Source organism: Nonomuraea sp. NPDC049419 (genome assembly GCF_040676995.1).
GTDB lineage: Bacteria > Actinomycetota > Actinomycetes > Streptosporangiales > Streptosporangiaceae > Nonomuraea > Nonomuraea salmonea.
This window is the reverse complement of the sequence record NZ_JBFAQB010000021.1, coordinates 95,870-149,970: the sequence shown is the minus strand read 5'-3', so window position 1 is coordinate 149,970 and position 54,101 is coordinate 95,870. Positions and strand designations below refer to the sequence as shown.

General features: G+C 72.1%; 57 protein-coding genes and 1 pseudogene (2 of these 58 running past the window's edge). 26 read left to right on the top strand and 32 right to left on the bottom strand.

The annotated features are described in order from the left end of the window. The 3 genes from AB0K12_RS40230 to AB0K12_RS40220 form a co-directional block, all read right to left on the bottom strand. Positions 1–61, bottom strand: partial view of a cytochrome P450 gene (locus tag AB0K12_RS40230; protein ID WP_364573037.1) — the beginning only. 1,160 nt of this gene lie to the left of the window's left edge; only the first 61 of its 1,221 coding nucleotides appear in the window; it begins with the start codon at positions 59–61; its stop codon lies beyond the left edge, outside the window. A 46-nt stretch (positions 62–107) separates the two neighbouring features. Continuing rightward, positions 108–698 (bottom strand): TetR family transcriptional regulator, encoded by a 591-nt coding sequence (locus AB0K12_RS40225; RefSeq protein ID WP_364573036.1) that lies wholly within the window; start codon positions 696–698, stop codon positions 108–110. Positions 699–765: 67 nt separating this feature from the next. After that, positions 766–1,611 (bottom strand): helix-turn-helix transcriptional regulator, encoded by an 846-nt coding sequence (locus AB0K12_RS40220; protein ID WP_364573034.1) that lies wholly within the window; start codon positions 1,609–1,611, stop codon positions 766–768. 87 nt (positions 1,612–1,698) lie between these two features. Between AB0K12_RS40220 and AB0K12_RS40215 the strand changes: the two genes are divergently transcribed. Next, positions 1,699–2,481 (top strand): SDR family oxidoreductase, encoded by a 783-nt coding sequence (locus AB0K12_RS40215; RefSeq protein WP_364573032.1) that lies wholly within the window; start codon positions 1,699–1,701, stop codon positions 2,479–2,481. Positions 2,482–2,618: 137 nt separating this feature from the next. Here AB0K12_RS40215 and AB0K12_RS40210 read toward each other — a convergent pair whose 3' ends face one another. The 7 genes from AB0K12_RS40210 to AB0K12_RS40180 form a co-directional block, all read right to left on the bottom strand. Beyond that, the gene (locus AB0K12_RS40210; RefSeq protein ID WP_364573030.1) at positions 2,619–3,218 is read right to left on the bottom strand and encodes a TetR/AcrR family transcriptional regulator; all 600 of its coding nucleotides are present in this window, start codon (positions 3,216–3,218) and stop codon (positions 2,619–2,621) included. Between the two features lie 40 nt (positions 3,219–3,258). Next, positions 3,259–3,831, bottom strand: coding sequence for a dienelactone hydrolase family protein (locus AB0K12_RS40205; RefSeq protein ID WP_364573028.1), 573 nt, complete (start codon positions 3,829–3,831; stop codon positions 3,259–3,261). Positions 3,832–3,861: 30 nt separating this feature from the next. Continuing rightward, complete coding sequence (locus AB0K12_RS40200) at positions 3,862–4,725, bottom strand: serine hydrolase (protein WP_364573025.1); 864 nt, start codon at positions 4,723–4,725, stop codon at positions 3,862–3,864. Positions 4,726–4,815: 90 nt separating this feature from the next. Next, positions 4,816–5,778: a hypothetical protein gene (locus tag AB0K12_RS40195; protein ID WP_364573023.1), complete on the bottom strand. Its 963-nt coding sequence runs from the start codon at positions 5,776–5,778 to the stop codon at positions 4,816–4,818. Further along, positions 5,775–6,620, bottom strand: a complete 846-nt coding sequence (locus AB0K12_RS40190; protein ID WP_364573021.1) for an ABC transporter ATP-binding protein — start codon at positions 6,618–6,620, stop codon at positions 5,775–5,777. Before AB0K12_RS40190 ends, AB0K12_RS40195 begins: the two co-directional genes overlap by 4 nt. Continuing rightward, positions 6,617–7,009, bottom strand: coding sequence for a GntR family transcriptional regulator (locus AB0K12_RS40185; RefSeq protein WP_345406917.1), 393 nt, complete (start codon positions 7,007–7,009; stop codon positions 6,617–6,619). Before AB0K12_RS40185 ends, AB0K12_RS40190 begins: the two co-directional genes overlap by 4 nt. 74 nt (positions 7,010–7,083) lie before the next feature. Next, positions 7,084–7,803 (bottom strand): MgtC/SapB family protein, encoded by a 720-nt coding sequence (locus tag AB0K12_RS40180; RefSeq protein WP_364573018.1) that lies wholly within the window; start codon positions 7,801–7,803, stop codon positions 7,084–7,086. A 127-nt stretch (positions 7,804–7,930) separates the two neighbouring features. Here AB0K12_RS40180 and AB0K12_RS40175 point away from each other — a divergent pair, with 127 nt between their 5' ends. Continuing rightward, positions 7,931–8,395, top strand: coding sequence for a hypothetical protein (locus AB0K12_RS40175; RefSeq protein ID WP_364573016.1), 465 nt, complete (start codon positions 7,931–7,933; stop codon positions 8,393–8,395). Positions 8,396–8,400: 5 nt separating this feature from the next. Here the strand turns inward: AB0K12_RS40175 and AB0K12_RS40170 are convergent, their stop codons facing one another. The 4 genes from AB0K12_RS40170 to AB0K12_RS40155 all read right to left on the bottom strand — a co-directional run bounded on the left by AB0K12_RS40170 (position 8,401) and on the right by AB0K12_RS40155 (position 11,880). Continuing rightward, positions 8,401–9,177 (bottom strand): maleylpyruvate isomerase family mycothiol-dependent enzyme, encoded by a 777-nt coding sequence (locus AB0K12_RS40170; protein WP_364573014.1) that lies wholly within the window; start codon positions 9,175–9,177, stop codon positions 8,401–8,403. A 31-nt stretch (positions 9,178–9,208) separates the two neighbouring features. Then, positions 9,209–10,456: a DUF6596 domain-containing protein gene (locus AB0K12_RS40165; protein WP_364573012.1), complete on the bottom strand. Its 1,248-nt coding sequence runs from the start codon at positions 10,454–10,456 to the stop codon at positions 9,209–9,211. Further along, entirely contained in the window at positions 10,453–10,827 is a 375-nt protein-coding gene (locus tag AB0K12_RS40160; RefSeq protein ID WP_364573010.1) for a YciI family protein, read from the bottom strand. The genes AB0K12_RS40165 and AB0K12_RS40160 overlap by 4 nt, the downstream gene beginning before the upstream one ends. A 177-nt stretch (positions 10,828–11,004) precedes the next feature. Beyond that, complete coding sequence (locus tag AB0K12_RS40155) at positions 11,005–11,880, bottom strand: LysR family transcriptional regulator (protein WP_364573008.1); 876 nt, start codon at positions 11,878–11,880, stop codon at positions 11,005–11,007. Between the two features lie 112 nt (positions 11,881–11,992). Between AB0K12_RS40155 and AB0K12_RS40150 the strand changes: the two genes are divergently transcribed. From AB0K12_RS40150 to AB0K12_RS40135, 4 genes are all read left to right on the top strand, one after another. Then, the gene (locus AB0K12_RS40150) at positions 11,993–13,324 is read left to right on the top strand and encodes an MFS transporter (protein WP_364573006.1); all 1,332 of its coding nucleotides are present in this window, start codon (positions 11,993–11,995) and stop codon (positions 13,322–13,324) included. An 89-nt stretch (positions 13,325–13,413) separates the two neighbouring features. After that, positions 13,414–14,262, top strand: coding sequence for an oxidoreductase (locus tag AB0K12_RS40145; protein ID WP_364573004.1), 849 nt, complete (start codon positions 13,414–13,416; stop codon positions 14,260–14,262). Further along, positions 14,262–14,882, top strand: coding sequence for a TetR/AcrR family transcriptional regulator (locus tag AB0K12_RS40140; RefSeq protein ID WP_364573002.1), 621 nt, complete (start codon positions 14,262–14,264; stop codon positions 14,880–14,882). Before AB0K12_RS40145 ends, AB0K12_RS40140 begins: the two co-directional genes overlap by 1 nt. A gap of 154 nt (positions 14,883–15,036) precedes the next feature. Then, on the top strand, positions 15,037–17,424 hold the full coding sequence (locus AB0K12_RS40135) for an excinuclease ABC subunit UvrA (protein WP_364573000.1): 2,388 nt from the start codon (positions 15,037–15,039) through the stop codon (positions 17,422–17,424). Here the strand turns inward: AB0K12_RS40135 and AB0K12_RS40130 are convergent. Then, entirely contained in the window at positions 17,369–18,700 is a 1,332-nt protein-coding gene (locus tag AB0K12_RS40130) for an MFS transporter (protein WP_364572998.1), read from the bottom strand. The two genes, AB0K12_RS40135 and AB0K12_RS40130, sit on opposite strands and share 56 nt — an antisense overlap. A gap of 31 nt (positions 18,701–18,731) precedes the next feature. Here AB0K12_RS40130 and AB0K12_RS40125 point away from each other — a divergent pair, with 31 nt between their 5' ends. Both AB0K12_RS40125 and AB0K12_RS40120 read left to right on the top strand, forming a co-directional pair. Continuing rightward, complete coding sequence (locus AB0K12_RS40125) at positions 18,732–19,748, top strand: LacI family DNA-binding transcriptional regulator (RefSeq protein WP_364572996.1); 1,017 nt, start codon at positions 18,732–18,734, stop codon at positions 19,746–19,748. A gap of 43 nt (positions 19,749–19,791) precedes the next feature. Then, entirely contained in the window at positions 19,792–20,448 is a 657-nt protein-coding gene (locus tag AB0K12_RS40120) for a maleylpyruvate isomerase N-terminal domain-containing protein (protein ID WP_364572994.1), read from the top strand. Positions 20,449–20,571: 123 nt separating this feature from the next. On the opposite strand, the gene AB0K12_RS40115 is transcribed toward AB0K12_RS40120, so the two are convergent. Further along, positions 20,572–21,249: a helix-turn-helix domain-containing protein gene (locus AB0K12_RS40115; protein ID WP_364572992.1), complete on the bottom strand. Its 678-nt coding sequence runs from the start codon at positions 21,247–21,249 to the stop codon at positions 20,572–20,574. 546 nt (positions 21,250–21,795) lie between these two features. Between AB0K12_RS40115 and AB0K12_RS40110 the strand changes: the two are divergent. From AB0K12_RS40110 to AB0K12_RS40095, 4 genes and pseudogenes are all read left to right on the top strand, one after another. Then, positions 21,796–21,942: pseudogene (locus tag AB0K12_RS40110) on the top strand (ATP-binding cassette domain-containing protein); the annotation flags it as partial. Positions 21,943–22,076: 134 nt separating this feature from the next. Further along, positions 22,077–22,364 carry a hypothetical protein gene (locus AB0K12_RS40105; protein WP_364572990.1) on the top strand — a complete coding sequence of 96 codons (288 nt, stop codon included), beginning with the start codon at positions 22,077–22,079 and terminating at the stop codon, positions 22,362–22,364. Next, positions 22,355–22,585 carry a hypothetical protein gene (locus AB0K12_RS40100; RefSeq protein WP_364572988.1) on the top strand — a complete coding sequence of 77 codons (231 nt, stop codon included), beginning with the start codon at positions 22,355–22,357 and terminating at the stop codon, positions 22,583–22,585. Before AB0K12_RS40105 ends, AB0K12_RS40100 begins: the two co-directional genes overlap by 10 nt. 8 nt (positions 22,586–22,593) lie before the next feature. Continuing rightward, positions 22,594–23,577, top strand: coding sequence for a hypothetical protein (locus AB0K12_RS40095; RefSeq protein ID WP_364572986.1), 984 nt, complete (start codon positions 22,594–22,596; stop codon positions 23,575–23,577). Positions 23,578–23,780: 203 nt separating this feature from the next. Here the strand turns inward: AB0K12_RS40095 and AB0K12_RS40090 are convergent, their stop codons facing one another. The 8 genes from AB0K12_RS40090 to AB0K12_RS40055 form a co-directional block, all read right to left on the bottom strand. Continuing rightward, entirely contained in the window at positions 23,781–24,434 is a 654-nt protein-coding gene (locus tag AB0K12_RS40090) for a response regulator transcription factor (protein ID WP_364572984.1), read from the bottom strand. After that, on the bottom strand, positions 24,431–25,537 hold the full coding sequence (locus tag AB0K12_RS40085) for a histidine kinase (protein ID WP_364572981.1): 1,107 nt from the start codon (positions 25,535–25,537) through the stop codon (positions 24,431–24,433). The genes AB0K12_RS40090 and AB0K12_RS40085 overlap by 4 nt, the downstream gene beginning before the upstream one ends. Before the next feature lie 152 nt (positions 25,538–25,689). Beyond that, positions 25,690–26,562 (bottom strand): RNA polymerase sigma-70 factor, encoded by an 873-nt coding sequence (locus tag AB0K12_RS40080; RefSeq protein ID WP_364573088.1) that lies wholly within the window; start codon positions 26,560–26,562, stop codon positions 25,690–25,692. 17 nt (positions 26,563–26,579) lie between these two features. Next, a complete protein-coding gene (locus AB0K12_RS40075) occupies positions 26,580–27,908 on the bottom strand; it encodes an FAD-binding oxidoreductase (RefSeq protein ID WP_364572979.1) in 1,329 nt (442 codons plus the stop codon). Positions 27,909–27,993: 85 nt separating this feature from the next. Beyond that, the gene (locus AB0K12_RS40070) at positions 27,994–28,833 is read right to left on the bottom strand and encodes an alpha/beta hydrolase (protein ID WP_364572977.1); all 840 of its coding nucleotides are present in this window, start codon (positions 28,831–28,833) and stop codon (positions 27,994–27,996) included. Between the two features lie 10 nt (positions 28,834–28,843). Beyond that, complete coding sequence (locus tag AB0K12_RS40065) at positions 28,844–30,271, bottom strand: amidase (protein ID WP_364572975.1); 1,428 nt, start codon at positions 30,269–30,271, stop codon at positions 28,844–28,846. 509 nt (positions 30,272–30,780) lie between these two features. After that, positions 30,781–31,485 (bottom strand): response regulator transcription factor, encoded by a 705-nt coding sequence (locus AB0K12_RS40060; RefSeq protein WP_364573086.1) that lies wholly within the window; start codon positions 31,483–31,485, stop codon positions 30,781–30,783. Between the two features lie 26 nt (positions 31,486–31,511). Continuing rightward, positions 31,512–32,726, bottom strand: coding sequence for a sensor histidine kinase (locus AB0K12_RS40055; protein WP_364572973.1), 1,215 nt, complete (start codon positions 32,724–32,726; stop codon positions 31,512–31,514). A gap of 445 nt (positions 32,727–33,171) precedes the next feature. On the opposite strand from AB0K12_RS40055, the gene AB0K12_RS40050 reads away from it, so the two are divergent. Beyond that, the gene (locus AB0K12_RS40050) at positions 33,172–33,825 is read left to right on the top strand and encodes a hypothetical protein (RefSeq protein ID WP_364572971.1); all 654 of its coding nucleotides are present in this window, start codon (positions 33,172–33,174) and stop codon (positions 33,823–33,825) included. Here AB0K12_RS40050 and AB0K12_RS40045 read toward each other — a convergent pair. Beyond that, positions 33,807–34,538 carry an alpha/beta hydrolase gene (locus tag AB0K12_RS40045; RefSeq protein WP_364572969.1) on the bottom strand — a complete coding sequence of 244 codons (732 nt, stop codon included), beginning with the start codon at positions 34,536–34,538 and terminating at the stop codon, positions 33,807–33,809. The two genes, AB0K12_RS40050 and AB0K12_RS40045, sit on opposite strands and share 19 nt — an antisense overlap. Positions 34,539–34,581: 43 nt before the next feature. Between AB0K12_RS40045 and AB0K12_RS40040 the strand changes: the two genes are divergently transcribed. Together AB0K12_RS40040 and AB0K12_RS40035 are read left to right on the top strand one after the other, a co-directional pair. Then, positions 34,582–35,349: a helix-turn-helix domain-containing protein gene (locus AB0K12_RS40040; protein WP_364572967.1), complete on the top strand. Its 768-nt coding sequence runs from the start codon at positions 34,582–34,584 to the stop codon at positions 35,347–35,349. A gap of 98 nt (positions 35,350–35,447) precedes the next feature. Beyond that, positions 35,448–35,831 carry a VOC family protein gene (locus tag AB0K12_RS40035; RefSeq protein WP_364572965.1) on the top strand — a complete coding sequence of 128 codons (384 nt, stop codon included), beginning with the start codon at positions 35,448–35,450 and terminating at the stop codon, positions 35,829–35,831. Here the strand turns inward: AB0K12_RS40035 and AB0K12_RS40030 are convergent. Together AB0K12_RS40030 and AB0K12_RS40025 are read right to left on the bottom strand one after the other, a co-directional pair. Beyond that, complete coding sequence (locus tag AB0K12_RS40030) at positions 35,823–36,872, bottom strand: glycoside hydrolase family 76 protein (RefSeq protein WP_364572963.1); 1,050 nt, start codon at positions 36,870–36,872, stop codon at positions 35,823–35,825. The genes AB0K12_RS40035 and AB0K12_RS40030 overlap by 9 nt on opposite strands. 14 nt (positions 36,873–36,886) lie before the next feature. Continuing rightward, the gene (locus tag AB0K12_RS40025) at positions 36,887–38,008 is read right to left on the bottom strand and encodes a substrate-binding domain-containing protein (RefSeq protein ID WP_364572961.1); all 1,122 of its coding nucleotides are present in this window, start codon (positions 38,006–38,008) and stop codon (positions 36,887–36,889) included. Between the two features lie 143 nt (positions 38,009–38,151). Between AB0K12_RS40025 and AB0K12_RS40020 the strand changes: the two genes are divergently transcribed. From AB0K12_RS40020 to AB0K12_RS39995, 6 genes are all read left to right on the top strand, one after another. Then, entirely contained in the window at positions 38,152–39,426 is a 1,275-nt protein-coding gene (locus tag AB0K12_RS40020; protein ID WP_364572959.1) for a glycoside hydrolase family 125 protein, read from the top strand. Further along, on the top strand, positions 39,423–40,364 hold the full coding sequence (locus tag AB0K12_RS40015; RefSeq protein WP_364572957.1) for a sugar ABC transporter permease: 942 nt from the start codon (positions 39,423–39,425) through the stop codon (positions 40,362–40,364). Before AB0K12_RS40020 ends, AB0K12_RS40015 begins: the two co-directional genes overlap by 4 nt. After that, positions 40,361–41,233, top strand: coding sequence for a carbohydrate ABC transporter permease (locus AB0K12_RS40010; RefSeq protein WP_364572955.1), 873 nt, complete (start codon positions 40,361–40,363; stop codon positions 41,231–41,233). Before AB0K12_RS40015 ends, AB0K12_RS40010 begins: the two co-directional genes overlap by 4 nt. 30 nt (positions 41,234–41,263) lie before the next feature. Beyond that, entirely contained in the window at positions 41,264–42,541 is a 1,278-nt protein-coding gene (locus tag AB0K12_RS40005) for an ABC transporter substrate-binding protein (RefSeq protein WP_364572953.1), read from the top strand. Positions 42,542–42,551: 10 nt separating this feature from the next. Then, entirely contained in the window at positions 42,552–44,072 is a 1,521-nt protein-coding gene (locus AB0K12_RS40000; protein ID WP_364572951.1) for a glycoside hydrolase family 76 protein, read from the top strand. 110 nt (positions 44,073–44,182) lie between these two features. Next, positions 44,183–44,617: a hypothetical protein gene (locus tag AB0K12_RS39995; RefSeq protein ID WP_364572949.1), complete on the top strand. Its 435-nt coding sequence runs from the start codon at positions 44,183–44,185 to the stop codon at positions 44,615–44,617. Positions 44,618–44,677: 60 nt separating this feature from the next. On the opposite strand, the gene AB0K12_RS39990 is transcribed toward AB0K12_RS39995, so the two are convergent. The 4 genes from AB0K12_RS39990 to AB0K12_RS39975 form a co-directional block, all read right to left on the bottom strand. Further along, a complete protein-coding gene (locus tag AB0K12_RS39990) occupies positions 44,678–45,343 on the bottom strand; it encodes a response regulator transcription factor (protein ID WP_345406800.1) in 666 nt (221 codons plus the stop codon). Continuing rightward, positions 45,340–46,488, bottom strand: a complete 1,149-nt coding sequence (locus tag AB0K12_RS39985) for a histidine kinase (protein WP_364572946.1) — start codon at positions 46,486–46,488, stop codon at positions 45,340–45,342. The genes AB0K12_RS39990 and AB0K12_RS39985 overlap by 4 nt, the downstream gene beginning before the upstream one ends. Before the next feature lie 76 nt (positions 46,489–46,564). Beyond that, positions 46,565–46,963: a hypothetical protein gene (locus tag AB0K12_RS39980; protein WP_364572944.1), complete on the bottom strand. Its 399-nt coding sequence runs from the start codon at positions 46,961–46,963 to the stop codon at positions 46,565–46,567. An 84-nt stretch (positions 46,964–47,047) separates the two neighbouring features. After that, a complete protein-coding gene (locus AB0K12_RS39975; RefSeq protein ID WP_364572942.1) occupies positions 47,048–48,268 on the bottom strand; it encodes an MFS transporter in 1,221 nt (406 codons plus the stop codon). Between the two features lie 100 nt (positions 48,269–48,368). Here AB0K12_RS39975 and AB0K12_RS39970 point away from each other — a divergent pair, with 100 nt between their 5' ends. After that, positions 48,369–49,445: a DUF5937 family protein gene (locus AB0K12_RS39970; protein WP_364572940.1), complete on the top strand. Its 1,077-nt coding sequence runs from the start codon at positions 48,369–48,371 to the stop codon at positions 49,443–49,445. Here the strand turns inward: AB0K12_RS39970 and AB0K12_RS39965 are convergent. After that, positions 49,426–50,415: a hypothetical protein gene (locus AB0K12_RS39965; protein ID WP_364572938.1), complete on the bottom strand. Its 990-nt coding sequence runs from the start codon at positions 50,413–50,415 to the stop codon at positions 49,426–49,428. The genes AB0K12_RS39970 and AB0K12_RS39965 overlap by 20 nt on opposite strands. Before the next feature lie 174 nt (positions 50,416–50,589). Here AB0K12_RS39965 and AB0K12_RS39960 point away from each other — a divergent pair, with 174 nt between their 5' ends. The 4 genes from AB0K12_RS39960 to AB0K12_RS39945 form a co-directional block, all read left to right on the top strand. Continuing rightward, positions 50,590–51,714 (top strand): histidine kinase, encoded by a 1,125-nt coding sequence (locus tag AB0K12_RS39960; protein ID WP_364572936.1) that lies wholly within the window; start codon positions 50,590–50,592, stop codon positions 51,712–51,714. A 1-nt stretch (position 51,715) separates the two neighbouring features. After that, positions 51,716–52,396: a response regulator transcription factor gene (locus AB0K12_RS39955; RefSeq protein ID WP_364572934.1), complete on the top strand. Its 681-nt coding sequence runs from the start codon at positions 51,716–51,718 to the stop codon at positions 52,394–52,396. 91 nt (positions 52,397–52,487) lie between these two features. Beyond that, on the top strand, positions 52,488–53,399 hold the full coding sequence (locus tag AB0K12_RS39950; protein WP_364572932.1) for a hypothetical protein: 912 nt from the start codon (positions 52,488–52,490) through the stop codon (positions 53,397–53,399). Between the two features lie 71 nt (positions 53,400–53,470). Continuing rightward, positions 53,471–54,101, top strand: partial view of a hypothetical protein gene (locus AB0K12_RS39945; protein ID WP_364572930.1) — the 5' portion only. 65 nt of this gene lie beyond the right edge of the window; the window shows 631 of its 696 coding nt (coding positions 1–631); its start codon is at positions 53,471–53,473; its stop codon lies beyond the right edge, outside the window.

The following is a 54,101-nucleotide window of genomic DNA, read 5'->3' as shown; positions in this document are numbered from 1 at the left end:
CGAACGGGCACCCACGCGCGGTCTGCAGCGTCTCAGCGGACTCAGCGGAGTCAATGGTCAAGGCTCTCCCCCTTCATCACGGCCCATCGATGTGACGGAAGCGGCGCTCACGGCCTGGGCAGCAGCGCGTCCACGGCCTCGCGCAGCGGCCCGGCCAGGTCCTCGTCCGAGGCCGTGGCCAGGGGCCGCAACCCGGTGGAGGCGCGCAGCGTGGCCACCCCGACCGACAGGGCCAGCACCAGCTGGGCGCGCAGCATCAGCCGCTCACCCTCCGGCGCGTCGGGCCGCCATCCTGCCGCGGCGGCCAGGTCCTCGCTGGTGGACCTGAGCAGCCCGACGCGCATCCGCTCGGTGCGCTCGTCACCGGACGTGCGCAGCAGGAGCAGCAGCACGTCGGTCAGCCGCCCCTCGCCGGTCGCCGTGATGACGTGCCTGATGGCGTCGGGGATGGGGGCGTGGTCGGCGATGCGGCGCAGCTCCTCGGACGCGGCCTCCAGGCACGCCTCGAACAACCCTTCCTTCGTCTGGAAGTAGCGGTTGACGAGGGCGACGTTGACACCGACGTCGTCGGTGATGTCGCGGACGGTCGTCGCGGCGTAGCCGTCGTGCGCGAAGCGTTTGAGCGCCGCGTCGAGCAGCCGCTGCCGGGTCCTGGCCGCATCGCGGCGCCGGACGACCTCGGTGCCGCCTCCGGTCATCGATGTCCCTTTCCGTTTACTCCGGCAGGATAGCGGTGACCGGCCACGGATGTAAATCGCTGTTGACTTATCGGTACGCGTAGTCGGGGCCCAGGACGTTCAGCAGCGCCAGGGCCTCGGCGTCGGCCGATCCCGGAGGCGCGCTGTAGAGGATGAGGTGCTGGTCGCAGTCGGTGAGCGCGAGCGAGTCGCAGTCCACGGTGACGGAATCGACGACCGGGTGGTGGAAGGTCTTGGAGAGCGTGGGCGCGGGCTGCACGTCGTGCCGCTCCCAGAGGCGGGCGAACTCGGGGCTGCCGGTACGCAGCTCCTCGATCAGCTCGGCGACCTCGGGATCGGACGGGTAGCGAGCCTGGGTGCGGCGCAGCTCCATGACGACGTGCCGGCGGAAGACGCCGGCATCGGAGATCCCGTACGGCCGGGGACCCTCCAGCGTCCAGGGCAGGAAGGCCCGGCGCGCGACGTTGCGATCCTTCGGGGCGAGCTTGCCGAAGTCCTCCATGAGCGCGGTGGCCAGGTGGTTCCATGCGAGCACCTCGAACGCGGCAGAGGTGACGAAGGCGGCCGTCTGCGGCAGCCGCTCCAGCAGCGCGAGGATGCTCGGGCGCACGTCGCGCGGGTGTAGCCCGGTACGGCTCTCCGCGGTGCCCGCCAGCACGTGGAGGTGGCGGGACTCGGCGTCGGTGAGCCGCAGCGCGGCGGCGATCCCGGCCAGGACCTCCCCCGACGGGCGCGGCGCCCGGCCCTGCTCCAGCCGGACGTAGTACTCGGTGGAGATGTGCGCGAGCACCGCCACCTCCTCACGGCGCAGGCCGGGTGTCCGGCGGCGCGGCCCCGAGGGCAGGCCGACGTCCTCCGGGCGGAGCCGCTCCCGCCTGCTGCGAAGAAAGGCCCCAAGTTCCTGTTTGTCCATATCTCCAGTGTGCCCGTCACGTGGCCGCGTAGCCTGGTACCGGTTGTGCCTGCATCCGCTCCGCCCACCCGGCTGACACTGGTCGGCATGACCAACACCACTGTTTCCGCCCCTGTCGGCCTGCTCACCGGCAAGGTCACGCTCATCACCGGCGCCAGCCGCGGCATCGGCGAGGCCGCGGCCCGGCTCTTCGCCCGCGAGGGCGCCGCCGTCGTGCTCGCCGCCCGCAGCACCGGCGTACTGGACACGATCGTGGCCGAGATCCGCGAGGACGGCGGCGTCGCCGACGCCGTGGCCGTGGACCTGGCCGACCGTGCGAGCATCCGTGCGGCCGTCGAGCGGGTCGAGGAGCTGCACGGGCGGCTGGACGGCGCGTTCAACAACGGCGCGGCGATCCAGCAGCCTGGGCCGCTCGACACCACCAGCGACGAGGACATCGACCGGCAGTTCGCGGTGAACTTCCGCGGGCACTGGACGGCCATGACCGCCGAGGCCGCGCTGATGCGGCGCGGCGGTGGCGGCGCCATCGTCAACACCTCCAGCATCGGCAGCCGCCGCGCCAACCCCGCGCTGCCGGCGTACGGGGCGATGAAGCGGGCGCTCAACAGCATCACCGAGACCGCCGCGGTGAGCTGGGCGTCCGACGGCATCCGGGTGAACGGCATCACCCCCGGCGCCACCGTCACCGAGATGATGGACGCATGGGAGGCCATGACGCCCGGCGTCCAGAAGCACGCGACCGCCATGACCCCGCTCGGCCGGATGGCCGAGCCCCGTGAGGTCGCCGAGGTGGCGGCGTGGCTGCTCAGCGACCGCGCCTCGATGGTGACCGGCGCGATCGTCCCGGTGGACGGCGGCGCCGGCGCCTGACCCGCGCGGGCTTCCGGCCCGCACGCGGCCCGACGCGGCTCGTGCGCGGGTCAGGGCAGCTCGACGCGAGGGTCAGGGCAGCTCGATCCGGCTTGCACGCACGGTGAGAGCAGCCTGATCCCGGCCGGCTCGGGCGGTCAGAGAAGGCGTCGCTGGACGATGTCGGCGATGACCGTGCTGACCATGGCCTCCACGGCCTGCTCCTCGGGCGGCCCGGCCGCGCGGTCGGCGAACAGCAGGTGACCGGCCCCGATCAGGGTCAGCGCGTGCGTCGCCGCGTCGGTGTCGGCGGCGACCCGGCCCAGCTCGCACTCGCGGGCGAGGTAGGACCGCAGCATGGCGGCCCCCTCGGCCAGCAGCGGGACCCCGGACGGGGTGGACCGGCGCAGGCGGGCGCGCAACTCGTCGCGGAAGATGATCAAGCCGGCGATCGACACGGTGACCGGGTCGAACAGCTCGATCAGCGCGGCGGTGAGGTTGCCCGCGACCGTGCCGGTGCCCGCGGCGGCGACGAGCGCGGCGGCCTGGGCGTCGAGGCGGGCGATGCGGTCGCGTACCAGCTCGACGACGAACGCGTCGAAGTCCGCGAAGTGGCGGTGCAGCACCCCCTTGGCGACCCCCGCTTCGGCGGTGACCGCCCGGCTGGTCAGACCCTCGGGCCCGGCCCGCAGCAGCACCCGCTCGGCCGCCCCGAACAGCTGCGCGCGGACATCGCGGATGGCAATGCCGGTCGGCATCGTCCGTCTCCCTCTCGATGTGCGGTGAGACCGGCAGGTCTCACAGGTCGGCCACGAAGTCCAGCGCGATCGCCCAGGCGCGCTCGGTCGCCTCGGCGTCGTAGTCGGGCAGGTCGGGGTCGGTGAACAGGTGGCCGGCGCCCGCGTAGCGGAACACCTCGACGTCGGCCCGCGCCCTGCGCATCTGGATGTACCAGGCGTTGAGCCAGTCGGCGGGCTCGCTGGTGTCGGGGTCGGCGACGTGGAGCTGCACCGGCAGGTCGTCGGCCGCGACGCCGTCGGCCATGTCGGAGGTGCCGTGCATGAGCAGCAGGCCGCGCGAGCGCTCGTCGCCCAGGGCGAGGTTCTGTGCCAGCGCGGCGCCCAGCGAGAAGCCGGCGTAGACCAGGCCGTGCTCCGACAGCGGGGCCGCTGCGGCCACGGCCCGCTTGAGCAGCTCGTCGCGGCCGATCTCCTCCTTGATCGCGATGCCCTCCTCGGGGGTGCCGACCACCCGGCCGTCGTAGAGATCGGGCACGTGCACCTCGTGTCCGGCCGTCCGCAACCTGTCGGCGGCCTGGTGGACGGCGGGCCGCAGGCCGTACATCGAGTGCAAGAGGAGAATCCGTGCCATGCGCGCAGCTTAGCCGCCCCGGCGGGCGGCTCACGCGGGCGCGGGGGCGGCGGCGCGTAGCCACTGCTCCACTGCCGCGCTCATCCGCGCGCCCGCCTCCAGCGCCGCCGCCTTGCCCGCCACCGGGTTGGTGCCGGCCGCCTGACCGAGGATCACCCCCAGCACCAGGCGGCCTTCGACGCGGGAGGCCCACATCAGGTTGCCGCCCGCCGCCGTCCCGGAGCCGGTCTTGACGCCGATGACGCCGTGCGCGCCCAGCAGCGTGTTCGTGCTGGGCAGCCGCCTTGAGTCGCCCGGCACGGCGGTGTCCGCCTGCGCCACCACCGCGCGGAAGACCGGGTCGCGCATGGCCGCCTTGGCCAGCTTGAGCTGGTCGGATGCGGTGCTGACCGTGCTGTCCTCGATGCCGCTGGCCCCCGTGTACGTGGTGGCGGCCATGCCGAGGCGGCGCGCGGCGGCGTTCATGCGGACGGCGAAGCGCTCCTCCGAGCCGGCGTCCCACCGGGCCAGCAGCCGGGCCGCGTTGTTGCCGGACGGCACCAGCATCAGCTCGAGCAGCCGCCGCAGCCGGATCCGTCGCCCCTCGACCAGCGGCACGGTGGACTCCTGCGGCAGGAAGGACTCCTCGGCCGCCGTCCGGTCCACGGTGATCAACGGGCCCTGGCCGGACGGCTTGAGCGGGTGGCGGCGCAGCAGCACGTACGCGGTCATCACCTTCGTCACGCTCGCGATGGGCACCGGCTCGGCGCCCCCGCTCGAACCCAGGCTGCCCACGCCCACCACCTCCACCGTGGCCTGCCCCTCGTCCGGCCACGGCAGAGGCACGTTCGTCCCGGAGGCGATCCCGCACCCGGACAGCACGCACACCAGCACAAGCATTACGAATCTCCGCATGCCGGCCAGCGTGCGGCACCGATGTCTCCAGGCGGCGATGAGCGCGTCTCCGCCGGGCGGCGACCATGCGTCAGGTGTGTAGCAACGACCTCAGCCCGGACGGCGGAGGGTGCGGCGCACGGCCAGCCCGCCGAGTGCCGCCGAGGCCAGCGTCAGGATCGCCGCCTCCGTCCACTGGAAGCGCCAGAACCGGGACGGCGGGTGGTAGTACACGGCGTAGCGGTAGCCCTTGCCGAACAGGCACGCCTGCCATGCCTCGGCGTTCCTGCTGCTCTGCCCCGCGTCCACGCGGCGCGGGCAGCCGGTGTTCGAAGGGTCGTCCACCTCTTTCCCCGACGGCGCGACCCAGGTGGAGCGCACCAGCCGGGCGTCCTGGTCGGGCAGCACCACCGTGCCGGTCAGCGCGGCGCGGGCCGGCTCGGCGTAGTGGTCGCTGAGCTGGAACAGCGTGAACATGGTCACCACCACACCGGCCACGACCAGCGCCATCGCGGGCAGCGTCCGCCGGAAGATGGTGCCGGCGAGCGTGCCGAGCGCGTACGCGTACAGCCACCACGCCGCCGGCACCACGCCGACCATGTTGAACACGCCGATGTTGCCGAACGCGGAGTCGATCCCCGTCCTGAACACCGGCCGCCACAGGCTCACCATGAGCGAGAGCAGCAGCCCGCCCGCCACGACCGCCCCGCCCAGCACCGACAGCTTGATCGCCAGCCACCGCCCCACGGACACGGACTGGGTCCAGGCCAGGCGGTGGGTGCCGCGCTCGTACTCGCGGCCGAGCAGCGGCGCGCCCCAGAACGCGCCGATCAGCGCAGGAGCGACCAGGGGCATCCAGCCGAACACCGAGTACACCGCGTCGTAGCGCTGTCCGAGCGCCACGGCCAGGTCGCCGCAGGCCACGGCGGGTCCCGGGCAGCCGGGCGGTGCGTGCTCGGCGACGTACCGGCTGGCCTCCAGCCCCGAGCCGAGCAGCAGCACGCCGAGCACTCCCAGGAAGCCCGCCGTCACGAGGATCTGCGCCCGGTGCTGGCGCCACGTCACCCAGATCACGCGCGCACCCCCGCGAGCCCCGGCAGCGCCGCGGACTCAGGGCTGCGCAGGTAGCCCATGACCAGCTCGCCCAGCCCTGGACGGCGCGCCTGCCAGCGCGGGTCGGGCGGGAGCGCGCCCCTGACCAGCAGGCTGACCTGCCTGCCGGTACGGCTCGCGGTCACCACGTGGGTGCCCGCCGTGGACGCCTCCTCCGGACCGGTGAGCACGACATGCCCGTCGAGCAGGTCCTCGATGTCGCCGCTGACCTGCAGCCTGCCGCCGTTGAGCACGATCAGCCAGTCGCACGTCTCCTCCAGGTCGGAGACGACGTGGGAGGACAGCAGCACGGTCAGCTCGCGCCCGGCCACCTCCGCCATGATCGACCGCATCACGTCGTGGCGGGCCAGGGGGTCGAGGTTGGCCAGCGGCTCGTCCAGCACGAGCAGGTCGGGCCGGCTCGCCAGCGCCAGGGTGACCGCCACCTGCGCCTGCTGGCCTCCCGACAGGCGGCCGGCCTTGTGATCAAGCGGGATGCCCAGCGCGGCGAGCCGGTCGGCCGCGGCGGTGTCGTCCCAGTGCCGGTTCATGCGGCGGCCGAAGGTGAGCATCTCGGCGACGGTGAAGCCGTCATACAGCGGCTTGTCCTGGGCCACGAACGCCACCTCGCCGGCCACCCGCACGCCGCCCGTCGCGGGCCGCAGCAGGCCGACGGCCGCGTGCATGAGCGTCGTCTTGCCGGCGCCGTTGGGGCCGACGAGCGCCGCCACGCGGCCTGCGGGCAGCGACAGCGAGCAGTCGCGCAGCGCCCACGTACGGCGGTGGCGGACGCCCAGCCCGGTCGCCTCCAGCGCGGAGTTCATGCCGCGCCCTCCTTCGCGACGTCGGCCACGACCACGGTGAACAGCGCTCGCAGGTCCTCCTCGTCGAGCCCCGCCGCGCGGGCGTCGCGCACCCACGACTCCAGGGACCGCCGCAGCCGCGTGTGGTCGGCGAGCGTCGCGCCCGCGATGCCCTGCCGGACGAACGTCCCCATCCCGGGCCGCCCCTCGACCAGCCCTTCGCGCTCCAGCTCCCGGTACGCCTTGAGCACGGTGTTGGGGTTGATGGCCAGGCGCTCGACCACCTCGCGGGCGGTCGGCAACTGGTCGCCGGGTCGCAGCGTGCCGAGCCGGAGGGCCTGTTTCACCTGGTGCACGAGCTGCAGGTAGGTCGAGACCCCCGAGCCGCGATCCAGGTTGAACTCGATCAAACCAGAATCACCCTTTCACTAATTAAGTAGTGAAAGGGTGATGGAGGAGATCGCTGGTTGTCAACTCGTCCGGGTCAGGAGGCGGAGGCGTCGAGGTCGATGCCGGCGACCGTCAGCACGCCGTCGATGTCCATGAGCGTGCTCGCCAGGTCGCTGATCGACCCCGCGCCCTGCACCACGAGCCAGATCGACACGCCGCCCTGCTCGCGGCGCTCGCGGTCGACGGTCAGCTCCGCGATCACGAACCCCTTGTCCGTGCACGCCGACAGCACCCGCCGCAGCGCGCCCCGCCCGTCCAGGTACGTCAGGCGCAGCGGGGTCTGCGCGTACTTCGAGCGCGGCAGCAGGCCGGTCAGCGGCGTGAACGCGAACACCACCAGGAAGTGCCCCACCGTCACGGCGATCGCGAGCACCCACAGCCCGGCCCCCGCCGCCATGCCGACCGCGCACGTCAGCCACACCACCGCGGCGGTCGTCAGGCCGCGCACCGCGTCGCGGCGCACGAAGATCAGGCCGCCGCCGATGAAGCCGATGCCCGACACGATCTGCGCGGCCACCCGGGACGGGTCGAGGGCGACGTTGTCGCCGAGCACGTCCGCGAAGCCGTACTTGGAGACCAGCATGATGAGCGCGGAGGCGAAGCCGACCAGCGTGTGCGTCCGCAGCCCCGCGCTCTTCTGCCGGATCTCACGCTCCAGCCCGATCGCGGCGGACAGCAGTAACGCCAGCCCCAGATCCCCGAGCTGTCCCCATCCCTGACCGTCGAACACCCCAGCCGTCAACGCAACCTGCATTCCGCTGACCCTCCCCGCTCTTTCCCGTCCGCACACCTGCGGCGAGCTGGGCTCTCACGGTCGGCTCACGCGTCCTGGCGGACCCTGGCGGCACGTTTCCAGGCAGTTCACCAGGAGGGGAAGCAGCATGCGGTACTCGTGCAAACTCGCCGCCGCGCTCGCTCTGACCGCGGCCGTGGCCGTGCCGGCCGCACCGGCGGCCACGGCGACGTCGTCGTGCCGGGTGGAGTTCTACGACCTCGACGCGATCGAGGTGGCCGAGTCGGACGGGAAGGACGAGATCCGGGTGCGGCTGCTTCCGTACCTGTATCCCGCGGGCTGGGTGAACATGCGCGCCGGCGACGACGCGGACCCCGCCGACTTCAACATCCCGGACATCACGATCAGCGGCAACACCATCAAGTCCTACAGCCTGCGCGAGGTCACCCCGCCGCTGGTCGGGGCCGGTGTCGAGCTGGGCGAGGTCGAGGTCTACGGCGGGACGTGCCAGACGCTCGACCCCGGCGAGGTCTACACCTACACGAAGAACATCGTCGGCACGTACGAGGAGTCGTTCTGGTACGTGATGAAGGTCCGCATGACCGGTCAGTGACAGGCTCAGCCGGCGACCCAGTCCATGTGGTCGACCCAGTGCTCGAACAGCGCCCGGTCGCCCTGCACGTCGAGCGCGGGCGCCGCGTCGAGGGCGCGGCGCCTGGTGATCACGAGGAGGAGGTCGGTGGCCGGGCCGCTGACCGTGACGTCGGCCTCGCCACCGCCCTGCTCCAGGACCACGCCGTCCTGCTCGCGGCGGGCCAGCCAGTCGCCGGGCGCGTCGGTGGCGCGGAAGCGCAGGGTCTGGCCGTCTCCGCGCATCGCCTCGGCGAAGCGCGGCACGTTGTCCCAGTAGCCGCGCGAGGTCATCGTGGCCAGCCAGTCGGCCAGGGCCGCGACGGCGAGGTCGGGCGCCAGCTCGTAGGGCAGGCCGAGCGCCGCCGCCGCGTCGGCGCGGTGGACGCAGACCTCGCCGAACACCCGGCGCGCCCAGAACGGCACGCCCGCCGCGGCGCCCGACGGATCCCACACCGGCGTGTCGTCGGAGACCGAGGAGTATGCCTGCCGCACCTCGGCCGCGCAGCCGGTCAGCCATGCGCGCCACTCGGCCGGATCCGTCGGGCCGGGAACGGCGCCGGCGAACGCCGGGGTCGGGTCGATCAGCCGGTCACCGACCAGCATGGTCACCATCCGCTGCACCCCGCCGACGTGGTCGACGAGGTCGGCCAGCGTCCACTCGGGGCAGGTCGGCACGGGGATCGCGGCGTCCTTGCCGTCGACCCAGTCGGCCAGCGTGTCCGTCTGCTCGACGGCGGCCCTCACGTATGCGGATGTGTCCATGGCCACTACTCCAGGTGCTCGGCGTTGTCGATCAGACCGTACCGGCCTGGTCCGACATTTCGCCGGGAGATCGTCGAGTGGTGAGGAACGCGCGCACCGCCGGGTCGGTGGTGAGCTCGACGGCCTTGGCGTACGCAGCCGCCGCGTCCTCGTGCCGCCCGAGCCTGGCCAGCAGGTCGCCCCGTACGGCGTGATACGGCTGGAATCGCTCCCGCTCCGGCGGGAGGGCTTCGAGCAGGTCCAGCGCGTGCTGCGGAGAGTCCGTCCGTCCTGCGACGGCCGCGTGCGCGACCCGGCCGCCCAGGCTGGGCGCGACGGACACCAGCGCCGTGTAGAGGGTGCGCAGCGCGGGCCAGTCCGTCGCGCCGGTCCTGGCGCGGTCGCAGTGGACGGCCTGGATCGCCGCCTCCAGCTGGAACCGGCCGGGCGCCTGGCCAGGACGTCCGGCCCTGGCCAGGTAGTGCTCGCCCTCCGCGATCAGGCCCTTGTCCCAGCCTGACGGGTCCTGCTCCTCCAGCGGCAGGTACGGCCCGCCGGGCCGCGCCGCCCGTGCCGCGTCCAGGGTGAGCAGCGCGGCCAGGCCCCACGCCTCCGGCTGGGTTTCGAGCAGGCGGGCCACCGTGACCGCGAGGTAGCGTGCCTCGCCGGCCAGGGACCCGGCGTCGCCCCGGTCCGGCCAGGCCAGGGCGTAGCACCCGTACACCGCCTCCAGCACCGGCGCCAGCCGCTCGTTCGTCGACTCGCGGCCGGGGACGGCGAACGGGATGCGGGCGTCGCGGATCCGCCGCTTGGCGCGTACCAGGCGCTGCGACATCGCGCCCGCGGGCACCGCGAACGCCCGCGCGATGTCGGCGGAGTCGAACCCGAGCACGGTCTGCAGCATCAGCGGGGTACGGACGTTCGCGGCGATCGCCGGATGCGCGCAGACGAACAGCAGGGCCAGCCGCCGGTCGGGGATGGCGTCCTCGTCCAGCCCGTCCAGGGGCGCACTCCCCCGGTCGGCGGCGTCTTCCAGCGGGGCCGACCGGCGGTGCGCGGCGGACTTCCAGAAGTCCCGCTGCCGGTTGCGCGCCACCGTGAGCAGCCAGCCCTCCGGATTGGCCGGCACGCCGTCGCGCGGCCACGTGACCAGCGCCTGCTCGAACGCCTGCGCCAGCGTGTCCTCGGCGAGTTGCAGGTCCCCGGTGGAGGCGGCCAGCAACGCGACCAGCCGCCCGAACGACTCCCGCGCCGCCCGCTCCGCGACCCTCGCCGCGTCGCCGGGTGGGCGGGAGGTCACGAGGGGACCCAGGCGCCGTTCTCGATGTGCACCGCGCCGGGACGGATCTCGACCGTGCCCCAGGCGGCCGGTGGGGCCTGGCGGGCCCAGGTCAGGGCGGTGTCGAGGTCGGGGACGTCGATGACGACCACGCCGCCGAGCTGCTCCTTGGTGTCGGCGTACGGGCCGTCCTGGATGCGGGGCTCGCCGCCGGTCGCGGTGAGCGTGGTCGTGACCGAGGACGGCTGCAGGATCTGGCCGCTGACCAGGATCCCGGCCTGCTCCAGCGTGGCGGCATAGGCCGCCATCGCCCGCTGCCCCTCGGCGAGTGCCTCGGCCCCGAGGGTCTCCTCGCTCTCCTCGCTGTAGTGGAACATCAGCATGTACCGCATGATGGGATCCTTTCTCATCTCATGGAATGACGCGCGATGACGACGCCGGTCGTGGACTGTCCCGGGCCCTGCATCACCCCGTCCAGGGTGACGGTCTCGAAGACGCTGACAATGCCCAATGCGTCGCTCCTTGCCATCGAAAAGCGGTCTGGCATGGAGATGACGAGGACGGAGGTCTCAGACCGACACCCGGGACTCAGGAATCGTGGCGTACAGCAGATCCCGCAGGCCGGGCAGCGATTCGCGGTCGCCGCGCCAGACCAGCCGCAGCCCCAGGTCGGGCACGGCGACGTCCAGCCGCACGAGCGTGCCGGCCTTCAGCGCGGCGGACACGGCGAACTCAGGAAGCAGCGCGATGCCGAGCCCCTGTTCGGCCCAGGCCCGCATCACCTGCACCCCACCCGCCTGCACGCGTTCCATCGCGGGCCCGAAGGCCCGGTCGGCGGCCAGGTGGAAGGAGCAGGTGGGCACGTTGACCAGCAGCCGTTCACCCGACAGCTCGCTCAGGGCAGGCGTGGGACGCCCGTGCAGCCGATGACCGGGCGCCGCGACGAGCACGAGAGGCACGGTGTCGATGTCGAGGAAGCTCAGCGGCGGCGCGGTGAAGCCGAGGTCGCCGAGGGTGTCGCCGGTGTCGAGGAGCAGCGCCGCCTCCAGCCGTCCCGCGGTGACGTCGGCGAGCAGGTCGTCCCGCCGCATGCTGGGCAGGACGTCCACGCGCAGGCCGGGGCGGCGCTCGGTGAGCGTGGCGAGGACGCGCGGCGCGTGGGTGGCGGCGATGGTCTCCAGCGCGCCCAGCCGCAGCCGCTCCGCCTCGCCGCGGACCTCGCGCCGCGCCTGTTCGGCCTGGTCGAGGAGGCGGCGTGACCAGGTGAGCAGGCGTTCGCCCTGCGGGGTGAGATGCATGCCCTTGGTCGTGCGCGCGAACAGGTCCACGCCGAGCGACCGCTCCAGGGCGCGGATCTGCGCCGAGACGCTGGAGGGCGCCAGGTCGAGGGCGACGGCGGCGTCGGTGACCGTACGGTGGCGGACCACGGCTTCGAAGATCCTCAACTGGCGCAGCTCCATGTGGTGACGCAACCAGGAGGCGCGTTCGGACATTCCGAACGCGGCGTGCGGATCCGCCGGTGGAGCGGCCGGTACGGGCGGTCCGAAGGTGTGGCGCATGACTTTCGCGCGAACCACGCCCGCGACGCGCCGGACGGCGGCGCTGGTGGGCATCTCTTTCGGATATTTCATGGTGTTGCTGGACATGACAGTCCTGTCGGTGGCCGAGCCGGACCTGGCGGCCTCGCTGCGCACCTCCATGGCCGGGCTGCAGTGGGCGACCACGGGATACACGGTGGTGTTCGGCGCGCTGCTGCTGTCGGCGGGTGCGGTCGCCGACCGGTACGGCGCGCACCGGGTCTTCCGCGCCGGGGTGCTGACGTTCGGGCTCGGCTCGCTGCTGTCGGCCCTGGCTCCGACGCTGGCGGTGCTGGTCGGGCTGCGGGTGGTGCTCGGCGCGGCCGGGGCGGCCTGCGTACCGGCGTCGATGGCGATGATCGCGCGCCTCTACCCGGAGCCGGTGGCGCGCGGACGGGCGGTCGCGACCTGGGCGGCGATCAGCGGGGCGGCGGTGGCGGCGGGCCCGCTGATCGGCGGAGTCCTGGTCGACTGGGCAGGCTGGCGGGCGATCTTCCTGGTCAACGTGCCGATCGCGGTGCTGGTGCTCGTGCTGACGCTCGGGCGGGCGGCCGGCACCCCGCGCGGTGACCGCAGGATCGACTGGCGGGCGCAGGCGGCGGCCTGCGCGGTGCTGGCCCTGCTGACCGACGCGCTGGTCGCGGCGGGTGCGCGGGCCTGGCTGCACGCGGCCGGGTCGGGCATCGCCACGGTGCTGGCCGCCGGGGTGTTCGTGGTGCTGGAACGGCGCAGCGACACTCCCGTACTGAACCCGGCGCTGCTGCGCAGCCGTGGCGTCCTGGCCGCGCTGGCGGCGGGCGCGGCGGTGAACTTCGCGCTCAACGGCAGCCTGTTCGTGCTGCCGCTGCTGTTCCAGCAGGACCGCAGGCTGGGTGCCGCCGCCACGGGGCTGGCCTTCCTGCCGCTCACCCTGCCGTTCGTGCTCAACCCGCCGCTCGTCGGGCGGCTGGCCGCCCGGGTCGGCCCGCGCCCGCCGATCCTGCTCGGGCTGACGCTGCTGGCGGCAGGCGGCGTCGTGCTCGGGGCGGCGATCCAGGCCGGAGCCGGGTACCTCTGGCTGGCGATGGGGCTGCTGGGCTGCGGTCTCGGCGTGTCGTTCGTGCTGCCGGCGCTGGTCTCGGCGGTCATCGGCGCCGCGCCCGCGCAGTCGGCAGGTGCGGCGGGAGGGCTGCTCAACGCCGTACGGCAGGCCGGGGCCACGCTCGGCGTTGCCGTCATGGGCGGCGTGGCGGGGCCGGGGGCAGCGATGGTGGTCGCGGCGGTGGTGTGCGCGGCGGCGGGGATCTGGTTCGCCGCCACCCCACAGCGATAATCGACACATTGGCGAGAAAAATCGACATAGTGTAGATTTTGTGCTGTGGGGAGCCGGCCGGGCTCCTCCCGGAGCCCTTGGAGGGGGACATGCAGCAACAGAAGTGGCTCATCACCGGCGTCAGCTCGGGCCTCGGCCGGGCCATCGCCCAGGCAGCGCTGGCCGCCGGGCACATCGTCACCGGGACCGTCCGCTCCGAGGCGGACCTGCGGGCGTTCGAGGAGCTGGAGCCGGGCCGCGCGCACGGCCGCATCCTCGACGTGACCGACGACGAGGCGGTCACCCGGGTGTTCGCCGACGTCGAGCAGCACGTCGGCCCGCTCGACGTCGTCATCGCCAACGCCGGTTACGGCCTCGAGGGCACGTTCGAGGAGACCCCGCTGGCGGAGGTGCGGCGGCAGTTCGAGGTCAACGTCTTCGGGGCGGTGGCCACGCTGCGAGCGGCGCTCCCCTACATGCGGCAGCGCCGCCGCGGCCACCTGATGGCCGTCACCTCCATGGCCGGGATGATGACCGTGCCCGGCATGTCCGCCTACTGCGGCAGCAAGTGGGCCATGGAGGGCATCCTCGCGTCGCTGGGCCAGGAGGTCGAGCAGTTCGGCATCCACGTGACGGCGATCGAGCCGGGCTCGTTCCGTACGGACTGGGCGGGACGGTCCATGACGCGCGCCGAGCACTTCATCGAGGACTACGACGAGCTGTTCATGCCCATCCGCCAGAGGCGGCTCAAGGCGAGCGGCAACCAGCTGGGCGATCCGGCCAAGGCCGGGGAGGCCGTGGTGCACATCGCGTCGATCGAGGAGCCGCCGGCCCACCTGGTGCTGGGCTCCGACGCGCTGCGCCTGATCGCCGCCCAGCGCGCCGCCGTCGAGGAGGACATCCGCGCATGGGAGGCGCTCTCCCGTACGACGGACTTCCCCGAGGGCGCGCAGCTCTGATGCCCGGCACCCAGCCCGCGCGGCGCCGGCGCGCCACGGAGCGCAAGGGGGATCTGCGGGAGCGGGCGATCCTCGACACCTGCGAGTCGCTGCTGGCCGAGAAGGGCTACGAGGCGATGACGGTCGGCGACATCGCCCAGGGCGCCGGCATCACCCGCGGCGCGCTCTACTTCTACTTCGGCTCGAAGCAGGAGGTGGTCACGGCGCTCGTGGCGCAAACCGTCGAGCACCTGTGGGAGCGCTCGCGGGCCACGGCCGAGAGCGACGAACCGCGCCAGGCCATCGCGGCGGCCATGCGGCGCACGATCGAGCTGTGGAACGAGCACGGCCTGGTCATGCGCACCGCGATCGACCTGTCGCTGACCGTGCCGGAGATCGGGCAGCTGTGGAGCCACACGGCCGACCTGTTCACCGGAGCCATCGCCGCCGTGCTGCAGCGGGCGGGCGTGCCGGCCGGCGGCGCGCCCGACCAGGCGCCGGCGATGGCCCGCGCGCTGTGCTGGATGATCGAGCGGAGCTTCTACCACGCCTCGCAGGAGTCCCCAGGGAGCCTGGAGCTGGCGTCGGCGGCGTGCGAGCACATCTGGCTGACGTGCGCCGGGCTGACCGGGCAGGGGTGAAACGGTCAGTATTGGAGAAGCCCTCGTCGGGGGCGCGCACCTAACCTGAGTCGCATGCACGGCCGCCGCACCCAGAGCGCGGTGGAAACCGACATACTGCTCATACTGCCCGACCAGCGGCAGCGCCCATAAGACAGATGGAGACTCCGACAGCATGGCCACGAGCACGGACACCCAGTCGCCCGCGCCCCACGCCGCCGACACCCACGACCTCATCCGCGTGCACGGCGCCCGCGTCAACAACCTCAAGGACGTCAGCGTCGAGATCCCGAAGCGCCGGCTGACGGTGTTCACGGGGGTGTCGGGGTCGGGCAAGAGCTCGCTGGTCTTCGGCACGATCGCCGCCGAGTCGCAGCGGATGATCAACGAGACGTACAGCACGTTCGTCCAGGGCTTCATGCCGACGCTGGCGCGGCCCGAGGTGGACGTGCTCGACGGGCTCACCACCGCGATCATCGTCGACCAGCAGCGCATGGGCGCCGACCCGCGCTCCACGGTCGGCACCGCCACCGACGCCAACGCGATGCTGCGCATCCTGTTCAGCCGGTTGGGACAGCCGCACATCGGCTCGCCCAACGCGTTCTCCTTCAACGTGCCCACCGTGCGGGCCAGCGGCGCGATCACGGTCGAGCGCGGCGAGAAGAAGAAGCCGGTCAAGGCGACCTACACCCGCACCGGCGGCATGTGCCCGCGCTGCGAGGGCCGCGGCACGGTCAACGACCTCGACCTCACCCAGCTCTACGACGACTCCAAATCGATCTCCGAGGGCGCCATCACCGTGCCCGGCTACAAGGTCGACAGCTTCTGGACCGTCCGCGTCTTCATGGCCTCCGGCCTCGTCGACCCCGACAAGCCGATCCGCGACTTCACCAAGAAGGAGCTCAATGACTTCCTGTACGGGGAGCCGATGAAGGTCAAGGTCGACGGCGTCAACCTCACGTACGAGGGGCTGATCCCGAAGATCCGCAAGTCGTTCCTGTCGAAGGACCCCGAGGCGATGCAGCCGCACATCAGGGCGTTCGTGGAGCGGGCGGTCACGTTCACCGCCTGCCCCGAGTGCGACGGCACCCGCCTCAGCGAACTCGCCCGCTCCTCGCGCATCCGCGGCGTCAACATCGCCGACGCCTGCTCGATGCAGATCAGCGACCTGGCCGAATGGGTACGCGGCCTCGACGAGCCGTCCGTGGCCCCGCTGCTCGGCAAGCTGGCGCACACGCTCGACTCGTTCGTCCAGATCGGGCTCGGCTACCTGTCGCTCGACCGGCCGGCGGGCACCCTGTCGGGCGGCGAGGCGCAGCGCGTCAAGATGATCCGCCACCTCGGCTCCTCGCTCACCGACGTCACCTACGTCTTCGACGAGCCCACCGCGGGCCTGCACCCGCACGACATCCAGCGCATGAACGACCTGCTGCTGCGGCTGCGCGACAAGGGCAACACGGTGCTGGTCGTCGAGCACAAGCCGGAGACGATCGCGATCGCCGACCACGTGGTGGACCTCGGGCCCGGCGCCGGTTCGGCGGGCGGCGAGATCTGCTACGAGGGCACCCTCGAGGGGCTGCGGGCGGCCGGCACCATCACCGGGCGCCACCTCGACGACCGCGCCACGCTGAAGGACACCGTGCGCGAGCCGACCGGCGTCCTGGAGATCCGCGGTGCCACCACCAACAACCTGCGGAACGTGGACGTCGACGTCCCGCTCGGCGTGCTGACCGTCGTCACCGGCGTGGCCGGGTCCGGCAAGAGCTCGCTCATCCACGGCTCGATCCCGCCCCGCGCCGGCGTGGTGTCGATCGACCAGAGCCCCATCCGCGGCTCCCGGCGCAGCAACCCGGCCACCTACACCGGCCTGCTCGACCCGATCCGCAAGGCGTTCGCCAAGGCCAACGGCGTCAAGCCGGCGCTGTTCAGCGCAAACTCCGAGGGCGCCTGCCCCGACTGCAACGGCGCCGGCGTCGTCGAGACCGAGCTGGGCTTCATGGCCAGCGTCACCACCGTCTGCGAGGAGTGCGAGGGCAAGCGGTTCCATCCGTCGGTGCTGGAGCACACGCTCGGCGGGCGCGACATCAGCGAGGTGCTGGCCATGCCGGTGGCCGAGGCCGTCGAGTTCTTCGGCGCGGGCGAGGCCCGTACGCCGGCCGCGCACGCCATCCTCACCCGGCTCGCCGACGTCGGGCTGGGCTACCTGACGCTGGGCCAGCCGCTCACCACGCTGTCCGGCGGCGAGCGGCAGCGGCTCAAGCTGGCCACCCACATGGCCGAGCAGGGTGGCGTGTACGTCCTGGACGAGCCGACCTCCGGCCTGCACCTGGCCGACGTCCAGCAGCTGCTCGGCCTGCTCGACCGGCTCGTGGACAGCGGCAAGTCGGTCATCGTCATCGAGCACCACCAGGCGGTCATGGCGCACGCCGACTGGATCATCGACCTGGGCCCCGGCGCCGGTCACGACGGTGGCCGGGTGGTGTTCGAGGGCACGCCGGCCGAGCTGGTCAAGGCCCGCTCGACGCTGACGGGCGAGCACCTGGCCGCGTACGTCGGGGCGTGATCGGCTCCGGCCTCCTCAGCCTGGGCAGCACCGGGACGGCCGCCAGGAGCAGCCCGGTCAGCACGGCCACGCCGAGGAACGCGCGCTGCACGCCGGCGGCGTCGGCGAGCAGGCCGAAGTACGCCGGGCCTGCCAGGAAGCCCAGGTAGGCGACCGTCGAGATGGCCGAGGTGGCCCGGCCCCTGAACGCGTCGGGGACGGGCCGCAGCCCGTACGACAGGAGGGTGGGAAAGAGCGTCGCGGTGCCCAGCGCCGCGGCGACGACGCCCGCCAGGGTGAGCGGCAGTGAGGGGGCGAACGCCGTCAGCCCGCCGCCGGCCGTCGCGATCAGGCTCGCGGTGATCAGCGTGGCGATCGGGCGGCGCAGCATGACGGGGCCGCCCGCCAGCCTGGCCAGCGCGGCCGTCGTGGCGAACGCGGCAGGGGCGACGGCGGCCAGCGCGGGCGAGGCCGCGAACGCGTCGGTCAGCAGCACCGCGGCCCAGGTCTGGAACGCGTTCTCCGCCGCGAACGCCAACGCCCCCACACCCCCGACCACCAGCAACATCCCCCGCCCCGGCAACCGCCCGCCGCCCTCTCGGCCCACCGCCGCGCCGTCGGCCTGCTCCTCCGGGTGACCCGCCGCTCCCGGGGCACGGTCGGCCTGCTCGTCCCGATGGCCCGCCGCCTCCTGCGCGGCTGCGGCCTGGTCGCCGTCGGGCGCGGCGCCGTCCCGTACCGTGATCGACCGGGTGGCGGCGGCCACGACCGTGCCGAGCGCGACCACGACGACGGCGGCGGCGGTGAAGGCGGCGAGCAGGCTGCCGGTCGCGGCGGCCAGCGCGCCCGCCACCAGGCTGCTCGCCGCGACGGTGGCGGAGAACGCGGCGTGCGAGCGGGCCACGACAGGGCGGCCGGTCCGCTTCTCCGCGGTGGCGGCGAGCGCGTTGATGGCCACGTCCGTAGCCCCTGAGGCGGCCCCCACGGCGAGGATGCCCGCGCACAACCCGGCATAGCCGGACGAGACCGCGCACAGCACCACGCCCGCGATGCCCAGAAGCGCGAGCAGCATCCCGGCCACCCGCAGCCCGACCGCGTCCACGAGCCGCCCGGTCAGCAGCATGGCGGGCAGCGCCCCCGCCCCCACCAGCAGCAGCGCGACGCCGAACCGCGCGTCACCCACCCCGGCATGGGCACGCAGCAGGGGCAGGCAGGCACCCCACACCCCCCAGAACACCCCGAAACCCGCGAACCCCAGAAATGGCGCGGCACGACCCGACAAGCTGGCTTCCCTCATATATGTAACGCTACACAACTAGGATGGCGGCGTGTCCACCAACCGCAGACGCGTGACGCTGAAGGACGTGGCGGCCCGCGCTGGCGTCTCGCTGATGACCGCCTCCTACACCTTCACCCGCCCCGCCCGCGTCGCCGACGCCACCCGCGAACGCGTCCACCGCGCGGCCGGCGAGCTGGGCTACCACCCCGACGCCGTGGGCCGCGCGCTGAAGTCCGGCCGCACCAGGCAGCTCGGCGTCGTCTTCAGCGAGCACCTGGTCTACGCCTTCGACGACCCGCAGGCGGCCCGGTTCCTCGCGGGCGTGGCCGAGGTGTGTGTCGAGGAGGGGCAGGGGCTGACGTTCATCCCGACGCGGGGCGACGCCGACGACGCCGACCGGGTGCTGTCGGCCGCCGTGGACGCGTTCGTGCTGTGGACCACCACCGAGGACGATCCGGTGCTCGCGGCCGTCGCGGGCGATCCGCGTCCCGCCGTCGTCCAGGGCGGTCCCGGGCGCGACGGGATCGCCTGCGTCACCCAGGACGACCGCGCCGCCGCCCGCGCCATCGCCGCCCGCGCGCTGCGCGAGGGCCGTACGCCCGCCGTCATCTCGTTCCCGCTCGACCGCGCCCGCGCGGCCATGACGACCACGGGCGCCGGCCTGCCGCCGCACGTCCCGTTCCCCGTCACCGACGCCCGCCTGCGCGGCTACCGCGACGCCGTCGAGGAGGCCGGTCTGAGCTGGGACGGCACGCCGGTCGTGGTCGTCGCCCGCAACACCCGCGCTGACGGCGCCGCCGCCGCCCGAGCCCTCGCCTCCCGTCTGCCCGCGGACGCCCTCGTCATCGCCATGAGCGACGAGCTCGCGATCGGCGCCCGCCAGGCACTCGAACACTCCCACCCCGGCGCCGCCTACCTCGGCTGGGACGCCTCACCGGCCGCTCGGCAGCTCGGCATCACCTCCGTCACCAACCCGCTGCGCGACCAGGGACGCCGCTGCGCGCAGCTAGCCCTCGACCCACGTGACGCCGGTGAGCGGGAGATCCCGTGGAGCATCACCGGGTAAGCCGGTTGTCCGGCCTCGTGACCAGCCGCTACGGTGTGGGCGCGTGGATGCCTTCGAACGTTCCTGGGCGGCGTTGCGCGCCGCGGTCGCCGACCTGCCCGACGACGCCTTCGCCGAGCCGTCGGGCTGCGCCGGGTGGCTCGTGCGCGACCTGGTCTGCCACCTGGTCATCGACGCCCAGGACGTCCTGATCACCCTCGTCACCCCGACCGACGAGCCGCCGACCCGCGACGCGATCACCTACTGGGAGGTCACCGGCACTCCCCCGACCGGCGACGACCCGCTCGACGCGCTCACGGTCCGGCTGGCCGCCGCCTACGAGGACCCGTACCTGCTGAAGTTCCACCTCGACGACGTCGGCTCCGCCGCGGGCCGGGCCGCCGCGCTGGCCGACCCCGCGATGCGGGTCGGCACGCGGGACGAGGTGCTCACGGCGGGCGACTACCTCACGGCGTACGTGCTCGAATGGACCCTGCACCACCTCGACCTGATCGCCCACCTGCCCGGCGTGCCCGGCCCGCCCGCCGAGGGGCTGGCCCGGTCGCGGGAGATGCTGGAGAGGATCGCCGGGGCCGCGTTCCCCGCGTCGTTCTCCGACGAGGCCGCGCTGCTCGTCGGCACCGGCCGCCGCGCCCCGACCCCAGCGGAGCGGGACGAACTGGGCGACCTGGCCGGCCAGCTGCCGTTCGTCGTGGGCTGACTCCGCTGTTCTGGCAGCATGTCCAGCCCTACGGCTGAACGTCGCCAAGCGGCCGGCGTCGAGCGTTATAGGGGCGATCTGCCCACAGCACGTGGAATCCAGGAAACGACCCCAGCGGTCTGATCACGGCGGGAGGTCACGCCAGCGTTCGGCCGACGTCAGAGCGTCCAGGCTGATCCGCTTCAGGAACGCACCGCCTCTGGTCAGTCGGCGTCCCACGGGCGTGTCGAGCCCGAGCGTCTGCCCTGCCTCCTTCGTGATCTCCGCCGCTGCGAGCGTCTGCCGGGCGCTGATCACGGTCGAGTGGTACCAGGCGTCGTCGTCGACCACGTAGACGTCGCGGCGCCGCTGGGGATCACGTTCGCGCCGGATCAGCCCCTGCTGGGCCAGGTAGCCCACTGCCATGGAGATCGAGGCGGGACTGACGTTCAGTCCGCGCGACAGCTCGGCCGCGGTGAGCCTGCCGTCCTCGCTCAGCCACAGGCCGATGAGCACGCGCGCCACCATTTTCGGCAGGCCCATCCCGACCGCCAGCTCGACGGCTCCCTCTTCCACCTCCACGGCCGTGCGGTCCTGAGGTCCGGGGGAACGCGCCGGGATGCGGCGCCGTGCCCGCCGCGCCGCCGCCTGGTGCGCCGCCTCGGGGCGGTAGTCGCTGGGGCCGCCGTTGCGGCCGACCTCGCGGCTGATCGTGGACGTCGGCCGGTCCAGCCGCCTGGCGATCTCGGCGTAGGAGCGGCCTTCGGCGAGGCCGGCCGCGATGCGCTGGCGGTCCTGCCGGGTCAACCTTCCTTCTGGCATGGCGCCAGTATTGCTTTCGGCATCACACAATGCAACGCATCATTGCATTCAGCCTCAGCGCCAACGCATCAATTTATCGGCTCTGACCTGCGCAGAAGTGCATCACGCGATTGACGATATTTTTGAAAGCAACGTAGCTTTCCATCATGTCGAACGCGAACTATCGCGTGGAGCCGGTCACTTCGTCCGTGGGCCGCGCACCCGCCTTCCCCTTAGATCCCGCGCCTTCGCTCACCGCCCTACGCGTGGAGCAACCGATCGCCCGCCTGGCCGTGCCCGAGGGCGCCCCCGGCGTTTGGATGATCACCGGATACGACCTGGTCCGCCAGGTCCTCGCCGACCCGCGCTTCAGCTCCCGCTCCGAAACCCACTTCGCCGAGCTGGGCACGTACCCGCGGGAACTCGCGCTCGCCATGCGGGCGCTGCTCCACCGCTTCCTACGCTGCGGCTCGCCGCACCGGCCGAAGAGCTGTCGTTCCGCACCGACCCTTCGCAGGTGTACGGCATGCACAGCCTGCTCGTCACCTGGGATCGGGGGTGAACGCGATGCGTCCCTTCGTCTCGGTGGCGGGGCTGCGCAAGTCCTACGGCGCCCACCGCGTCCTGGACGGCATCGACCTGTCCATCCCGCAGGGCACCGTCTTCTCGCTGCTCGGCCCCAACGGCGCGGGCAAGACCACCACGGTGCAGATCTTCGGCACCGGCGTCGACGCGCTGCGCGAACTCCTGGAACGGCTCGACGCACAGGCCATCGACGTCGCTGAACTGTCGGTGCACAAGCCCGACCTGGACGACGTCTTCCTCGCCCTGACCGAGGAGTCCTCCCGATGAGGGCGATCACCGACTCCGCGACCATGCTGCGGCGCCAGATCAGGCACATGTGGCGTTACCCCACACTGATCCTCACCTACGCGGGTGTCCCGGTGGTGCTCCTGCTGCTGTTCGTCTACGTCCTCGGCGGCATCATGGGCGCCGGGATCGGCGGCGACCGCGCCGCCTACGCCGCTTACCTCACCCCCGGCATCATGATCATGACGATCGCGAGCGCCGCGCAGGCGCGCTGGGCATGGTCACCAGGAACGTGGCCACGGCCGGCAACCTGCCGATGCCACTGATGCTGCTGCCGTTCCTGGGCAGCGGCGTGGTCCCGCCGGAGTCGATGCCGGGCCCGCTGCGCTGGTTCGCCGAACACCAGCCGTTCACACCGGTCATCGAAACCCTGCGCGCGCTGCTGGCCGGGCAGCCCGCGGGAGCCGGCTTCGCGGCGGCGGCACTCTGGAGCGCGGCCATCGCGCTGGGCGGATACCTGTGGGCACGCAAGCTCTACAACCGATGAGGACAGACGTGTTCAAACGCAGTGTTCCAGCACTTGGCCTGCTGGTTCTCGCGCCGCTGGTCGGCGAGTACCTGCTCGGCAACATCGCCATCAACGCCCTACCGGCACTCATCGGGCTGATTCCGCTCTACGGCGGTGGCGCGCTGCTGATCCGCGAGGTGACCCGCCGGTGGGGGCTGGGGTGGCCGGGGATCATCCTGCTCGGCCTCGCCTATGCCGTGATCGAGGAGGGCCTGCTCACCCGGTCGCTGTTCGATCCCGACTATGCCGGGCTGCGGTTGCTCGACTACGGGTTCATTCCGGCACTGGGCATTGGCGCTTACTGGACCGTGTTCGTGCTGGCCATCCATGGGGTGTGGAGCATCGCGGTGCCGATCTCGATCGTAGAGGCGGGCTCACGCCGACCGGACACCCCCTGGCTCGGCAAGGCCGGCCTCACCGTGTCAGCCCTCCTGTTCCTACTGGGCGGCGCGGTGCCCATCGCCCTGGCCAGTCCGGCTGCCATCCACCCGTTGTCGGCCGCTCAGATCACCTGGACGCTGATCACGGCCGCCGCCCTGATCATCGCCGCGTTCCTGTCGGCCCGATTCCGCCGCTCCCTCCGTTCAGCCACGCCGGCCAGCCCGTGGACCGTCTTCGCGATCACCATCGTGGCCGGGCTGGCGTTCTGGCTCCCCAGTTTGCTCGCCCTGGTGGGGATCAAGCTGGAGTCCGTCGTGCCCGCGTGGATCACGGTCTGCTTCTACCTCGTGCTCTACACCACGATGACGCTGCTCATCCTGCGCTGGTCCCGACGCATGGGCTGGGGCCCCTGGCACCGGTTCGCCCTGAGCGCCGCCGGCCTGGTCACCTACGCCTGGCACGGCTTCCCTCAGCCGCCGAGTTTCCCCGCACCCACGCATGTGGATCTCATGGGCAACGCGGTCTTCGCGCTGGCCGCGCTCGGGCTGCTCGCCTTTGTGGTGGTACGGCTCCGCCAACTTGATCTTTAGCCTTGGCGCTTGCGAGATCGCTACGGATTTTCAGGAACAAGCTCGGCTTGGCCTTGCCGTCGTAGGAGGTTCGGTCGCAACCGGCCTCTGTGAAGGCGTCGCGCTCACTGTCGGGGTGCTGGTCGCGGGTGGACACCTTCGTACAAGATCAAGTGAGGCTGTCGCCCGAGAAGCCCGCTCGCTCGGAGCTCATGACACACTTCTCACCGGCCTCCCATCATGCGGCTCTCCCAGGCCCAGGCCGCGATCTCGACCCGGTTACGGACGCCGAGCTTGGCCTGGACGCCCGCCACATGCCCTTTGACCGTGCTCACCGCGATGAACAGATCGTCGGCGATCTCCTGGTTGCTGCACCCTCTGGCGACCGCCCGGACGATCTCCGTCTCCCGCGCGGTCAGGGGCTGCGCGGGCGCGCGGGCCGCGATCCCGGCTCCGCGGTCGGCGAGCCGGCGCAGCAACCGCAGCGTGATCGACGGCGAGATGAGCGCGTCGCCCGCGTGGGCGGCCCTCACGGCCTCGACCAGCAGCGCGGGGCCCGCGTCCTTCAGCACGAACCCGGCCGCGCCGCAGTGCAGCGCGCCGTGGACGTATTCGTCCAGGTCGAACGTGGTGACCATGACCACCCGGGTCGGGGCGGCGGCCAGCGCGCGGGCCACCTCGATCCCGTCGAGGCGGGGCATCTGGACGTCCACCAGGCACACGTCAGGATGTGTCCGGCGGGCCTGCTCGATCGCCTCGTCGCCGTCGCCCGCCTCGGCGACCACGACGATGTCGGGCTGATCCTCCAGAATGATGCGCAGACTGGCCCTGATCATCGCCTGGTCGTCGGCCAGCAGCACCCGGATGGACGGCGTCATCGGCGTTCCCCGGCGGGGATGGTGGCGCGCACGACCCAGCCCCCACCGGGGCCGGGGCCGGCGGTCAGAGTTCCGCCCAAGGCGTCGAGGCGTTCGCGCATGCCGATGATGCCGTAGCCGGCGCGGCGGGTGCGGGCGGTCGCGTGCGGGGCGTCGTCCTCGACCACGACCGTGACGGCCTGCTCGTCCTGGGTGATGCCGACGGTGACCACGCGGGCGTGCCCGGCGTGCTTGGCGACGTTGGTCAGCGACTCCCGGACGACGCGGTACACGGTGCTGCGCACCTCGGCCGGCCAGCCGTCGGGCTCGGCGGCCAGCCGCAGCCGCGCCGATCGGCCGTGGCCGTCGAAGCGGTCGACCAGCTCGGCGAGCTCCTGATGGCCCGTCACGCCGGGGGCGCTCTCGCGCATCAGGCCGACCACGCGGCGGGTCGCGGCCAGCGCCTCGTGGCCCGCGGCCTCGATGCCGGCGAGCGAGGCGGCCGTCCTGTCCGGGTGCCTGGCGGTGACGAGCTGGGCGGCCTGCGCTTGGAGCACGATGCTGGTGACGTGGTGGGCCACGACGTCGTGCAGTTCCCTGGCCAGCTCGCGGCGCTCGGCACGGCGTACGCGCTCGGTGGCGGCGCGGCGGCGGGCGGCCAGCCCTCGGGGGACGAGCCCGCCTCCCAGGGCGGCGAGCCAGATCAGGCCGCCCTGCACCGGCACGGGCGAGCCGGAGCCGGTCAGCAGGCCGCCCGTCATGACGGCCGCCCCTGCGGCGGCCACGGCGCAGGCCTGGACGGCGGGCAGTCTCCTGACCGCGGAGCCGATGAGCACCGCCAGGCCGAGCGCGGTGGCGGGGCCCGGCTCCGCCGGCAGGTGGAGGAGGTGAGCGGGCAGGACGGCGAGCCCGGCCACGGTCAGGCCGGCCACGGCCGTCCACAACCGGGCAGCGCGGCGTGCCACGGCGAGCACCGCCACCACCGCGCCGACGCAGGCGCCGGGCACCCAATAGCCGTCACCCCAGCTGGCGGCGAGGCGGGCGGCCTGGTAGGCGATGGCCAGCGCGAGCACGACGCCGAGTCCGATCTCGGCCGCCACCTCGAGCCGAACAGGAGCACGCACGGCGTTAACGCTAGGGCACGGGTCCCATGGGTTTGTACCGGCCGAAAGTACTGTTTCGTTCCCACTGCCGGCGGCCCGCTGGTGGGCGGGCCGCGCCGTCCTCCTCGTCCGACGCTCCAGGGCCAAGGGAGTGATCGGGCCGCCGGTCCCGCTCAGCGACTCACCGGGGTCTCCTCATACACGCGCGACAGCTTCTCCGGATTGCGTACCGCGTACACGCCTCTGATCAGGCCGCCCTCGACCCGCACCGTGATGACGGCGTCGATCCCGCCGTCGAGGCGGAGCACCAGGGCCGGATGGCCGTTGACGTGGGCCGGCTGCAGCGCGCCGGCGCCGAACCTGGACATCGCGGCGGCCAGCGGGGCGATCCGCTCGGCCCCCACGAGCGGCTCCAGCAGCGCCTCCACGACTCCGCCGCCGTCGCTGAGGAAGACGGCGTCGGGCGCGAGGACGGCGAGCAGCCCTTGCAGGTCGCCGGTCTCCGCCGCCCGCCGGAAGGCGTCGAGCGCGTCACGGATCTCGGCCTGCGAGACGCCCGCGCGCGGCCGGCGTGCGGCGACGTGCGAGCGGGCCCGGTGGGCGATCTGGCGGACCGCGGCCTGGCTCTTGTCCACGGCCTCGGCTATCTCGTCGTAGCCGAGGGCGAACACCTCGCGCAGCACGAACACCGCCCGCTCGGCCGGCGTGAGCGTCTCCAGCACCAGCAGCATGGCCATGGAGACGCTCTCGGCCAGCTCGACGTCCTCGGCCACGTCGGGCGTGGTCAGCAGCGGCTCGGGCAGCCACGGCCCGACGTACGACTCCTTGCGGCGGCCGAGCGTGCGCAGCCGCATCAGCGCCTGCCGCGTCACCATCCTGATCAGGTACGCGCGCCGATCCCGCACCGTGTCGAGATCGACGCCCACCCACTTGAGCCAGGTCTCCTGCAGCACGTCCTCGGCGTCGGCGGCCGAGCCGAGCAGCTCGTACGCCACGGTGAACAGCAGGTTCCTGTGGGCCACGAAGTCCTCGGTGGCCGGGTCCATCCGGCCGGGGCGCTCGTTCACGGCCGGACGTTGTGGTTGCGGGAGAACAGGTTGCGGGGGTCGTGCCGGCGCTTGACCGCCGCTAGCCGCCGGAGGGTCCGCGGCGGGTAGACCGCGGCCACGTCGTCCGGTGTGGCGGAGGTGAGGAAGTTGGCGTACGCCCCGCTGACGTGGGGCGCGAGCCTGGCCCAGATCGCCTGCAGGGGCGGGCGGGCGGCCTCGACGATCGGCTCCGGCCCGGCCGCGGTGGTCACGAACATCAGCTCCGCCTGGCGGTGAGCGTAGGCGGTGGCGTCGTCCGGGACCCGGGCGACCGCGCCTCCGACGCCGCGGACGGAGATGAACGGTGACCCCTGCGCCGCCCCGATCTCCGCCAGCAGCTCCAGGACCCGGCGCACCGACCCCGCCTCGACGAACGCGCTGCGGGTCAGCAGCCGGATGCCGGGCGGCGCGGCCTGGCCCTCCTCCAGGATGTCCGCGTACGGCAGGAGCGCGACGTCGTCGCTCAGCACCGTGCCCAGAGCGCGGATCGGGTCGATGGCCTTCGCGGCCGCCTCCGGGTCGTCGCCGTCGAAGGCGACCTGGATCTTCACCGGCGCTTCGTGGCCGCCCTCGAAAGGGTTGGCGAAGCTCGCGATGGAAGTCAGCTCGTCCGGGGCCGTCCGCAGGTAGGCCGCCCAGCCCTGGAGGACTTCTGCGAGTTCCGCGGCAGGGAAGGTGATCGCGCCGAAGAAGACGTCGGTCGTCGGGTGCGCCGCCAGCTCGAAGGCGGTCACCACGCCGAGGTTTCCGCCGCCTCCGCGCAGCGCCCAGAACAGCTCGGGGTTCTCCTCCGCGCCGGCGCGCAGCACCGCACCGGAGGCGGTGACGACCTCGGCGGCGACCAGGCTGTCCAGGGTCAGGCCGTGCTTCCTGACCTTCCAGCCGATGCCGCCGCTCAACGTCAGGCCGCCGACGCCCACGCTCCTGGTGTCTCCCGAGGAGATCGCCAGGCCCAGCGGAGCCAGGGCGTCCACCACCTGGCCCCAGGTGGCGCCGCCGCCCACGCGGACGATGTGACGTTCCTCGTCGATGACCTCGACGCCGGCGAGCCTGGCGAGATCGAGGACGACGCCGCCGTCGTTGGTGCCGAAACCGGCGAAGGCGTGACCGCCGCCGCGTACCGACAGCACCAGACCCGCGTCGGCGGCGAACCGGACAGCGGCCTGCACGTCTGCCACGCTCGCCGGCCGCAGGACGTAGGCCGGGCTGCCGGGGACCAGCATCGTGCGAGCGGCCTCCTCGTAGCCGGCCGTGCCAGGCTCGAAGACGTCGCCGCCGAAAGTGGTGGCCAAGAGGGCGTTCATGGTGCTCCTTCCACACGCCGGGATTGTTCCCGGTCGAGCAGAAGATGCCGGTGGCCCGCTCGTTGTGACATCGCGGCGACGTGACCTATGCCACGCCGCACAGCCACTCCAGGCCGGCTTCGGCGTGGGTGACGACGGTGAAGTGGCTGTCGCCCGGGAGCAGCCGCAGGTCGGCGGCCGGGCAGTGCTCGGCCAGCCAGGCACCGTGGGTGGCGGGGATGATGCGGTCGGCGGTGCCGTGCAGGAGCAGGACGGGGGCGCCGATGGCGCCGGGGTCGCAGCCCCAGGCGTGGGTGTAGGAGACGTCGTCGTCGATCTGGCCGTACGAGCCGGCGTCGAGAGCGGGCTCGGCGACCTTGCCCAGCCACCCCCATGGCCCCTCGAACACCGCCAGGTCGGCGGGGGTGAACTCGCAGTCGTAGGCGAAATTCGCGTCGTGCAGCGCCGCCCGCACCTGCCGGCCCGCCGCCGCCGTGCCCAGCGCGGCCACGCCGGACGGGACCATCCCGGCGAACCAGTCCAGACCGTCGGCGCCGTACGGGGCGATGCCGGCCAGGCTCAGCACCGCCCGGACGCGCTCACCCAGCACCGCGGCGCACCCCAGCGCGTAGGTGCCGCCGCCCGAGTAGCCCGCGACGGCGAACCTGCCGATGCCGAGCGCGTCCGCGACCGCCGCCGCGTCACCGGCGACGGACGCGACCGTCCGCCCCGGCGCCACGTCGGAGCCCCCGTAGCCAGGCCGGTCGAACGCCACCCAGCGCACCCCCAGCCCGTCGGCCGCTGCGAAGAGCGGCTCGGGAGGCGCGCCGAGGTTCGGCGTGCCGTGGTGCCACATGACCGGCAGCCGCTCGCCGTCGCCTGGAGCGGTGTCGTAGACGTGCAGCGTGCGGCCCCCATCCACGGGGACGTCCAGCTCGATCATCATGTCCTCGACGCTACCGCTCCTTCGGGGGATGGAAGCCGCCGATCTCCTGCTCCAGGAGCTCGGCCAGCCGGAGCGGGGTGCGGTCCTCGAACATCGGGCCGATGAGCTGCACGCCCACCGGCAGCCCTTCGGGGGATCCGCCCGCCGGGACGGCGGTGGCGGGCAGGCCGGGCATGGTGGCCAGACCGGCCCAGACGAGCTGGTCGAAGTACGGGTACTCGGTGCCGTCGATGTCGATGCGCCGCCGCATCGGATCGGGGCTGTGGTCGTGCGGGAACGCCGGCGTCGGCGTGACCGGGCACACCACGGCGTCGAACTCGGCGAACAACGCCCGCCAGCCGTGCCGGTGGGCCTCGCGGCGGCTGTTCACCTTCAGCCAGTCGCGGTGGCTGAGCGTCAGGGCGCGCAGCCGTACGGACTCGAGGCTCTGGTCGTCCGGGCGCTGCTCGTGCGCTTCCATGGGGAAACGCGCGACCGAACCGGAGATCAGCAGTTGCATGTAGAGCCTCGCGGCCTCCGCCAGGTCCGGCAGCAGCGGGCTGTGCCATTCGACGCGGGCGCCCGCGTCGGTGAGCGCGGCGGCCACCCGGTGCACGCCCGCCCGCACGGCCGAGCCGGTCGGGAGCAGCGGATGTTCGTCGAGGACCAGGACCCGGAAGTCAGCGAGCCGGTCGTGGCGGGCGGGCGGCAGCTTGAGCTCGTACGCCAGGCCGTACGTCAGCGGGTCGGGGCCCGCCATGACGTCGAGCAGGAGCGCGAGGTCGCGGGCGGTACGCGCCATCGGACCGACGACCGCCAGGTCGAGCTCCGCCGGCAGCTCCTTCGGCAGGGCCATGCCGCGGGTCGCCGCCAGCCCGAGCGTCGGCTTGTGCGCGTAGACGCCGCAGAAGTGGGCGGGCGTACGCAGCGAACCGGCCAGGTCGGAGCCGATCGACAGCGCCCCGAACCCGCACGCCAGCGCCGCCGCCGACCCGCCGGACGACCCGCCTGGCGTGCGGTCGCGGTCCCAGGGGTTGGTGGTGGTGCCGTAGAGGTCGTTGAAGGTCTGGATGTCCTGCAGGCCCAGCGGCACGTTGGTCTTGCCGAGCACCACCGCGCCCGCCGCCTTGAGCCGCCGCACCTGGACCGCGTCCTCGGCCGGCATGAAGGCGCGGTGCTGCGGCATGCCCCAGGTCGTGGGCATCCCTTCGACGTCGTACGACTCCTTGACCGTCACCGGGACGCCCAGCAGCGGCCGCTCCACACCGCGGGCGCGCGCCCGGTCGGCGTCTCGCGCGGCTGCTCTCGCCCGGTCGAAGTCGGGTACGCAGATCGCGTTGGTCACCTCGTCGTCCCGCTCGATCCGGGCGATCGCGTCGTCCGTCAGCTCTGCTGAGCTCACTTCCCCGGCCCGCAACGCGACCGCCAGTTCTTCGGCCGACTGGTATTTCGTATCCATGGCGGAGGACTCTATTGGCTTGCCATGCATGCTGATCCCGGCACGTGTCGTCGGCATTTTCCGGAAAAGCGGAAATGGCCGCCTGGCAGCTTGGCCGGAATTGGCTTCATCCCAGGTCAGAGGGGCTTCGCGTGGGTCTTCGGCTCTGGCGAGGGCATGAAACTCCGCTACATGCAACGAGAGAGACCTCTCAATTCTCGTCAGAACGGACTGCCCATCACGTCACTGGCCACAATTCGCGGCATTTGTCCAGTCGACAGAGGAAGCGTTTCTTGCTTATGGGCTCGGCCACGGGAGCAGGGCCAGCTCGACGACCCGGCGAAGTTCGTCGCGAGGGGCGCCGCCGGCGGCCTGGACGGCATGGCCTGATCGAGCGCTTTCACGGGACGCAGAAAGGCCGTCCTGGACGAGGTGGTGGCGAGCATCGGCACCGCATCGGTCCCCCTGAGACCGGCCGTGTCATGGTGCCCGCCCGGGGAGGTGGTGACTGCGTCTCCGGAGCCCGCTGGTCATCGGTGGTTGTCCGGGACGGTGACGAGGCCGGCTTCGTAGGCGGCGATGACCAGGTGGGCGCGGTCGCGGGCGTGCAGTTTGGACAGCAGGCGGCCGACGTGGGTCTTGACCGTGCCGACGGTGAGGTGCAGGTGCTCGGCTATCTCGGTGTTGGACAGGCCGCTGCCTATCAGGGTGAGCACCTCGCGTTCGCGCTGGGTGGTGTTGCCCAGGTCGCGCACCGCCGGGGTGGAGCGGGAGCCGCGCAAGAAGTCGGCGATGAGGCGTCGGGTCACCGACGGTGCGAGCAGGGCCTCGCCGGCGGCGACGACTTTGATGGCGGCCAGGAGCTCCTCCGCTGTGGCGTTCTTGACGAGGAAGCCGCTCGCTCCCGCGCGGAGCGCGCCGTACACGTATTCGTCCAGGTCGAAGGTGGTGAGGATGAGGACGCGGACGCCGGCGCCGTCGGGGTGGGCGCAGATGCGGCTGGTCGCTTCGATGCCGTCCATGTCGGGCATGCGGATGTCCATGAGGACGACGTCGGGGCGCAGCCGACGGGCCAGGCGCACGGCCTCGGCACCGGTGCCCGCCTCGCCCACGGTGGCCAGCCCCGGAGTGGTGTCGATGAGGACCTTGAGGCTGTCACGCACCAGCACCTGGTCCTCGGCGAGCAGGACCCGGATGGTCGGTGACGACTCGTGCGGAGCGGCGTCGCCGGTCATGCCGCTGCTGGAGGTGTTGTTGCCGGTCATGTCGCATTGCTGTTCTCGTCGTACGGGAGGCGGGCTGCCACGCGGAAGCCTCCTTCGGGCCTGGGACCCGCGCTGAAGGTGCCTCCGTACAGTTTGACCCGTTCGCGCATGCCGATCAGGCCGTGCCCGCCGTGGCCGGTGCGGGGTGGGCGGCCGAGGCGCGGGCCGTCGTCGAGGACCTCGATCGTGGTTTCGCGGGGGTTGATGTGCACGGTTACCGAACAGTGGGTGGGTGCGGCGTGGGTGATGACGTTGGTCAGGGCTTGCTGGACGATGCGGTAGATCGACATCGCCACCGCGGGCGGGAGTGCGGCTTCTTCGTGGACGGTGAGCTCCACCCCCACCCCGGCGGAGCGGGCGTGGTCGGCGAGCCCAGGTAGGTCTGCCACGCCGGGGACGGGCAGGTGGGTCTCCTCCTGGGTCAGCCGGGCGTCGCCGTCGGAGCGGAGGAGGCCGAGCACCCGGTGGATCTCGGTCAGCGTGCTCCTGCTCGTCTGCTCGATGATGGCCAGCGCGGCGCGGGCCTCTTGCGGGCGGGCGTCGGCGACATGGTTGGCCACGGTGGCCTTGACGGCGATCAGGCTCATGCTGTGGCCGATGACGTCGTGCAGCTCTCGGGCGATGCGGCGGCGCTCGTCGGCCACGACCGCTTCGGAGAGGTGACGGACGAGGCGGGCGGTCGTCTCCCGTTTCCAGCGGACGGCCGCTCCGACGGCCCCCGCGGTGATCAGGAGCACCGAGATCGCCCCGATTTCGATCGGCCACGCGGCTGGCAGCTCGCTCGGCCCTGCCGCGGGCTCGAGACCCGGGAACACCTGCTCGTAGAAGATCAGCACCGCTGTGACCGCGCCGGCCACGCATGCCGCCAGGCTTGCCGCCGACCAGGCCAGCGGGGTGGCGGAGGCCACGAGGTAGAGGACGAGCGCGGTCGGCACGTACGTCACCCAGATCGCGCCCGCCGCCACGGCACCGGTCACGGTCGCCAGCACGCCCGTGACGGCCGCGAAGGCGAGCACGGCACGAGATCTGCGCCGCCGTACGGCGATCGGCAGGGCAAGGACCGCCCCGATCAGCCACGCCGCCCACGTCGGCCAGCACGACGACGGCCCCGGAGGATCGGCGACGGCGTATCTGATGATCAGCGCCACGACGATCGCCGTCACCACGTCGGTGACGATCCACCCATCGAGCCGCTGCCCGCCCCACTTCATGCCCGGACCGTACCGCCCCCGCACCCGGCCCGGCATCTGACCACGGTCGGACTTTCCGCATCCAACCGTGGTCCGACCACCGGTCCCCGTGTGCGGTGCGACATCTCAGTCCGTAGGGGGGTCGGCTGACCACGACGGGGCGTTCCACGTCTGACCGGAGTCGTAGCGCCGGCTCTTGAACGGCGGAAAGATGCGACCTGGGGCAGACGCGCGCACCTCGCCCGGCTCGCGACGATGCTGCTGGACCCGGCGGATCGTGCCGGGAGGCAGCGACAGGACGGGCGGGAACCGAATGATGTCCGAAATCCAACGGCGTGTGGCGCGATGGCGGCAGAGCGATGGGGAACGGCGTGCGGCCAATGCCGCGGCCAACCTGGGAAGGCAGCATCCGTTCCCTGGGCGGTGGGTCAGTGCGGTGTCGCTGATCGGCGGGCCTCTACTGATCATGGCGGGGACGCTGCTGCGTTCGCCGTTTCACTTCTTCGTCCCGCAGCAGCTCATCGCCTACAGTCGGCATCCCGCGCTCATCACCGCCGCCTACACCTGCTTCGCGGCCGGGTTCATCATGCTGTGGCCGGGGGTCGTGACGCTGGCGCAGCGGATCGCCGCCACCAGTCCGCTGTGGGGGATGTGGGGCGGATGTCTGGTGCTCGTGGGTCTGTTCACCAGGGTCTTCCAGTTCGGGACCGATCACCTGGCCTTTCATCTCACCGACAGTCTCGGTCTGCGGACGATGCTCGACGGTGTCGACGCCTACTACACGGCTTGGGGCGAGACGCGGTGGCATCCGTTCAGGGCCATCTCGGGGCCGGCGTTCTTCGGGTGGGTCGTGCTGGCCGTCGGCGCCTACCGGTCCGGTGCCCTGGGGCTGGGGCGGTCGGTGGCGCTCGGTCTGATGGCGATGCTCGCGCTCGGGCCGCTCAAAGGCACCCAGATCCCGCAATCCTTCCTCGCCGTCGGCGGTCTCTGCGTCGCCCTCATCCCCCTGGGGTTCTCGTTGCTGCGGGCCGGGCCGCCGCCGACCAGGCGTGCTCTGATCTGGATCGGAGTTCTCGCTGTCGTGTACGTCCTCATGACGGCCTACGGGCCGAAGGGGTGATGGCCGGCGAACAGGTCCGGGCGCTGGAGGGGGATGCCGTGACCGCAGTCCGGTACGGTGATCAGCCGGCTGCCGGGAGCGGCGTCGTGGATGGCACGGGCGGAGGCGTGCATCAACCCGCGCTCGCGCTCCCCCACCATCACCAGAGCCGGATTCTTGAACTCGGACCATCCGGCGGGAAGGGTGAAGCGGATGTTCTCGCCGACGCTCGCGAGCAGGGTCGCCCGGCTCGTACGCGCACTGTCACGGACGTAGTCGGCCAGCAGCTCGTCCGGGATGAACAGCTGCTTGGCCTGGAGCTTCGCGAACCACTCCTGCCTGGCGAGCGGCGCGGTGGCGGCGAGGAGCCCCAGCGTCGCCCCGGGGAACCGCAGCGGCTTCGCCTGCGCGCTCACCACGACGGCACTGGTGACGAGGTCGGGACGGCTGGCGGCGAGCATGATCGTGAGCTGCGCGCCCAGGGAGAAGCCGGCGACCGTGGCGCCGTGCGGAGCGCGTTCCTCCAGGACTTTCATCAGGGCCTGAGCGGTGGACTCGTGTGACCGGTACGGCTCCGCCGCGCTGTTCCCATGGCCGGGAAGGTCGGGGACGATGACGCGGGCCCTCGCGCCGAGCCGCTCCACCACGGGCCGCCACATCCATCCCGCGACCCCGCCGCCGTGCAGTAGCAGAATGGGCGGTGCTTGCGTGTTTCCGACCTCATCGACGTACATGTCCACATCCTTCCACCTGACGACGAACCCGTACTGTGGAGCAATGACTCACGCCCTGGCCCCGTTCGTGGTGGCGTTGAGCCCGTACGAGCTGGGCCCGAGCGCGCACCGCGGGCTTCCCTCGTCCACGATCACCGTCACCATCCCGGAGTCGGACGCGGTCGAGATCGCCTGGCTCGAGCGGGCGGAACCGGCGCAGCGGTTCAGCGCCGCCGTCGCCGGGCTGCACCTGGACGCCGCCGAGCTGCGGCAGCAGGGCGGTAGGCGTGGCGTCTGGCTGACGCTCAGCCCGCTGGGAGCAGGGGCGCTGCTGGGCGTACCGGCGTCGGACCTGAGCGGGCAGATCGCCGATCTCGCGGACGTGTCCCCGGCGATGGCGCACCTGCCCGAGCAACTGGCCGCCTGCCGGTCGTGGCCGCAACGCCGCACCCTGGTCGAGAACGCGCTGCTCACCGGCTGGGCCCGGCACCAAAGACACGCCGGCGGACGGGATGCACGGGCCGCGCTGAAGGCGCTGTCCAGCACCACGAGGGTGGAAGAGGCAGCCGGGCTCCTGGGATGCTCCCGCCGGCACCTGAGCAGTACGGTCCGCGCCGCGCTGGGCGTGACGCCGAAGGAGTACCAGCGGCTCCTGCGCTTCGAGAACGCACGCGGCGCGCTCGCAACGGCCGCCCGCACTGAAACGATCAGCCTGGCGACCATCGCCGCGCAGTCAGGCTTCGCCGACCAGGCACACTTCACCCGGGAGTGGCGCGCCATGGCCGGAAGCACACCGACGGAGTGGCTGCGCACCGAAGGCTTGGCCGCCTGACGATCCACCGGCCCTACCAGGTCCGGGGAAGGCGGCTTTGCCGGGGGGCGTTCCCCAATGTTCAAGACCCCGGACCGGACCGCCAGGACGATGGGCGCATGAAGCTCTCTCCACGTCTCATCGTTCCCGACCCCGTCCGTGCCTCCGCCTTCTACCAGGCGGCCCTGGGTGCGGAGCAGGTGTTCACCGCTCCCCCGGCCGACGACGGCCGGCCGAGCATGATCGAGCATCGCGTGGAAGGGGGATCGTTTCGGGTGTCGCCGGCCGTTCAGGCGTGGGGGTGGCGATCGCCCGGAGACCTCGGCGGCTCGCCGGTTCTCATCGAGGTCGAGATCGAGGACGCGGACGCCGTGGGCGAGCGGATGATCGCCCACGGCGCCGAGGTGGTCGTTCCGATCGAGAATCGCCCCTACGGGAAACGGTCAGGCCGGATCCGGGACCCGTTCGGCCACCTGTGGATCATCACCGGTCACCTACGCTGAGCCGGCTGTGGCGGTGGCCAGGGCGGCGCACACCTCGGTCGCCATCACGGCGCTGAGCTGTGCCGACAGGGAGACCTTGGGCCCGGGGGGCCGGTTCCAGTCCTGGGCGGCCAGCAGCAGCCCGTCGCGGACGCACGAGCCCCACAACCGCTCGGTGCTGTCCAGCAGGAAGTCGCGCACGTCGGGTACGTCGTGCACCGAGACCAGCAGGTGGGCGTACCGGTAATAGATGCCCTTGAACAGGCCCTCGTCTCCGCCGTCACCCTCGTCAGCGAAGACGCCGTCGGAGGCCAGCTCGGTGATCGCGGTCCTGGCCGTGCGGGCGGCGCGGGCGAGGTGGTCGTTCTTGTCGAGGGCGTGGGCGAGCTCGACGCACGCGCCGACGTACAGACCCTGGTTGTACGTGAAGCGCCAGTCCACGTCGATGGCGTGGTCCTCCTGCCGGTTGACGCCGTCCTCGACGAACCCGTCGGGCCGCACCAGCGCGCCCTCCAGCCAGTCCATGGCCCTGACCGCCCACTCGAGGTAGCGGGCCTCGCCGGTGGCGCGGTGCAGCCGGGCCGACAGGATGACGAAGGGCGCGTTGGCCGGGGTGTTCTTGTAGTACGGCTGCTGGACCCGCCAGGCGATGCCGCCGCCCTCGTGGTCGTTCCAGCCGTGGTCCAGCACGTGCTGCCAGATCACGACGGCGTCCCCGCGCAGGTCGGCGGAGCCGGTGGCCTCGGCGAGGCGGAGGGTGGCGAGCGCGAGCCAGAGCATGTCGTCGAAGTAGTCGTTGAACAGCGCGCCGCCGTTGCGGCGGCGGATGCCGGCCAGGAGGGCGGCGGCCTGGTCGAGCCTGGCGGGGTCGGAGCTGCGCCGGTGGGCGTCGATCCGCACGTCCATGGCGTGCGCGAGCCACCAGTAGTTGAAGACGTCGTCGTTGCCCGGCTCCAGCGGGTGCCAGTTGTGGAAGAGCTGGTCGCCGGGGGCGGCGAAGTAGTGATCGAGGCTGCGCTGAGCCAGCTCGGCGCGGTCGTTCCAGAGGGCAGGGGGCGTCAAAGGTCCTCCGTGGGTCAGCTGGGCTCGACGATCGAGAAGGGGACGATGGAGCGCGGCGGCACCGGTTCGCCGCGCATCTGGGCGAGCAGCAGGTCCACCGCCTGCCGGCCCATCTCCCGCTGGTCCTGGCGTACGTGCATGAATTCCGGCCCGGCGATCGGGTCGAGCGGCGAGTCGAAGCAGGCGATCAGGGGGCGCGGCGAGGCCCCGGCGATGGCCCGGCTCATGACGCGGGCCAGGTTGTACTCGCACACGACGAACGCGGTCACCTCGGGTTCGCCGGCCTGGAAGGCGCGGATGCGTTCGACGTCGGCGAGCACGTTGTCCTGGGTGAACGCGCCGGGCAGCGTGCTGGACAGGCCGGTCAGCTGGCGCGCGTCGCCGAGGGACAGGCCGCGCCCGGCGAAGGCGGCGCGGAAGCCCTCCAGACGTTCCTCGATGCTGGAGGTGTTCTCCGGCGGCGGCGAGACGAACGCGACCTGCCGGTGCCCCTGGTCGAGCACGCGCTCGGTCAGGGCCCGTGCGGCGGCCACGTTGTCGGTGTGCACGGCGCACACCTGGATGCCGGCGAGATAGCGGTCGACGAGGACGAGCGGGTAGCCGTCGAGGATGGTACGCAGCAGCCCGGCGTTGTAGTACTCCCCGTGCACGGGAAAGACGATCAGCCCCTCGGCGAGCCCGGCGTCGACCATCGACTCGATGGCCTTCTCCTCCTCTTCCTGGCTGCCGCGGGTGCGCTTGATGACCAGCGTGATGCCGCGCTCGGCGCAGCGCTCCTCCACCGCGCAGAGCAGCTCGAGCCCGTACGCCTCGGACGCGTCGGGATAGATCATGGCGATCGTCCCCGGCACCCGCTCGCCTTCCTGGACCGCCGCGCCGGCCGGGGAGAGCGCCAGGGCGTCGAGGTCGGGCGGCTCCTGGGCCACGAACGAGCCCTTGCCGCGGATCCGGTGCACGACGCCGGCCTGGCGCAGCACCTCCAGCGCCTTCTTCGAGGTGATCCGGCTGACCTCGAACCGCTCGGCCAGCTCCATCTCCGAGGGGACGCGGTCGCCGGGAGCCAGGGCTCCGCGCCGGAGCTCGTCCAGGAGGTAATCGATGATCCGCTCGTACAGGAGCGGGCCTCTCGCAGCCACTCTTCCCCTTCACCACTTGGTATGTCACCGTATCTAGGTATATATCATCTCATAGATTTATACATCAAACATATTGACTTATGACAACTTGATTCCTACGTTTCCCTCAGATGACATCTCACGCACCTCACGAAGGGAAACGCGTGAACGCCGTCCCCACTGTGCTGCTCGACGTCGCCGACCAGGTACGCACGCTGCTGGCGCCCCGGTTCCCCGATGCCGCCGCCATGTTCCGGCAGTGCTTCCTCAACACGCTGGAGACCACGGTCAAACGGCTCCCTGACGGGACCACGTTCGTGCTGACCGGCGACATCCCGGCCATGTGGCTGCGCGACTCCGCCGCCCAGATCGAGCCGTACGTCCGGCACGCCGCGGCAGACGACGACCTGCGGGCGATGGTCCGCGGGGTGATCCGCAGGCACGCCCGCTACGTCGCGCTCGACCCGTACGCCAACGCCTTCAACGAGACCCCCGACGGCCAGGGCCACCAGGACGACCACACCGAGCTGACCCCCTGGGTCTGGGAACGCAAGTGGGAGCTCGACTCCCTGTGCCACCCGCTCAGGCTGCTGCACCTCTACTGGACGGCCACCGGCGACGCCGAGGTCTTCGACGAGGACGTGCACCGCATGCTCGCCGTCGCGGTCGCGACCATGCGCGCCGAGCAGCACCCGGACCGCTCCCCCTACAGCTTCGAACGCCCGCACCCCGAGCAGCCCACGGACACGCTCGTCAACGAAGGCCGCGGCCCCGCGTGCGGCCACACGGGCATGGTCCGCTCGGCGTTCCGGCCCAGCGACGACGCCTGCACCTACGGTTTCCTCGTCCCGGCCAACATGTTCGCGGTCGTCGTGCTCGGCCACGTCGCGGCCTTCGCCCGCGACTTCTACGCCGACCAGGCCCTCGCCGACGCCGCCGCCGCGCTGCGCGCCCAGATCGAGGACGGCATCCGCCGGCACGCGATCGTCGACCATCCGCGCCACGGCCCGATCTACGCGTACGAGACCGACGGCCTCGGCAACCACCTGCTGATGGACGACGCGAACATCCCGAGCCTGCTGTCCATCCCCTACCTGGGCTACCGCCCGGCCACGGACCCGACGTACCGCAACACCAGAGCCTTCGTGCTCAGCGCGGGCAACCCGTACTACAGCGAGGGCCGGCACGCGCGCGGCGTCGGCAGCCCGCACACCAAACCCGGCCAGGTCTGGCCGATGTCGCTGGCCATGCAGGGCCTGACCAGCACCGACGCGGACGAGCAGGCGGAGCTGCTGACCATGCTCGCCGCGACCACGGCCGGCACCGGCTACATCCACGAGAGCTTCGACCCCGACGACCCCGGCGTGTTCACCCGCCCCTGGTTCGGCTGGGCCAACAGCCTGTACGCGCAGTTCGCCATGGAGGTGGCGGCGCCATGACCCAGACGCTCGCCGGCCCGCCCGCGGTCGGCGGCCGGGCCTCCCCCGGCCACGCCAAGCCCAGGCGCTCGCTGCTGTCGCGGCACCAGGCGCGGGCCGGGATCCTGTTCGCGACGCCGCCGATGGTGCTGTTCGTCATCTTCACCGTGCTGCCCGTGGTCGGCGCGCTCGGCCTGAGCTTCACCAGCTACGACGTGTTCACGCCGCCGTCGTGGGCCGGCCTGGAGAACTACGCCAGGCTGATGGAGGACACCACCTTCTTCGCCACGCTCAAGAACATCCTGTTCTACTGCGTGATGTTCGTGCCGCTGATGATCGCCGCCTCGCTGCTGCTCGCAGTGGCGCTCAACAGCAGACTGCCGGCGATGGGCGTCTTCCGCACCATCTACTACATCCCCGTCGTGACCTCGCCGGTGGCCGCCGCGACCGTGTGGACGTGGATGCTCAACAGCCACTACGGCCCGATCAACGAGATCCTCGGCCTCCTCGGCATCCAGGGCCCGGCGTGGGTGGGCGACAGCAGCACGGCCATGGTCTCGATCGTGCTGGTCACGCTCTGGCAGGGCATCGGCTCCAACATGCTGATCTACCTCGCCGGGCTGCAGAACATCCCGGCCCCCCTGTACGAGGCCGCCGCGCTCGACGGCGCCGGCCGCTGGGCGGCGTTCGCCCACGTCACCTGGCCGCAGCTGCGGCTGACCACGCTGTTCGTCACGACGCTGTCGCTGATCGGCGCCTTCCAGCTGTTCGACCAGGCGTACGTGATGACCAAGGGCGGCCCCGGCAACTCGACGCTCACGCCCGTCTACCAGATCTACGAGACCGCCTTCAACCGGCTGCAGATGGGCTACGCCTCGGCGCAGGCGTTCACGCTGTTCCTCATCATCGTGGCGGTCACCGTGATCAACATGCGGATCAACCGGAGTGACGAGACATGACCATGGCCAGGCGGATCAGGATCGCCCTGTTCTACGGGGTGCTCACCGTCGTCGGGGCGTTCATGCTGCTGCCGTTCCTGTGGTCGCTGAGCACGTCGCTCAAGCCGGATGACGAGATCATCGCCCTGCCGATCAAGTGGCTGCCCAGCTCGATCACCTTCGAGCACTACTGGACGGCGTTCACCGCGGTGCCGTTCGCCCGGCACTTCGCCAACTCGATGCTGCTGGCCGTGGCGGGGGTGGTCACCAACCTGCTGCTCGGGGCGATGGCCGGGTACGCCTTCGCGCGGCTGCCGTTCCGTGGCAGCAAGGTGCTCTTCCGGCTGCTGCTGGGGTCGATGATGGTGCCGGCCGTGGTGACGCTGGTGCCGTCGTTCGTCATCGTCCGCAGCATGCCGCTCGCGGGCGGCAACGACATCGCCGGGCAGGGCGGCATCGGGCTGCTCAACACGTACTGGGCGGTGATCCTGCCGGGCGCGGTCGGCGCGTTCGCGGTGTTCATGATGCGGCAGTTCTTCCTGTCCCTGCCCAAGGACCTCGGCGAGGCGGCCCGCGTGGACGGCTGCCCCGAGTTCCGCATCTTCTGGAAGATCTACCTCCCGCTGTGCCGGCCCGCGCTGGCCACGCTCGCGGTGTTCACGTTCGTCGCGGGCTGGAACGGCTTCCTCTGGCCGCTGATCGTGCTCAACGACCCCGACATGAACACCATCCAGATGAGCCTGGCCGCCTTCTCCTTCAACCGGCAGACCGACTACGGGCCGCTCATGGCCGGATCCATCGTCGCGATGGCGCCCACGCTCCTGCTGTTCGCCTTCGCGCAGCGCTACCTCACCCGGGGTCTGGCCTTCACCGGCTCCGGCCTGCAATGACATGACTCTCACGAAAGGAATGAGCCGCCGATGCACGCGACCCTGACCAGGCGGCTGGCGGCCGCCGCCCTCGCCGTCGCGACGGTGATCACCACCGGCTGCGCCTCCTCCGGCACCACCTCCTCCTCAGCGGACGGGGTCGTCAAGCTGAAGTTCTGGGGCGACTGGTCGGGGGAAGGCGAGCAGCAGTTCAGGACGATGACCGCGGCCTTCAACAAGACCCACCCCAAGATCCAGGTCGAGTACGTCGTCCAGGAGGACATCCTCACCAAGTTCCTCACCGCCTCCACCTCGGGCCAGGCCCCCGACGTGATGTTCTGGGACCGCTGGCGCACCGCGAGCTACGCCCCCAAGAACGTGCTGCTCCCGCTCGACGACCTGCTCAAGAAGGACGGCATCCCCAAGGAGCGCTTCTACGGCGAGGCCGTGCGCGAGCTCACACACGACGGCAAGCTGTACGGCCTGCCGCTCACGGTCGACGCCCGCGCGCTGTTCTACAACAAGGCCCATCTCAAGGAGGCCGGCATCGAGCCGCCGCGCACCTGGGACGAGCTGGAGAAAGCCGCGGTCAAGCTGACCAGGCGCGAGGACGGCAAGCTCGTACGGGCTGGGCTGTCCATGGACGACACCGGCCTGTTCAGCATGTACCTGCGCCAGGCCGGCGGCCGGATGGTCACCGACGACTGCTCCAGCACCGCCTTCAACGGCCCCCAGGGCCTGCGGACGCTCGACCTGTGGAGCCGGATGATCAAGGCGGGCGTCTACCAGAGCGGCTTCGAGAAGGGGCTCGGCGAGGGCACCGACGCCTTCGCCACCGGCAAGGTCTCCATGATCCTCACCGGGCCGTGGAACATCACCACGTACAAGAAGTACGGCAAGGACCTCGACTTCGGCATCGTGCCGCCGCCGAGCGGCCCGCAGGGCGGCCAGGCCAGCCTCATGGGCGGCTTCGGCCTGGTGATCCCGCGCGCCGGCAAGCAGCAGGACGCGGCCTGGGAGTTCGTCAAGTGGTGGACGGCCGAGAAGGACAACGCCATGTTGTGGGCGAAGACCAGCCTGAACATCCCCGGCAACGTCGAGGCCGCGCAGGATCCGTTCTTCTCCGGCGACCCGTTCTGGAAGCCCATCATCGACACGCTGCAGTACGCCAAGATCCGTCCCGCCTGCGCCGGCTACCCGCCGATGGAGGAGGAGGCGGTCATCCCGAACCTCCAGCTCTTCATGGAGGGCAAGGTCAGCGCACAACAGGCCCTCGCCCAGGCACAGCAGCAGGGCGACCGGGTCCTGAAGGACAACAACCTCAACTAAGGAAGCGCCGGTGAGATCACGCCTCGCGGCTGCCTGTGTCCTGTTGTCGGCAGCTCTCGTCCAGCCCGTCCTGCCTGCTCAAGCCGCCGTCCGGCACGTCCCCGCGGACGCCGACGCCGCCATGCGGGCCTTCGTCGCGACCTTCTGGGACCCGGCGAAGAAATACTTCTACACCAACAGCGACCGCCGCATCCACGAGCACGCGCACGGGCCGGAGAACGGTCTCTACACCGACTTCTGGTGGGAGGCGCAGCTGTGGGAGCTGGTGATGGACGCCTACGAGCGCACCCGCAGCGCCGAGTACCGCCGCATGATCGACGACGTCTACGCCGGGTTCGTCGCCGCCTATCCGGAGTGGGAGAACGACTTCAACGACGATCTCGGCTGGTGGGCGCTGGCCGGCGCGCGGGCGTACGAGATCACCCGCGACGCCAGGTACCTGAACAGGTCCCGGGAGCTGTTCGACCGCATCTGGGCCTTTCACGACTCGACGTACGGCGGCGGCATCTGGTGGCGCAGGAGCGTGCGCGACCAGAAGAACGTCGCCACCAACGCCCCCGCCGCGCTCACCGCCACCAAGCTCTACGCCGCCACCGGCGAGGCGAGCTACCTGGAGCGGGCGCGCGGCCTGTTCGCCTGGATCAAGGCCAACCTCCAGGAGAACGGCCACGTGTACGACCACCTGGAGGGCTCCGGCACCCTCGTCAAATGGGACTTCAGCTACAACTTCGGCACCTACATCAGCGCCGCCGCCGCGCTGCACAAGGCGACCGGCGCCGCGTCCTACCTGGCCGACGCCCGCGCGGCGGCCGACTGGGTCACCACTTACCTCACCAACGGCGGCACGGTGATGCAGGAGGGCGTCAACGACGGCGGCGGGTTCAAGGCGCGGCTGATCCGCGGGCTCAACACGCTGGTCAAGGAGCACGGCCAGCGCCGGTATCTGCCGTTCCTGCAGCGCAACGCCACCCAGGCGTGGCAGCACCGCCGCAGGCCGGACAACCTGGTGGGGCCTGACTGGTCGGCGCCGGCGCCGAGCACGTACCTGCAGAGCCTGACCGCGGCCGCCGCCGTCAGCACGCTGCAGATCGTCCAGCCGGACGGCAACGCCGGGCTCCAGCCGGAGAACGGCGTCTACGAGGCCGAGAACGCGGTGCCGGTCGGCATCGGCGGCGAGAGCAGCCAGCCCGGCCACAGCGGCCGCGGCTACCTGGCCGGCTGGAACAGCTCAGGACAGACGCTCACCTTCCACGTGAACGTCGCCTCCGCCGGAGCGCACAAGCTGACCTTCCGGTACGCCGCGGGTGCGGGAGACGCCACCCGCCGCGTCCTCGTGAACGGCGCTCAGGTCGCCGCCGGCCAGCCGTTCCCCTCCACCGGCGGCTGGGGCACGTGGAGCACGGCCGTGCTGGACGGCGTCACCCTCGCCCGGGGCTACAACATGATCCGGCTCGAGATGGGCTCGAACTTCCTCAACCTCGACCGGCTCGACCTCTCCGGGCCGGTCTCGTGCGCTTCGCAGGGGTGCTGACCTGCGGCTTGGCGGACATACTCTGCGCATACCGGCGATCTTTAGCCTTTCAGGCGTTGTTCCGCGCAGCGGAGCACCGCACTTTCTCATCGACTGGCAAAGGATCACTCATGCCCAAGTTCTCCGCCCCGAAGACGCTCGTCACGGTCATCGGGGTCGCCGCCGCCCTCAGCGTCATGGCGCCCGCGACGGCCGCCTCGGCCGCCTCGGCCGGGTGCCGCATCGCGTCGGGCAAGATCAGCACCAAGGACGGCAACGTCAGCTACCGGCTCGAGCTCTGCACCAACGGCTTCGGCAAGGCGAGCGGCACCGTGCGGGACACCAAGAGCGACACCTGGACGGCCGTGGTCGAGGTCTCCTTCAAGAAGAAGAACGGCGACGAGATCGACGGCGGCTACAAGGAGGCCGGGCGGAAGAAGGGCACGAAGGACTTCAGCTTCTCCACCAGCCGCACCAACCTCGACCGCATCACCATCAGGGCCAAGCGCTGCCTGCCGGGCACGATCGTCTGCAACAACACCAAGACCTTCACGCTCTACCCCTGACCTGAGCCCCCGGTCCCGTGGCTGCGGACGGGGCCGGGCCGCACGCTCTGACGTCGCCGGTCACGTGCCGGGACGCACCAGGCCGCTCTCGTAGGCGAGGATGACGAGCTGGACCCGGTCGCGGACGTTCAGCTTGGCGATGGCCCTGGTGATGTGGGTCTTGGCGGTGAGCGGGCTGATGACGAGGCGTTCGGCGATCTCGCCGTTGGACAGGCCGAGCGCCACGAGCCTGACCGCCTCCAGCTCCCGCGAGGTCAGAGCGGCCAGCCGCCGGTCCGCGCCGGGCGCCGCGACCTGCCGGTGGGCGAACTGCTCGATGACGCGCCGCGTCACCCCCGGCGACAGCAGGGCGTCTCCCCCGGCGACGGCGGCCACCGCGCGGCGCAGGTCGGCGGGCTCGACCTCTTTGGTGAGGAAGCCGCTGGCCCCGGCACGCAGGGCGGCGAAGACGTGCTCGTCGGTGTCGAATGTGGTGAGGATGATGACCCGGCAGCCCGACGTGGCCGGGTCGGTGACGATGCGGCGGGTGGCCGTGATGCCGTCGGTGCCCGGCATGCGGATGTCCATGAGGATCACGTCGGGGCGGGTGCGCGCGGCCAGGCGTACGGTCTCCTCGCCGTCCTGGGCCTCGCCGACGACCGTGATGTCCCGCGAACGGGCCAGCAGGCTGCGGAAACCGGCCCGTACGAGGGCCTGGTCGTCGGCGAGCAGCACCGTGATCGTCATGCCGTCGAGCCTGCCACAGGAAGCTCCGCCCGTACGGCGAAGCCGCCCCCGGGGACGGGCCCGGCGGTGAGCGCGCCCCCGAGTGCGCTCACCCGCTCACGCATGCCGGCCAGGCCGTGGCCTTCGGCGATCTCGGCGCCGTCGGGGACGCCGCGGCCGTCGTCGACGACCTCGACGGTGATCGCGTGCGGCCGGTAGCCGATCGTCACCGTGGCCGAGCCCGCTCCCGCGTGCTTGAGGGTGTTGGCGAGTGACTCCTGCACGATGCGGTGCACGGCGATGGCGGTCACGGCGGGGACGTCCGTACGGTCACCGTTCTCGTCGAGACGCACGTCGAGCCCGCCCGCGCGGGCGTCGGCGATGAGCAGGTCCAGGGAGGCCAGGTCCGCCTGGGGCGCGGTCACCTCCGGGCCGTCGCGCAGGACCGTGATGAGGGAGCGCAGGTCGGCCATCGCCCGGTTCCTGACGTCCTTGGCCACGCGCAGCGCGGCGGCGGCCTCCTCCGGGTCCTCCTCCAGGACGTCGGCGGCGACGTTGAGCTGCACGCCGACGACGGCCAGCGTGTGCGCGATGACGTCGTGGACCTCGTGCGAGACGCGCAGCCGTTCCTCGGCGGCGTGCGCGCGGCGGTCGGTCTCGCGCAGCCGCTCGCGCCAGCGCAGCGCGGCGGCGTAGGTGAGGCCCGCGGCGATGAGCAGCGCCAGCAGCACTCCTTCGCCCACGACGTGGATGACGTAACGGGTCAGGTTCCGGTCGATGATGAAGCGCGCGTCGAACGCCGAGTACGCCAGCTGGGCCACGCCGACGGCGGCCACCCAGCGGACGCGGGGTGTGGTGGCGGCGGTGAAGTACGCGACCGCGGCCGGCCAGATCCACCCGGCGGGCGGCCAGTGCCCGGTGAGGTGATAGGCGAAGACGCCGGCGACCGACAGCAGCAGCACGGTCATCGGCCATCGGCGCCTGACCAGGAGGAGCCCTCCGAGGAACAGGCCGAGCGGGATCGTGCCGTCCCAGGGGTTGCGGACCCCGGTGGCCAGGGCCACGGTGACGAAGAAGACCAGGGTGAGGACGGCGAGCGTGGTGTCGGTGATGCCGGCGAGGTGCCGGAGGGGCGCGGGTTCGCGGCGCGGGGGCGGCTCGGCCATGTGGGGGCTCATTCTCGAAGGTGACGGGTGAGCCGACCGGCGCCGGCCGGCTCCGGACGTGTCTACCAGTCCCGGCTCAGACGTGGGTGACGAGCAGGGTCACGCCCGCCTCGCCGCCGCAGTCGACGAACACGGGCCCGACCCCGTTGCCGATCTTGGAGTCGAGCTTCGCCTTGGCCACGAACCCCTTCGGGTCGTCCTTGACGATGCGGATGTTCCGCAGCACCGGGTTCTTCCTGTCGAGCCCGGCGAGCACGCCCTTGAGCCCCTTGCCGCCGCCGCAGTGACCGGTGATCGTCACCTCCTGGCCGCGCTCGGTGGTGGGGTTGGGGCTGACCTGGACCACGGCCCGCGCGCCCTTCGGCGGTTTCGGCGCGGCGGTCACGCCCGCTTGGGCGCCGGCCGGTGCGCCGGCCGCCAGGAGACCCGCCGTCAGGCTCAGCCCGGCGATGGCGGTGGTCATTTTCCTGTTCATGCTGATTCCTTCGGGTTCTCGGCCGATCAACTCGACGAGCAACGCTAGGCCGGGCGGCGGTGGGAGCGCGTCGTCCGTTGATCGTCACTTGGCCGTGCTCCGTTCGCCGTACGTGCTACTCCGATCGGAGTAGTTCGCGACGGCGGAGGCGGACACGAGCGTCGCGCCGGCGAGGCCGCCCCAGAGCGCGGCCGGGCCGTGGGCGGCGAGCGCGGTGATGACCGCCGGGGAGACGGCGAGGCCGAAGCCCGTGGAGAGCTGGAAGCGGGCGAGGGCGCGTCCCATGACCTGCGCGGGGGCGGTCGCGGCGACGAGCGCGGTGGCGCTGCCGGCGTACAGGATCTCGCCGATCGTGCAGACCACGGACACGAGGACGACGGCCGGCGCGCCCCAGCCGGATCCCAGCGAGGTCGCCGCGAGAAAGCCCAGGTAGGACGCGGCGAGCACCACCCCGGACAGCGCCAGCACGGTACGCCGGGAGAAGCGCGACATCAGGACGGTGACCGGCACCTGCAACGTGATCACCAGCACGGTGTTGGCCACGTAGATGACGGCCGGCCACACCGGAGAGGCGTGCAACCGGGTGACGAGGACCAGAGGGAGCGCGATCTCGGGGACGTTGAGGCAGAAGGCGTAGATCACGTTGGCGGCCAGCAGCGCGACCATCCGGGGTGCCGGCTCGTCGTTCCCGTCCGCGGCTTCGGCGGGCTCGGCGCGTACGTGCACCGACCACGCCAGCGCCGCCGCGGCGAGGTACGCGAGCCCCGTGACCACCGCCAGCACCTGCAACGCGGCGACGCCGCCCGCCAGGAACGCGGTCGCGACGAGCGCGCCGGCGCCCAGACCGGCGTTGCGCAGGGAGCGGCCCGCCGCGAGGGCGGCATCGCGGACCCGGCCGTGCGCGACCGTCGTGATGAGGGCCGCGTGGGCGGCCGGCCACGCCTGGTTGCCGATGCCGAGGAACAACGCCGCCGCCCCGAACAGCCAGGCGTTCCCCGCAGGCGTGGCCGTCAGCAGCGCCACGCCCAGCACCCGTACCAGCATCGACGCCGCCACGACCGTGCTGCGCGCGCCCCGGTCCAGCCACCGGCCGGCCCCGGGCATGCACACCAGGCCCATGACGATGCCGGCCGTCATGGCGGCGCCCGTCGCCGCCGCCGACAGCTGCAGCACCAGCACCCCGTACAGCAGCAGGAAGGGCCGCAGCAGGCCGGTGCCGAGCGCGTCCACGGCCAGGGCGACGGCGTAGCGCGGGCCTCCCGAGGCGCGGATGAGGTCGCGCGGCTTGATCGTGGTGGTGGACATGGCGTCAACCGTGCGTCCCGCTGCGGGGCCGGCCCGCGACGATTGACGGAAATCGTCAACCGGTGCGGGCCCGCACGGGGCGACCGGCGATGATGGGGGGATGACGGTGCGGATCGACATCAGCGGCCTGCCGGCGGAGCGGCTGCGGTTCGCGGCCTCCCCGCTGGCCGAGCTGACCGCGATGCTGCACGTGCTCGCCGAGCCCGGCCACCACCCGCGGCTCGCCGGCTGGGCCGCGGACGTCTGGGCCGGACTGCGGCCCGAGCTGGCCGAGCGGCTGCGGGAGGCGGAGTTCCTGTGGCGGTCCTCGCGTGCCGACTTCCTCGTCCCCGCCCGGCCGCGGCCGACGCTCGCCGAGGAGCTCGACGACGTGGACCTGATCGACGATGAGACGTACGTGACCGCCGCGCTCGTCACCACGTGCGGCAGCAACCGGGTGCACTTCGGCGCGCCGTCGCCGCTCACCGACGCGACCGCCCGCGAGCGGGCACTCGACCTGGCCCAGGCCCGCGGCGCGCTCCAGGAGGCCTTCGCGGAACGGCTGCTCGCGGACCCGGCCGCCGTCCGTGCCCGGGTGCGGCAGACCCTGGAGCAGTGCGCGGACGCCTTCTTCGACGCCGCCTGGGCGGACTTCGCCGTGCGACTCGCCACCGACCTGCGCCTGAAGAACGACCTGCTCAGGCGTCAGGGCATCGCGGCGGCGCTCGCCTCGGCCTCCGAAGCCCTCACCCTGGCGCCCGGCGGCGACCGCATCGAGGTGGACAAGTTGCAGGACAACGCGACCACCGCGCGCGGCGGGCTCACCTTCCTGCCCACCGTCTTCGGCCACCCGCACCTCGTGGTGATCCACGCCCCCGGGTGGCAGCCGGTGGTCCAATACCCCGTGGCGCGCACGCCGCAGCCGGTCCCGCTGGACACGGTCACCCAGCGGCTGGAGGCGCTCGCCCATCCCGTACGCCTGCGGCTGCTGCGCACCCTGGCCCGCGGCCCCCATACGACCGGCGAGCTGGCCGACGCCTGGGCGCTCACGCCCCCTGAGGTCTCCCGCCACCTCGCCGTGCTGCGCCGCGCCGGCCTGCTCACGTCCCGGCGCGACGGCCGTTACGTCCGCTACACCGTGAACGTCCCGGACCTCACGGCCCTGGGCAGCGACCTGCTCACGGCCGTCCTACGCTGAGCGGCCTGCGGCGGCGGGCGAGCAGCGCCAGCAGGATCACCATGAGCAGGCCCAGCGCCGACAGCTCCAGCTTGTCGGCGAGGGTGGCGGCGTTGGCCGGCACGCCGAAGGCGGTGTGGCCGGTCAACGCCCCGCCGGCCAGGCAGATGCCGTGCCGGTCGGTCCAGGCCGTGCTCGCCGCCCAGCGGCGTACCAGCCGGCCGGCCACCACGGCGAGCAGCGCCGCGGCCACCATCGGCACCGCCACCCAGCCGCCGTGCGTGAAGGCGGGCTGATCCGCCCCGCCGAAGGGGAACAGCAGCGCCAGGTAGCCGAACCCGGCCACCAGCCCGAGCGCTCCGGCCGCCCAGGGCATGGGGACGGGCGCTTGCGTTCGTACGCCGGCCGGCACACGCAGCGCCACCACCGCCAGCAGCACCACGGCGGCCACGCAGCCGACGAGCACCGTGGGGGGCGCCTGGTAGCCGGGGTCGATGGAGGTCGCCACCGTCACCCGCAGCAGCAGCCCGCCCAGCACGAACACCACCGCGGCCACGACGAGCCCGGTGCGCTTGAGGTAGGGCCGCTCGCGCAGCGACGGGACGGCCAGATCGGTCAGCAGGATCGGCAGCGCCACGCTGAACACCGCGTGGTAGGGCAGGTTGAGCTCGGTGTAGGCGGTGTTCAGCCCGAGGAACCTGGGCGCCCAATCCGCCGCCCCGTACATGGTCGGGCTGCTGAGCGCCTGCAGCACAAGGCCCTCCTCGACGATGCCGTACGCCAGGCCGAGCAGCAGGATCGACGGCCAGCCCCCGCGGCGCCGTCGGACCAGCTCACGGATCAGCACCGTGCCGGCGCCGTAGATCGGGATCCACAGCAGGAGCAGCCAGATCTGGCTGAGCGGTGGATTGCCCAGGGTCAGTTCTGCGACGACGGGAGTGACCACCGCCAGCAGCAACGCGGCGCGTCGGCCGCCCTTCGGTTCGTCCATGACGCCAGCGTGGCGGGCGGCCGAGCCCCGTCTCTGCCGGCGACCGGCCGGACCTGGGCAGCCCCGGTCGCTTTCCTCCCGGACCTCCGGCCGTCCGGTTGATGACTTTGGTTGGGGCCGCCGGTGACCAGGGTTGCTCACGCGGGACGAGGTGGCGAACTACGATCGGCGGTTGTGTTCCTCACTGGCGTGGACGACGAGCGGCCCCGCTGGGTCGTGAGCGCGGCCGGTTTCGTGCCCACCCTGGCCGGGGCGGTGGCCGTGGTCTGGGGCGACCTGGCGGGCGGCCGGCACCTGGCCGTCGACCTGGTGGGCGGCGCGCTGGCCTGCGCGGGCGTGTGGTGGTGCCGCAGGTGGCCCGTGGGCGTGGGGCTGGCGGTGATCGCCATCTCGGTGGTCGCCGCGTCCGCGTCCGTGGCGGCGGGGATCGCCGCGTTGTTCGCCGCCCTCTACCGGAAGCCGCGGGTGGCTCTCGCAGTGGGCGCGGCGGGGGTGGCGGCGACGCTGGTCAGGTTCGCGCTGCGGCCGCCCGGTTTCGCGCCTTACCCGGTGTGGGCGCTGGTCGGGGTGCTGTTCGGGGCGGCGGTGACCGCGTGGGGGATGCTCGCGCGTACCCGCAGGGAGCTGGTGCGGTCGCTGGCGGAGCGAGCCCGCCGCGCCGAGGCCGAGCAGCGGTCGCGCGCCGAGGAGGCGCGCCGAGCCGAGCGGCTCGGCATCGCCAGGGAGATGCACGACGTGCTCGCCCACCGGCTGTCGCTGCTGGCGGTGCACGCGGGGGCGCTGGAGTTCAACGCGGGCGCGACGCCGGGCGAGGTCGCGGAGACGGCCGGGGTGATCAGGTCGAGCGCCCGCCAGGCGCTGGAGGAGCTGCGGGAGGTCATCTCCGTCCTGCGCGGCCCCGCCTCGCGCACCGGGGACACGGATCTCGGGGCGCTGGTGGAGGAGTCGCGGCGGGCGGGGACGCAGGTCGAGCTGCGGGATCACGGCGTACGCCTGTCCGAGGCGCCCGGCGCGGTGGGCCGCGCGGCGTACCGGATCGTGCAGGAAGGGCTCACGAACGCGCGCAAGCACGCGCCAGGCCGGCCCGTCACCGTGCTCGTGTCGCACCCGGACGGCGAGCTGGTGGTCGAGGTGCGCAACCCGCTGCCCGGCGCTCCCGCCCCGCTGGCCGAGGCCGGGGCGGGGGCGGGGCTCGAAGGGCTCTCTGAACGGGCCGCGCTGGCCGGGGGACGGCTCGAGTACGGGCCGGCGGCCGGGGGCGCGTTCGTGCTGGCGGCCCGGCTGCCGTGGCCCGGCTAGCATGATCCGGGTGGGAGCCGACTCGAGCGCGCCGATCCGGGTGCTGATCGTCGACGACGACGCGCTCGTACGCGCCGGGCTGACCCTGATGCTCAAAGGCGCCCCCGGCCTGCACATCGTCGGCGCCGTGGCCGACGGCAGCGAGGTCGAGCCCGCCGTCGCCGAGCACCGGCCCGACGTGGTGCTCATGGACATCAGGATGAACGGCCTCGACGGGATCGAGGCGACCAGGCGGCTGCGCGCCCGCGCAGGAGCGCCCGAGGTGGTGGTGCTCACCACGTTCGACGCCGACGAACTGGTGTTCAGGGCGTTGCGGTCGGGGGCGAGCGGGTTCCTGCTCAAGGACACCCCGCCCGAGGGCATCGTGGACGCCGTACGCAAGGTCGCGGCCGGCGAGCCGATCCTGTCACCGAGCGTCACCCGCACGCTCATCGCCCACCTGATGCCCGAAGAGGAGCACCGGCGGCGCGACGACGCCCGCGAGGTGCTGGCGCGGCTGAGCGAGCGGGAGCGCGAGGTGGCATTGGCGGTCGGCCAGGGGAAGCCGAACGCGGTGATCGCCGGTGAGCTGCACATGAGCGTCGGCACCGTGAAGGGCTACATCTCCCGCATCCTCACCAAGGCGGGCCTGGACAACCGCGTCCAGCTGGCCCTCATCGCGCACGACGCCGAGCTCGACTGATCACCTGGGCAGAGTCCAGGCGGCGCCCTTCACCAACGACCCGGCCGGTTCGGGGCGCAACTTTTCGCCTACCGGCAGCATCCTATAGATCATGAAATCTCGGAGGTTACTCACGGGACTCACCGTCACCGCCCTCGCGGCGACCGCCCAGCCCGCACTCGCCGAGGCGCCGGCCACCATCGCCTACGCACAGCGCACGAAGGGCTGGGAAGTGGTGCTGACCAGCGGCAAGGTGGTGAAGGTGCCACAGGCGCTGACCGTGGCGCCCAAGGACGCGGTCAACGCGGGTGCGCGGGCGCCGTTCCTCGTCAGCGGCGACGGGCGTCACCTGTTCTACTACCGCAAGAAGGACGGCCTGTTCGTGGAGCGGACCGTCCACGGCAAGGAGCGGGTGGTCGCCAAGGGCATCACGGCGTACGCGATCGGTGAGGAATGGCCGGTCGTGGCCCCTGACGGGAGCTATGTGCTCATGGAGACGTCGGGGCCCGGCTTGAGCTACTTCACGGACCTGCGCACGCGCAAGACCATGGGACCGCCGGAGAAGACGGATGCGTGGGCCCTGCTCGGGTTCAGCCCGGACGGCAAGCGGCTGCTGCTGAGCGGCGAGCGGGTGGTCGTGTTCGACCGTGCGCTGCGCTCACGTCTGCGGCTCAAGACGCGGCTGTCGCCGAGCGCGCTCGCGGGCGACCACACCACCGCGGCCGTGCTGGTCGGCAAGTACGACAAGTACCGGCAGCTGCGCCTGATGAACCTGCGCACCGGTCGCGCCGGCGCGGTGGTGAACGTGCGGCTGCCGCGCGGCCAGTACATCCACGACGTCGACTTCGACCGCTCCGACCGGCTGGTCGTGCGGTCGAAGACCGCGACGGGCGTGGCGGTCTACCAGGTCTCGCGCAGGACGGGCGCGGTGAAGCCGCTGAAGAAGATCAAGCGGCCGAACGTGGCGACGTGGGTGCTCCCCGGCGACGAGAGCTACGAGCGGTGGACGGAGAAGCGCTCTTAGTGCCAGGACCACCCTCGATCCTCGCCCGTCCGCCCGTGCGCACGCCGGCCCGCACCGGTTGGATCTTCACCATGACGAACGAGGGTTTTCCCGGCAGGTGGATCGAAGGCGTCGGCTTGGTCGCGGGGCCTGCGCTGGTGATGGGCGGGGTGCTGCTGAAACTCGGGTACGACGCGTTCTTCCCCGAGCAGCTCGCCGCCTTCGCCGGCAGCCCCGCCCAGCTGACGGCCGCCTACAGCTGCTTCGCCGCCGGAGTCGTGCTGCTGGCCGCCGCCGTCCTGGGCCTGGTCAGGCGGATCGCCGCCACCCACCCGCTGCTCGCCCAGTGGGGCCTCGCCCTCACCCTGGCGGGGCTGTTCGCCCGCGCCTTCCACGCCGGCGTCTCCCACCTGGCCTTCCAGCTGGTGGACGTCCAGGGTCTGCGGGCGGCCCAGCAGGCCATCAACGAGCAGTACGGCTCCTTCCACATCTTCCAGACGATCAACCTGGCCACCATGGCGGGCTGGGTCGTCCTCGCCGCCGGCACGTGGCGCTCGGGCGCGCTCGGACGGGTGCAGTCGGTGGCCCTGGCGCTGATGGCGGCCATGCCGGTCGGGGTGCTCAAGGGCACCGGCGTGACGTCGATCATCGCCGCGGCCGGACTGTGCGTCGCGCTCATCCCGCTCGGCGTCAAGGTGCTCGCGCGGGGACCGGCGCCCAAGT

Coding starts and splice junctions, on each gene's coding strand:
- AB0K12_RS40225 (WP_364573036.1), bottom strand. CDS start 698: ATGACCGGAGGCGGCACCGAGGTCGTCCGGCGCCGCGATGCGGCCAGG.
- AB0K12_RS40220 (WP_364573034.1), bottom strand. CDS start 1,611: ATGGACAAACAGGAACTTGGGGCCTTTCTTCGCAGCAGGCGGGAGCGG.
- AB0K12_RS40215 (WP_364573032.1), top strand. CDS start 1,699: ATGACCAACACCACTGTTTCCGCCCCTGTCGGCCTGCTCACCGGCAAG.
- AB0K12_RS40210 (WP_364573030.1), bottom strand. CDS start 3,218: ATGCCGACCGGCATTGCCATCCGCGATGTCCGCGCGCAGCTGTTCGGG.
- AB0K12_RS40205 (WP_364573028.1), bottom strand. CDS start 3,831: ATGGCACGGATTCTCCTCTTGCACTCGATGTACGGCCTGCGGCCCGCC.
- AB0K12_RS40200 (WP_364573025.1), bottom strand. CDS start 4,725: ATGCGGAGATTCGTAATGCTTGTGCTGGTGTGCGTGCTGTCCGGGTGC.
- AB0K12_RS40190 (WP_364573021.1), bottom strand. CDS start 6,620: ATGAACTCCGCGCTGGAGGCGACCGGGCTGGGCGTCCGCCACCGCCGT.
- AB0K12_RS40180 (WP_364573018.1), bottom strand. CDS start 7,803: ATGCAGGTTGCGTTGACGGCTGGGGTGTTCGACGGTCAGGGATGGGGA.
- AB0K12_RS40175 (WP_364573016.1), top strand. CDS start 7,931: ATGCGGTACTCGTGCAAACTCGCCGCCGCGCTCGCTCTGACCGCGGCC.
- AB0K12_RS40170 (WP_364573014.1), bottom strand. CDS start 9,177: ATGGACACATCCGCATACGTGAGGGCCGCCGTCGAGCAGACGGACACG.
- AB0K12_RS40160 (WP_364573010.1), bottom strand. CDS start 10,827: ATGCGGTACATGCTGATGTTCCACTACAGCGAGGAGAGCGAGGAGACC.
- AB0K12_RS40150 (WP_364573006.1), top strand. CDS start 11,993: ATGACTTTCGCGCGAACCACGCCCGCGACGCGCCGGACGGCGGCGCTG.
- AB0K12_RS40145 (WP_364573004.1), top strand. CDS start 13,414: ATGCAGCAACAGAAGTGGCTCATCACCGGCGTCAGCTCGGGCCTCGGC.
- AB0K12_RS40140 (WP_364573002.1), top strand. CDS start 14,262: ATGCCCGGCACCCAGCCCGCGCGGCGCCGGCGCGCCACGGAGCGCAAG.
- AB0K12_RS40135 (WP_364573000.1), top strand. CDS start 15,037: ATGGCCACGAGCACGGACACCCAGTCGCCCGCGCCCCACGCCGCCGAC.
- AB0K12_RS40130 (WP_364572998.1), bottom strand. CDS start 18,700: ATGAGGGAAGCCAGCTTGTCGGGTCGTGCCGCGCCATTTCTGGGGTTC.
- AB0K12_RS40115 (WP_364572992.1), bottom strand. CDS start 21,249: ATGCCAGAAGGAAGGTTGACCCGGCAGGACCGCCAGCGCATCGCGGCC.
- AB0K12_RS40105 (WP_364572990.1), top strand. CDS start 22,077: ATGAGGGCGATCACCGACTCCGCGACCATGCTGCGGCGCCAGATCAGG.
- AB0K12_RS40100 (WP_364572988.1), top strand. CDS start 22,355: ATGCCACTGATGCTGCTGCCGTTCCTGGGCAGCGGCGTGGTCCCGCCG.
- AB0K12_RS40090 (WP_364572984.1), bottom strand. CDS start 24,434: ATGACGCCGTCCATCCGGGTGCTGCTGGCCGACGACCAGGCGATGATC.
- AB0K12_RS40080 (WP_364573088.1), bottom strand. CDS start 26,562: ATGGACCCGGCCACCGAGGACTTCGTGGCCCACAGGAACCTGCTGTTC.
- AB0K12_RS40075 (WP_364572979.1), bottom strand. CDS start 27,908: ATGAACGCCCTCTTGGCCACCACTTTCGGCGGCGACGTCTTCGAGCCT.
- AB0K12_RS40070 (WP_364572977.1), bottom strand. CDS start 28,833: ATGATGATCGAGCTGGACGTCCCCGTGGATGGGGGCCGCACGCTGCAC.
- AB0K12_RS40065 (WP_364572975.1), bottom strand. CDS start 30,271: ATGGATACGAAATACCAGTCGGCCGAAGAACTGGCGGTCGCGTTGCGG.
- AB0K12_RS40060 (WP_364573086.1), bottom strand. CDS start 31,485: ATGACCGGCGACGCCGCTCCGCACGAGTCGTCACCGACCATCCGGGTC.
- AB0K12_RS40055 (WP_364572973.1), bottom strand. CDS start 32,726: ATGAAGTGGGGCGGGCAGCGGCTCGATGGGTGGATCGTCACCGACGTG.
- AB0K12_RS40050 (WP_364572971.1), top strand. CDS start 33,172: ATGGCGGGGACGCTGCTGCGTTCGCCGTTTCACTTCTTCGTCCCGCAG.
- AB0K12_RS40045 (WP_364572969.1), bottom strand. CDS start 34,538: ATGTACGTCGATGAGGTCGGAAACACGCAAGCACCGCCCATTCTGCTA.
- AB0K12_RS40040 (WP_364572967.1), top strand. CDS start 34,582: ATGACTCACGCCCTGGCCCCGTTCGTGGTGGCGTTGAGCCCGTACGAG.
- AB0K12_RS40035 (WP_364572965.1), top strand. CDS start 35,448: ATGAAGCTCTCTCCACGTCTCATCGTTCCCGACCCCGTCCGTGCCTCC.
- AB0K12_RS40015 (WP_364572957.1), top strand. CDS start 39,423: ATGACCCAGACGCTCGCCGGCCCGCCCGCGGTCGGCGGCCGGGCCTCC.
- AB0K12_RS40010 (WP_364572955.1), top strand. CDS start 40,361: ATGACCATGGCCAGGCGGATCAGGATCGCCCTGTTCTACGGGGTGCTC.
- AB0K12_RS40005 (WP_364572953.1), top strand. CDS start 41,264: ATGCACGCGACCCTGACCAGGCGGCTGGCGGCCGCCGCCCTCGCCGTC.
- AB0K12_RS39995 (WP_364572949.1), top strand. CDS start 44,183: ATGCCCAAGTTCTCCGCCCCGAAGACGCTCGTCACGGTCATCGGGGTC.
- AB0K12_RS39990 (WP_345406800.1), bottom strand. CDS start 45,343: ATGACGATCACGGTGCTGCTCGCCGACGACCAGGCCCTCGTACGGGCC.
- AB0K12_RS39985 (WP_364572946.1), bottom strand. CDS start 46,488: ATGGCCGAGCCGCCCCCGCGCCGCGAACCCGCGCCCCTCCGGCACCTC.
- AB0K12_RS39980 (WP_364572944.1), bottom strand. CDS start 46,963: ATGAACAGGAAAATGACCACCGCCATCGCCGGGCTGAGCCTGACGGCG.
- AB0K12_RS39975 (WP_364572942.1), bottom strand. CDS start 48,268: ATGTCCACCACCACGATCAAGCCGCGCGACCTCATCCGCGCCTCGGGA.
- AB0K12_RS39970 (WP_364572940.1), top strand. CDS start 48,369: ATGACGGTGCGGATCGACATCAGCGGCCTGCCGGCGGAGCGGCTGCGG.
- AB0K12_RS39965 (WP_364572938.1), bottom strand. CDS start 50,415: ATGGACGAACCGAAGGGCGGCCGACGCGCCGCGTTGCTGCTGGCGGTG.
- AB0K12_RS39955 (WP_364572934.1), top strand. CDS start 51,716: ATGATCCGGGTGGGAGCCGACTCGAGCGCGCCGATCCGGGTGCTGATC.
- AB0K12_RS39950 (WP_364572932.1), top strand. CDS start 52,488: ATGAAATCTCGGAGGTTACTCACGGGACTCACCGTCACCGCCCTCGCG.